Raw genomic sequence first — 55889 nt, 5'->3', positions numbered from 1 at the left:
AGGATTTCCTTCTCTGATGTATCTGCAATGTTTTCGGAGAACTCATATATACACGAAGAGGCATGATGAGCTGAGCCTAACTGATCTCTATACTTCATCGATTTCTCGAAGATACTGTTTGACTCAGCATTCAATCTAGATAGATATTCTTCTATTTTCATGTATAAAATCTGCTATTTATGTAAATGTAACGCCGCATTCAGCGGCTTGTCTACTGCAATGCTTTGTTATGAGTTTTTTATACTCTTAATTAAGTTTCCTATCTGCTCAACGAAAATCAAGCCAACCATTATAAAACAATAACCTAATCTTCTTTCAGTCTGCGTTCAAGCACCGCTAGGGAAAAATCAAGCCACCCACTTTAAAACAATAACTTAATCTTCTTTCGGTCTGCGTTCAAGCACCGCTAGGTGATTTGAGTACGCTGAGGCCGAAAGATATTCGTGAGTTGCAGAGGTTTGATGAAATCGAACCTATTTCACGTAAAAATGCGAGATTTGAGCCGTGCAAGCCCCACCCATGGTTCAGGGGATTTCAATGACTGCGGTTGAGATAAATAGCGTGGGGTTCAAGCCGTTTGAAAGTACTGACAGCTGGTTGCAAAATGCCGTCGTCGCTTCTCCAAGTGTTCGCAGTAACAGCTGAGCTCTTGCAAGGTGCCTACTGGCCCACGAAATAGTCTTCCAAATTCAGTGGTAAGCTTGAGCCAGTTCTCATGAGGGATATTCAACCGCGTCAGTAGCTTGGCACTCTTTTCACCTATCGAACCGCGTTTATCATCGCGAATACAGCGCCCAGTATCATCCACTAATTCAAGATAATCCTTGAGCCCAAACGCAATACCACTGGGCTGGTTATCGCATTCATTGCCAATAAAGGGCAGTAGCTTGGCGGGTTGTTCGCATTTCAATGCTGCCTGAATACGTAGTCGAATGCTGGTATGCGCCGACTGCTCAGGCGTATCGGCCATCTTGGCTCTGATGGGATTGAGGTCAACGTAGGCCATGTAGGTTAACACCGCGGCCTCATCCAGTAAGGCTTGTGACTTAAATCTTCCCTCCCACAAATTTATCCGGAATAAATTTGAACAGCTTTAGCTGGCCCGCAGGGAGAGCGCCAGGGATGGCGGCGAATAGAATCGGCCGGTACAGTTATCCTCTTGATTGGCTTGACGCGCTATCGGTTCATTAAGACAACGCATGAACCAACTGATGTCACATAACCTCCTTGTTAAATGCTTAAACAAAGGATAGTCGGAGGCCAACTACCGCGCCATTAATACTGGGTGTCCATATTGTTCTGCTCAAAACGCCTAACGCCGCATTAAGGTGTGAGCAGTGCTTGGCTATACTTGAGCGAAGCGAAACTGCCAAGCGTTGCGAATCACTCTTAAATGCTTTGTTATATTTTTATTGCAACAAACTGATGTTGGATTTAATAAATACATTTGCATCTAAAATGTTTGAACTAAATGTGCCCTTAATCTTTGCCTTATCTTCTTCCGAAAAAGTACTATTTATATAAGTGGGTGAAAATGCCACGTTTTCTGAATAGTTAAGAATATAATCAGACACCCTGCCCTTAACTTTATCATCAGACCCTTTTAGCATTTTACTAAAAAATTTATATTTCCCCTTCATATTTTTATAATAGCTAATAATAATATGAGTTTTACCATTTTCAGGAAAAACATTAAGGAAAACTTGATGCGGTTCTTCTGCTGATTCAGGGTTTATAGACATATTCATTTTCTCTTGAGGTGAGAAAACATCAACGCCATTATGGTCTTTATAAGGAATAAATGAAGAACTACATGCTATAGGTATTTCATGACCGATACAGTAATAATGATGCTTTAAACCTGAGAAGGTCTTATTTTCAATCTCAGACTTTAAATGCTCACATACAGCTTGCAGCTCCATAACTGAAAGACCAGCATGGAATAATTTCATTTGAAAATCAGTAAGTAACGACTTTACATCAGGGTTAATCGATTCATTTATTTCCGTTATTTTGTCATCATACAAATGCAGAGATTCTTTTTGAGAGTGATACTCTTTTGAAGCAGAGCGATATGCATATATAAACATTTGCTCGCGATCACCAACAAATTCTTTGTCTTCAATAGGTTGAAAAACAGTTTTATCGTGGTGGGCACAGAAGCCTGTAAACGTACTAAACTTTTTAGTCCCTTCTAAATCAAAATCGAAGAACATTTTTTCTGGAGAAACTTTAGGTGATAAAACGCTCACTTTTCCATTATCGCTAATTTTTTGTAATATTTTACTGCGTTGAATGGAATGTGATTTGATGATTTTACCTTGACAACTACTATTATCACCTTCTCCCCAGATGCACTCTTTTACAGATGCTTTGCGCTTGTCTTTTGACATTCGCATATTAAACTCACGTTCGATATTCACAAGTCCTCCAAAAATATAACGCCTAATTTAGGGGCCGGAGCTGCGTAGCGGCGGAGGTCCCAGCCCGCTTGCGGGCGACTACAATCACTTGTTAAATTCATCAGCATCACAGTTTATTATTACGGTTTCTGGTGGCTCCGTCATAAATACACCATCTTTATCAGAAGGCAGGTATTCTAGCAACTCTCTCGCTAATTCTGAGTCGTTATCTGTCATTTCAAGGTGACTATAGAGAACTGATTTGAGCCAACCTCTAAATGAATTTCGATATCTCTCATCTTTGATATCTACGGGATTATCTTCTTCAATAGGAGTACCAATTTTCAAGCTGTACAACGCTTCTGCAAAAGTAGGTAAACAACAGGTGAAAACACACTCCTCATACCCACTGATGGTTCTCATGAGATTTCCGGTTTTAGTCTTTAGCTTTGCATGCTTTCGAGTTGGTGAACTCAAAGGCTCAGCCATATCAGCAGACATATAGAAAAAATCGTATTGTGTGCCCTTCACTTTATGAAATACACCAATAGACCCAACAGATGGCAAAAGGGCACCACTTAGAATATCCGGCTGGCACTCAAACGGTGGATATGGAAGTACATCAGGCCGTCTTGATAATAAATCCCATTGCTCTAAGTTAGCCTTGAAACTGGTTTGAGCAACATTATTAGGCCAGCTTGAGCAAATACCAGTGTGTTTTTCATTAGATTTTTTAGCTTGAAGTAATGTGGCCCTAGCTTCAAATCTTGGCTTGGTCTTATAAGAAACGATCAAAAGATCGGAAATTTCACACCTAGCCGAAGGTCGGCCCCAAGTTCCTTTGCCGTTGAATACAACTTGGTGCTTCATTCCGTGAAACTCTTCAATTTTGAAAGGCTTTTTCAAGGAACTAAAACTCCGCATCAATGCACGGAATTGTTGCACTTCAGAGAATCTAGATTTGGATGATTCTATATTCCATGCATTTTTTAACGCAGCAGCGAATTTTTGACTTGTCACTTAGCACTCCGTGTGAATTTAACAGCTGTATAGCATGCATGCGCGTTGTAGTCCTCGGAGGAGTGTAAACGCGCATCGCTATCTGTTTGTATTAGCTGGATATAAAAGAGTTTAGTCTTAATATCCCTTGCAGCTAAACGCGCATGCGCAGTTTCTAAACCTATTATCTACCTGCTGCACTTTTCAACTATATGAATTTAATACTATTTTTTAAAATGTTACAGAAATAACGCGCAAGCTTAGCTGCAAATTGCCGGCATTTTGTCAGGAACGTCAATAATACTGCTGTATAGAAAATCAGTTCTGAGGTACTTACCATGAGCGCTTCAAGCCCTGCAACCAAGGGCCTTAAAACCAAGCACCTTAAAACTAAGCGCCTTAAAACCAAGGACCCTAAAACCAAGGACCCTAAAACTCAAGCCCGACAAAAAGCGTTAAGTAAAGCCATAGCTACCGCACGGGTGCGACACGCTGTTCGTCCCTGAATACCGTTATAAACGGAAAAGTATCCTTGTCGCAGAGCGTTCGCTTAAGAAAAAGCTAAAGCTAACTGGTTGAATTGGCTATACAATACCCAGTACCTATTAGTAAAACAATTAGCTTAAGGTCAAGTTTTTTAACAAAGGCAATAAAACCCTGATTTTGTGGGGGTTGACAGCATAATTCGCCATTAAAACAATTTTACCCGGCAAATCATATGAGCAATATTCCAATTGTTAAATTGCCTGTTTCAGTGCTTGATGGCTGGGGGCTATGTCAGTTGTTATCGCCGACCAATACCGCTAAGTCTACTTGGGTTTGTGTGCTCGTTGAAAACGGCTGCCAGGATGGACATGAACGGGAACAGGCTTGGGGGGAGGGCAGCCTAAAGCTGCTGCCAGAGAAGCTTTTCTATGTTAGCCTTGCCTTGTTTATGAAGTTTATTGTCGTTTTGCCTCTGGCAAATAGTAAGATTTCAACTTGTATTCAGGGATGAAAAATGCAAATACGTTTGGCTACTGAAATGGATTTGGAGCAACTGATCCTGTTGTTTGATGAATATCGGCAGGAGATGGGGCAAGAGTCGGATCTCGGTCGTTGTCGCGAATTTTTACGCTGTCGCTTGCAGGAAAATGATTCGATGATCTTTATCGCCACCGAGGGTGATTATCCGGTGGCCTTCACTCAGCTCTTTCCTTCATTCTCTTCTTTGTTACTCCAGCCCTTGTGGTATCTCGATGATCTTTTTGTATTGCCCGATTACCGTGGTCAGGGAATTGCCAAAGAACTCACCCATAGAGCCCGTACTCTGGCACAGAATGCCAAGGTGTTGGCGGTGAAACGCAAATTCGGTGAGCCCTCCATGTCGGCAACCGGGGATGACACAGAGCAAGGTCTGTATCACGCACTACTTTAATCTGCTGCCCCCTGTTTGCTACCATTAGCGGGTTTTAATTTCAGGGGATTTCAGATTGAAAACAGCAGTACAACAGACACCTGTGCTCGACAAGAGCGCGGTTACCAATCTCTTGGCGCTGGCCATTATGCTGACCGGCTATGGCATGCACTCAGATGTGTTATTTAACATAGGCCTATTTGCCGTATCCGGCGCCATTACCAACTGGCTGGCGGTGCATATGTTGTTTGAAAAGGTACCGGGTCTCTATGGTTCAGGGGTGATCCCGGCTCGTTTCGAGCAGTTCAAGCAAGCGATCAGCGAGTTGATGATGGAGCAGTTCTTCTCTGAGGCCAACATAGACCGTTTCCTGTCTACCCGCTCGGACAAGCAGAGCCTGGATCTCTCCGGTGTTATCACCAAGGTAGACTTGGCTCCGGCCTTTGATGCTCTGGTGGCCACGGTTGCCCAGTCATCATTGGGGGGCATGTTATCCATGTTTGGCGGTGAAGAGGCGCTCACCCCGCTCAAGCAACCTTTTATTGAAAAGATGCAGCAGTCGCTGGCGGATATTGCCAAGAGTGATGATTTTTACGAGCTGCTCAAGGGCGAGCTGGAGCAGCCCGGAGTGATGGCCGATATGCGCAGCCAAATTCAGGATATTGTCGAGCAGCGGTTGGCCGAGTTAACGCCGCAGTTGGTCAAAGAGATGGTGCAGCAGATGATTAAAACTCACCTGGGCTGGCTGGTTGTCTGGGGCGGTGTCTTTGGCGGTTTGATAGGGCTGGTCAGCGTATACCTGCAACGCTTGCTATAACTATATACAGGTGAATTTTGAGCTGAACCTAGCCTGCAGCTCAGCTAAATAACCGCTATTAAGTCGCCCAAGCGGCGGGAGGAAAGCCATGGCGTTACATCATACGATTAACTATCTTGAACTTCCCGCCCGGGAACTGGAAGCCACCAAGGCGTTTTTCCAGGCGGTGTTTGGTTGGGGCTTTGTTGACTATGGCCCGGACTACAGTTGTTTTACCCAGGCCGGGATCGATGGCGGTTTTTTCCGTTCATCGGTGAACTTCGATACCCTCAATGGCTGCCCGCTGTTGGTGCTCTACTCAAACGATTTGAATGCCAGCCTGGAAGCCGTCAAGGCCCATGGCGGCGAGATCAGTAAAGATATTTTCAGTTTTCCCGGCGGTCGGCGCTTTCATTTTCGCTGCCCGAGCCAAAACGAGTATGCCGTCTGGTCTGAATAAACCCGGACGCTTCTGCCTTTACAAGGAAGGATTATGCCTCACTGTATTATTGAGTATTCGGCGCCCTTGGCGCAGCAGTTGTCGATTACCAAGCTGGTTCAGGCGGTGCACCAAGGTGCCATAGACTCAGGCTTGTTCACACCATCTGCCATCAAGAGTAGGGCGCATGCCTGTGAGCATTTCCTGGTTGGGGAGGACAGCGCGCAAAGCTTTATCCATGTGCGTTTGGCCATTATGCCGGGACGCACCGATGAGCAAAAGCAAGCCCTGACCCAAAGCGTGTTTGCCGCACTGGAGCCGATTGCGGCCAAAGCCGACAGTATCTCGCTGGAGGTTACTGAGCTGCATCAGCCAAGCTACCTTAAGCGCGGTAGCTAAGAAGCTAATATGTCCCGGCAGCCAAAGCGCAGTAACAGGGTGGACTCTCCCTGTATTCGTCACTGCTGCCTGGACCTGCAAGATGTTTGCCTGGGCTGTTTCAGGACGCTGGAAGAAATTCTGGCCTGGCATCAGGCAACGGACAGCGAGCGGCAGGCTATTCTCGAGCGCTGCCGGCAGCGACAAGTTGAGCGTGACCAAGTAACGGCCGGGCTTAGAGTGCTGAGAACAAGGCGCAAGTGAACAAGCTCAAAGCAAATAAAGCGGCACAGAAGCGAAGCTCCTATTTCCGCTAATGAATAAAGGCGCCATTCGGCGCCTTTATGGTTTTTTCTTAAGCTCAGTAGGATGCGGTGTGCACAGAGCGCACCGCTCGGCCGGAAGGATCTATGATGCCGGATAGGCTCTCATCCCAGGCTAGCGCTTCCGGGGTAGAGCAGGCAACCGATTTACCACCCGGTACAGTCAATGCTGCCGACTCCAGCGGGAAGTGCTCTTCAAAGAAACTGCGATAGAAGTAGGCCTCCTTGGTTTCCGGCGTGTTGTGCGGGAAGCGGAAACGGGCGTTGGCCAGCTCTTTATCCTCCACCTGGGCTGCTGCATGTTCTTTCAGACCGTCAATCCAGGAGTAACCCACACCGTCACTGAACTGCTCTTTCTGGCGCCAGGCGACTTCGGCCGGGAGCTTATGCTCGAAGGCTTCACGCAGAATATGCTTTTCAATCCGGCCATCGCGCGACATCTTGGCTTCTGGGTTCAGGCGCATGGCCACGTCCATAAACTCCTTGTCAAGGAAGGGTACTCGGGCTTCCAGGCCCCAGGCTGCCATGGCCTTGTTAGCCCGCAGGCAGTCGTACAGGTGCAGCTTGTCGAGTTTACGCACCAGTTCTTCGTGGAAGGCTCGGGCGTTTGGTGCCTTGTGGAAATAGAGGTAACCGCCGAACAGTTCATCGGCCCCTTCGCCTGAGAGCACCATCTTGATCCCCATAGCCTTGATCTTGCGCGCCATCAAATACATGGGGGTTGCAGCGCGAATGGTGGTGACATCATAGGTTTCCAGGTGATAAATCACCTCCTTGATGGCATCCAGGCCTTCCTGGAAGGTGAAGTGCAGCTCATGGTGTATGGTGCCTATGGCATCGGCGACCTTTTGTGCCGCCGCCAGATCCGGCGCCCCTTTCAGGCCCACGGCAAAGGAGTGCAGCTGTGGCCACCAGGCATCGGAGGCATCGTTGTCTTCAATACGGCGTTTGGCAAAAGTTTGGGTTATGGCGGAAATCACCGAGGAGTCCAGCCCGCCAGATAGCAAAACGCCATAGGGCACATCTGACATCAACTGGCGTTTTACCGCGGCTTCCAACGCTTCGCGCAGCTCTTCGCTGGAGGCGCTGTTTTGGGCAACCGCTTCATAGTCGCGCCAGTCACGCTGATAGTATTGCACCGGCGCGTCATCTGCACTGTAGAGGTAATGCCCGGGGCTGAATACTTCCACAGTTTTACATACGGGAACCAGTGCCTTCATCTCGGAGGCGACATAGAAGTTGCCACTGGTATCGCGGCCGGTGTAAAGCGGGATGATCCCCATGTGATCCCGGCCTACGAGGTAGCAGTCCTTGGCCTTGTCATAGAGTACGAAGGCAAAAATACCGTTGAGCTTATCGAGAAAGTCGCAGCCATATTCCTGATACAGCGCCAGGATCACTTCGCAATCCGAGTTGGTCTGGTAGCTGTACTTGTCGCCGAGCTCGGCCTTGAGTTCTTTGTGGTTGTAGATTTCACCGTTGACTGCCAATACCAATTGGCCGTCTGCAGATAACAGCGGCTGGGCGCCGTGTTCGATATCGACAATGGCCAGCCGCTCATGGGCGAGAATCGCTCTTGGAGTGGTATGAATACCCGACCAGTCCGGGCCGCGGTGGCGCATCAGTTTGGACATCTCCAGCGCTGTGCTTCTCAGAGCGGCGGCATCAGACTGGATATCGAGAATGGCAAAAATTGAACACATGGTAAGACTCCAAACTTGGTGTTTCTTCAGCAATGGCTTCACTTTGCCTGTAGAATTCTCAAAAGCCAAGTGTTATTTTTAAATATAAATCATAAAAATGGCCCAATTTATAAGTTTTAACCTGTTTGTTTGGTGGCTTTTTTGCAGGTTGAATAATTTAATCGCTTAATTGGTGAAAGATCTGCATTTAAGCTCGCTGTAACAGCGTGCAAATTGGCGCTTTCCCAAAGCCGCTGCTTTTATCGGCGATCGATTTATCGGCCCGGAAAACAACACAAAAAGGCGCCGAAGGCGCCTTGGGGGATGGGGAAATGTGTCTGGTTAAATCGTTGGAGTAACGCCGGTTTCCGGTCGCAAGCGATAAAACTCTGTGCCCTCGAAGTAACCCGGGCGATCGGCCGAATCCGCCAAGCGTTCGGCGGCCTTGTAGTACACGGCCAGATCTTCCAGCGCGCCGGAGAGATCCCAGTTGGCATGATACTCATCACAGAGGTTGTGATAGCAGCCTTTCATCTGCTGCTTCATCGCCGCTTTGTAGTTAGCGGTGGCCTGATCTACAGGTTCGCTGCCGCCACCGGCAAATACCGCAGGTACGCCATACTGGGCAAAACTGAAGTGATCCGAGCGGAAGAAACCGCCGGACTCGGGGTGTTTCTCTGCCGTGGCATAGCGGCCCTGGGTCTTGAGCGCGGCTTCCAGATAACGCTCCAGCTCAGACTTGCCTTTGCCCACTATGGTAAAGTCTTTGGTGCGGCCATAGATATTGGTGCTGTCGAGATTAATCACCCCTATGGTGTTTTCCAACGGGTACGCCGGTTGGGCGGCATAGAAACGTGATCCCAGCAGACCTTGCTCTTCGCCTGTGGTGGCGATAAAAGTCAGCGAGCGCTTCAGGCGCTTGCCAGCCTTGGCGTCGGCGGCAAACTCACGGGCGATGGCCAGCATGCCGGCGATGCCGGAGGCGTTGTCCATGGCGCCATTGAACACCTTGTCGCCTTCGGTCGAACTGCTCATGCCCAGATGATCCCAGTGGCCGGTAAACAGAATATGCTCATTGGCGCGGCTGCTGCCCGGCAGAGTGGCAACCACATTGTAGCTGTCGCCATACTCGGCCTTGTTATCGAAACCTATGCTGGCGGTTTGCCCCAGCGTCAGTTGCAGTGGGCCGTGGGCAGCGCGGCTGATGGCGCTGTCCAGTTCAAGCCCGGCCTTGGCAAACACTTTTTTGGCGGCGTTCAGGGTTATCCAGCCTTCCACTGCCACTCGCTCGTTGCCGGAGTCCGAGGCCAGATCCTGCTGTGGGCCGGTCCAGCTGTTCTCCACCACAGACCAGGGATAAGCGGCAGGAGCCGTGTCGTGAATGATAATGGCGCCCAATGCGCCTTGACGGCTGGCTTCTTCATACTTGTAGGTCCAGCGACCGTAATAGGTCATCGCCTTGCCGTTGAATTTACCGAGATCCGGGCGGGCAAAGCCGGGGTCATTCACCAGAATAAGGGCGATTTTGCCCTTCATGTCCAGGCCCTGGTAGTCGTTCCAGTCGTACTCGGGGGCGTTGATACCGTAACCGACAAACACCAGTGGTGCGTTGGTGATATCGACGCGTTTGACATCATGGCGACTGCCGAGCACCAGATCCTGGGGATATTGAAAATCGATACCGGCTAACTGTATTGCCTGGGTTTCACTGGCGGTATAGCTCACCATGGGCACTTTTTGCAAAAAGCTGCCGCTGGCGCCGGGCTCAAGCCCCATAGCGGCAAAGGCCTTGCTGAGATAGTCCAGGGTCAGCTGCTCGCCGTGGGTAGTCGGCGCCCGGCCTTCAAATTCATCCGAGGCCAAGGTTTGGATGTCCTGGCGAAACTCATGTTCATTGAAACTGACAACGCGGATGGGGTCGTCGGCAGTATTGTTTTGGCTGCAGGCACTCAAGAGTGCCAGGGTACACAGGGGGATCATCAAGCGCATAAGGGATCCTGTTGTTGCTTTTATTGTCAGGTATGAAGTGGCAACGGCTTTGCCTTTGCCTGTGCGCTATCATGGACGAAAAAACGCCCCCGGCACAAGCGGAGGCGGTAAAAGGAATGTTACCAATGGTTTCAGATCACGTCGATGTCGGCGGCGCAGGCAAACACATGGTTGGGACGGAAGGGCTCTTTTTCTATGTCTTCCAGCTTGCTGACCCCACTGGTGACCAGTATGGTTTCCAGTCCGGCCTGAAAACCAGCCAGAATATCGGTACGCATGTTATCACCGATAATCACGGTATTTTCGGAATGACCATCTATATGGTTCAGCGCCGAGCGGATGATCCAACTGCTGGGTTTACCCACGTAGAAGGGCCTGCGACCGCTTATTCTTTCTATAGGCGCGCAGAGAGCGCCACAGGCGGGACTATAAGCCGGACCATGGGTATCCGGGTTGGTGGCAATAAAACGGGCGCCATCGGCAACAAAACGGGCGGCCTTATGGATCATGTCCCAGTTGTAGGAGCGGGTTTCGCCGACGATAACAAAGTCGGGGTTGATATCGGTAATGGTAAAGCCGGCCTTGTAAAGTTCGTGGGTGAGGGCACCTTCACCTATGACAAAGGCCTTGCTGCCTTCCTGGTGCCTGAGAAAGTCGGCGGTCGCCATGGCCGAGGTATAGAAACACTCTTCGGGAATATGCAGCCCGGCGGCGCCGAGGCGGTTTTGCAGATCTTTACCCGTCTGTACCGGGTAGTTGGTCAAGATGACCAAGGGATTTCCCTGTTCCAGTACCCGGGCGATAAACTTGTCACTGCCGGGGATTAACTTGTTGTCGTGCATCAGCACGCCGTCTATATCGCAGATAATATTCTTCATGCGCGTCTCGTTCTGTCCTGATAACTGCCCCTATCTAACGCCATTGGTCATAAAATTACAATTGGCCGCGGTAAAAAGCCGGTAACGGAGCGTCATATCCAGGTAAATTAAGGGAAGAGGCAAGCTTGTGCCATAGCTGTAATAGCCATTGTTGTAATGAAAAAAGGAGCCGTATGGCTCCTTTTTGCTGAATTAATCAACCTAAGGAAGGTGCGAACAAGTCCCATGCGTGCTCTGCGTCGGCTTACGGGCATGGATGCAAGGCGTGGTTCGCAGCAAATGGCCTTAGTCCTTTGTAAGAATTCCCTAAGTTTACTCAGAGATCAGTCCGGGGCGTAGCCGTTGGGGCCGATGGCTTCATCGTCGAGCCAGGCCTTACCGTCAACCATCTTCAGTCGGCCCTGGCAGAACCAGCGCACCACTATCGGGTAGATGGCGTGTTCCTGCTCGTGCACCCTGGCCGCCAGAGTTGCCACTGTGTCATCGGCAAACACAGGGACTTTGGCCTGCAAAATCACCGGGCCACTGTCCAGTGCCGGGATAACGAAATGAACACTGGCGCCATGTTCGCTGTCACCGGCTTCGATGGCGCGCTTGTGGGTATCCAATCCAGGATACTTGGGCAGCAGTGACGGGTGGATATTGAGCATCTTGCCCTGGTAACGGCTGACCAGCTCATCACTGAGAATACGCATAAAGCCGGCCAATACGATGAGGTCGGGCTGATATCTGTCGATAGCCGCCTGCAGTCTGGCATCGTATTGGGCGCGGGACTCCTCTTTGCGGGCGATGACGCAACTGGTGTCTATTTCGGCATGATGGGCCCGGATCAGACCATAGGCATCGGCCTTGTTGCTGATCACTCCGACCACGCGCCCTGGCATCTTGCTATCACAGCTGTCGATAACAGCCTGCAAATTACTGCCATTGCCCGAAATCATTACCAATATGCGACAACTCTCCTGCATTAAAGGATCTCCACTTGCTCTTCTTGTTGAGTACGATTGGCGATAGTGCCTATCTGCCAGGCGTTTTCACCTTTGGCTTTGAGTAGCTCAATGGCGGCGGCAGCTTCAGCCTGAGGCAGGGCAACTATCATACCGACACCACAGTTAAAGGTGCGGTACATTTCATGTTCTGTGATATTACCGGCTTGCTTGAGCCAGTTGAATACGCTGGGCCACTGCCAGGACTCGCCCTGGATAACGGCCTTGGCGCCTTCGGGCAGTACCCTTGGAATGTTTTCCCAGAAACCGCCGCCTGTGATATGTACCATGGCGTGAACCGGGTGTTTTTCCAGCAGTTCCAGCAAAGGTTTGACATAGATGCGGGTCGGTTCCAGCAGGTGATCGATAAGCGGCTTGCCGTCCAGATCTTGCTGTGGGTCGGCCTGGCTGACTTCCAGGACTTTACGGATCAGTGAGTAACCGTTGGAATGAGGACCACTGGAGCCCAGGGCTATCAGTGCATCACCGGCCTGTACCTTGCTGCCGTCGATGATGGCTTCTTTCTCCACCACACCGACACAAAAACCGGCCAGATCATAGTCAGCGCCTTCGTACATGCCGGGCATTTCGGCGGTTTCACCACCGATCAGGGCACAACCGGATTGGAAGCAGCCTTCGCCGATACCTGTAACCACGTCAGTCGCCACATTGACGTCCAGCTTGCCGGTAGCATAGTAGTCGAGGAAAAACAGCGGCTCGGCGCCTTGAACCAGCAGGTCGTTGACACACATGGCCACCAGGTCGATACCGACAGTGTCATGCTTTTTGAAGTCAATGGCCAGGCGTAGTTTGGTGCCCACACCATCGGTACCGGAAACCAGTACAGGGTGCTTGTATTTGGTTGGCAGTTCACACAGGGCGCCAAAACCACCCAGGTTGCCCATGACTTCAGGACGGTGAGTGCGTTTGACTACGGACTTGATGTTATTGACGAGTGCGTTGCCTGCATCGATATCGACACCGGCGTCTTTATAGCTCAGTGGGGTAGGGGTACTCACTTGATCCTCTCGGGTACATCGTTATGGATTTTATGCGGCGCTATTCTAGCAGTTTGCCGGGGGGCTCGAAAGCCAAGATTGCACTTTATTCATAGGGATATAAGTCACGATTTACCAGATTTATAAAACTTTCTGTTTTACCGCTGGAACAAATCAACTAAAATCTCACAAATTTGCCCAAATCCGGCTGGTTTGTGCTCTGCACGCCGGGAGCTGCCAGTCTGATTGCTCGTCCCGCCCGCAAGATCAGGAGAAAAAGAATGAAAGTTGTCGAGGTTAAACACCCGCTGGTACGCCACAAAATTGGTTTGATGCGTGAAGCTGAGATCAGCACCAAACGTTTTCGTGAGCTCGCCGCCGAGGTTGGCAGCCTGTTAACCTACGAGGCAACCGCAGGTTTGGAAACCGAAACAGTGACCATTGAGGGCTGGAACGGTCCGGTTGAAGTGGAACAGATCAAAGGCAAGAAGGTGACTGTAGTGCCTATCCTGCGTGCCGGTCTAGGCATGATGGATGGCGTGCTGGAGAACATTCCCAGTGCCCGTATTTCAGTCGTCGGTGTTTACCGTGACGAAGAAACCCTGGAGCCTGTGCCTTACTTCGAGAAGCTCGCCAGCGATATGGAAGAGCGTTTGGCACTGGTGGTTGACCCCATGCTGGCTACCGGCGGCTCCATGATTTGCACCATAGACTTGCTGAAAAAGCGCGGCTGTAAGCATATCAAGGCGCTGGTGTTGGTTGCGGCGCCTGAAGGCGTTAAAGCATTGGAAGAGGCGCATCCCGATATCGAACTTTACACGGCTTCTGTCGATGATTGCCTGAACGACAAGGGCTATATCCTGCCAGGTCTGGGTGATGCCGGTGACAAGATTTTCGGTACCAAATAAGTCTCTTTAGTGAGCATAAGAAAAGGCGCCCTCGGGCGCCTTTTTGCTTATTTCAGCCTTACTTGCTTAACCCTTACTTGTTGCTACTGACCTTAGGCGGTTTTCATCACGATAACAGCGGCGATAACCACGGCTATGCCGACCCAACCTATGGGCTTGAGTCTTTGTTTGAACAGCAAGGCGCCGCCGATAGCTGTGCCCAAAATGCCGATAGCGCCCCAGGAGGCATAGGCGATCGCCAGGTCTATCTCTTTCACTGCCTGTGCCAGCAGAGTAAAGGCGCTCAGCACCAGCAAGATTGCCAGCACGCCCCATAATTTACGTTTGAATCCGTTGGAGCGGGTGAGCGCCATATTGGCGGCAATATCAATCAAGGCGGCCAGCACCACATAGCCAAACGAGAGCGTCAGAAACTGGTTCATGTTAACCTCCGTTACAAGCTACTTGCGGCGCTGCTTGCTCTCAAACCAGTGTCCTGACCTTTGGGTTTATCACCTTGATGGCCCTCGCCCAGAGTCACCAGCACTATACCCAGGATGGCCAAGGCCAGTCCGGCAAGTTCCTGCGGGTTGAGCCTGGAGTCAAATAACAACATGGATACCAGAGTGATCAGGGCTATGCCCAAGCCTTCCCAAACCGCATAAGCCACGCCTATGGCAATTTTTTTCGCCGCCAGTGATAAAAAGAAGTAGGACACACCAATCAAGAGGTACATCAGCAGATAGCCCCAGATAGAACTTTCAGGTCCCAGTAGGTTCATGGTACTGGTACCTGCCACTTCGGCGGAAATTGCAAACAATAGAAATACCCGTGCAAGGATCATAATTCACCTTCTACATGAAATGAAAAATATGCATAACGGAGAATCGCACATTACACCCGAATCTATCTGGCCAGATAAGTCATAAAAAAGGAGTAACAATAATTTAAGCGGCAATTCCAAACTTACACCGCTAGGTTAACTGTTCGGGTTTTGACTTGATAGGTAATTGAGATATTCAAATATGAATATCTGTTACGCTCTAAACTGATGTTGGCGTTGGTTGAAATGTGTCTTGTACCACCTTGTGAAGATGCTGGTGCAGAGGGTGATTACGGTAGGTCTGTAAAAAGCCGCCGGAAACCACGAAGTGACTGAATTCGTGATTAACCTGGGGCATGGGGAAGGAGGCCAGTTCGGGCATCAACCTGGCAGTACCTTGACTGGCGTACATGATGGCGTCGGTTTCCAACAACATCTGACAGGCTACCCTCAGGTTGTATGATTTGAGTAATACATGAGGCTGATAGCCCATACGCTGATACTCAGATTCCACAGTGCATTGCGGATTGTAGGAGGCCGGTGCTGGCAGGGAGACTATCGGCAGCGTGGACACAGTTTGCCAATCATTTTCAGCGCCGAGCAGCGGATGATCTTTGCGTGCCAGGATCACCCGTTTTTCGGTGAATAGCGGCCGCATATAGATATCCTTCGACAGCTCGGTTTCCTGATCCAAAATACAATAATCGTGAATGCCTTCGAGCATCTCATCATGGCTGTAACCGTTCCAGCTGGAAAAGGTGAAGCTGGCTTTGGGAAAGGCCTGGTGACAGCTTTGCAGCAATCTTTGTCCCTGTTCATCCATAAGGTAGGGATCTGTCACTATGGCTATTTGCCCAGTGTAGGTGTTGGCGCTGAAGTCTTCGAACTCCAGCAGAACTTTTTCGATAGGGGCCAGAATATTGTCAAACTCTTCTGCCAGTCGCAGCGCCATGGGGGAGGGTTCTACACCATGGGGTTTACGAACAAACAGGGGGTCCTGGAAGGTTTGCTTAAGGCGCATCACACCGCGGCTGGCACTGGGCTGAGAGATCCCAAGTTGCATGGCGGCTAGTTTGATACTGCGATTGTCGACAACCGCCTTAAGCAGGCGCATCAGATTAAGATCCAGGGTATCCAGTTCGTGAGCCATTTATCTATTAACCATTATGTTATCAGGTGCCGTCTTAATTTGAGCGAACGGCAGAAGATAAAGCATTCAACCTGCAGCGGCAATGACTACAGAGAGTTTCAGAATAACACAACCAGTTTTAAAAGCGTGAAGCTAGTATTGTTTCATGCCGGACTTTAAAAAAGCACTGACACAGTTGGCACGGGATTTAAATGGCTCCAGTTGAACCGCTTAATCTTGATTGTTTTTGTGAAGGGAAAGGGGCCATTCCAATAATAAGTTCAAGGGCTCCGCTAAAGGAGCCCTTGGTTTATCAGCGATTAAGTGCGATTAAATGTGAGGCGTTGGCCCAGGGTATTGTCGATAAAGCGACTGCCGTCAAACAGTTGCTTACCATTGACCCAGGTACCACTGATAGAGGCGGCAAACTTGTGGCCGGTGAAGGGTGACCAACCGCAGTGATAACGGGTGTTTTCCAGCGTGGCCTCGAAGGGCTTGTTGAGATCCACCAATACCAGATCCGCCAGATAACCTTCGCGCAGATAGCCCCTGTCTTTGAGTTCAAAGCGCTCGGCCACCGCATGGCTGGTCTTTTGGACGATTTTTTCCAGACTGAAGTGCCCCTTGGCATGCAGATCCAGCAGGCTGAGCAGTGCATGTTGCACCAGCGGCAAACCGGACGGCGCCTTGAAGTAGCTGTCGGCTTGCTTCTCTTCCCAGGTGTGCGGCGCGTGATCTGTGGCGATAATGTCAATGATGTCGCGATTGACGGCATCTATCAGTGCCTGTTGGTCGGCAAGGGTCTTGATCGCCGGGTTACACTTTATCTGGCTGCCGAGGCGGGCGTAGTCACTGTCGTTGAACGAGAGATGGTGCACACAGACTTCGGCGGTAATGTTGGCACCCCTGAGCTGTGCCAGCTGCTTGGCCGGCTCAAATAGATAGAGTTCGTCGGCCGTGGTCAAATGCAGTACATGCAGGCGCGCCTTGTGACGAATAGCCAGGTCGGTCGCCAGTTGAGATGACTTGAGGCAGGCTTCGCGGGAGCGGATTTCGCCGTGCAGCTCCATAGGTATGGCGTCACCGTATTTTTCACGCATGGCGGCTTCATTGGCGGCTATGGTGGGGCTGTCTTCACAGTGAGTGGCAATGACCACAGGAGAGTTGGCGAAGATGCCGTCCAGAGTGGCACTGTTATCCACCAACATGTTACCGGTAGAGGCGCCCATAAAGATTTTCACCCCGCAGGCCTGGTTGGGATCGAGACGTTTAATCTCTTCCAGGTTATCGTTGGTGGCGCCGAGATAGAAAGCAAAGTTGGCCAATGAACTTTGAGACGCGCGGGTATACTTGTCTTCCAGCGCCTGCAGATTGGTGGTCTGCGGATTCACATTGGGCATTTCCATAAAGCTGGTGATACCCCCGGCCACGGCGGCGCGGGATTCACTGGCGATGGTGCCCTTATTGGGGAAACCCGGCTCGCGGAAATGCACCTGATCATCGATCATCCCCGGTAGCAGGTGTTTACCCTGAGCATCTATGACCTGAGCCCCTGCCGGAGCCGTGATCTGGGAGGCAATCTGGCTGATACGGCCGTTGTCGATCAGCAGATCCTGAGTACGGGTTGTTCCTTCATTAACCAATTGGGCGTTGCAGATGAGGGTTTTCATAGGATACCTGATTAGCGTTATTAATATTGGCAGTGACTTGCGTATAATACCGGAAACTCAAGCAAAAAGCTGTGGAGCTTTTGGACAAGATCACAGACTTTTTGCGAAATATACGTCAAGTGTCGATACCCTGGCCGGTATTGACGTAATCGGTGGCCAATATCGGCCGGCCGATAACACATGGGTGGACTGTTTATCTGCCTGGGAGCGAGAATGCAATTATTTGTCAAAGATTTAACTGTGGTTGATTTTTCTTACCTGTGCCCGTTTCGCGGCATGGTAGGCGAAAGCTGGATAGTCGATGTGCTGCTCGACGGTGGCCTGGATGAGCAAAACATGTTGCTCGACTTTTCCAAGGTCAAGCGCACCATAAAGCAAACCATAGATGAGGTGGCCGATCACCGTTTATTGATACCCACCGCCTGTAGCCAGGTGCGCTGGCAACAGCAGGGCGACAAGGTGTGGATGGACTTCCATAGTCTGCGCGGCAGCATTCACCTGGCTTGTCCGGCGCAGGCTTTCGCCCTTATCCCCAGCGAGATTATTGACTTTGACAGCGTGAACCAGTTTTTGCACAAGGCGCTGACAGATGCCTTGCCGGACAATGTTCAGGGCATCAGCCTGACACTTCGCAACGAGGTGCTGGAAACGCCCTATTACCATTACAGTCACGGCTTGCGTAAGCACGACGGTAACTGCCAGCGTATCGCTCACGGTCACCGCAGTCCTGTCAATGTGTTTGCCGATGGTATCGCCGCGCCCAAATGGGATGAATACTGGGCCAAACGTTGGAAAGATATCTACCTTGGCAGTGAAGAAGATGTGGTTGGTGTCAGTGAGCTTGAGTTGTCTCCCCAAACCAAGATAGATGACAAGAGCCATATTGGCTTCAGATACCAAGCGCCGCAGGGTGATTTTCAGTTGGCGATGCCAAGAGACTGCTGTGATTTGATCCCCCACGACACCACGGTCGAACTGCTGGCCCATTTTATGGCCGACAGCATGGCGGGCTTTGAGCCGGGCAAACATTTTAAAGTGGTAGCCTTCGAGGGCATAGGCAAGGGCGCCATCGCATCGGCGCAGCATCAGGGTGACTGATAGATACTGCCTGGCCTGAGCCGGACCAAGAATAAGGTCAACCTAAAAGCAATCTAAAGGCATCCGCAAATAGACCGCACCCCGGGGTCTATGGGGCGGAAAGATAAAGAGGAGCAAGAGTGAAGTTCAATAACAGTAAGATGCCAATCCCATCTTTTAAGGCGCTGTCGCTGATGCTGCTGGGCACTTTGGTTGTGAGTCCTATGCTGCAGGCCGAATCCAAGTCTGAGCCCAACATCAAACCTGAGTCATCACGGGTGCAGTTTCAGGGCAAGTTTGAACAGGGAGCTCTGATTAGAGCCAGAACAGAGCCGGGTACTGAGGTAAGTCTCAATGGCGAGAGCATCACCTTGACGCCGGATGGCAGGTTTGCCTTTGGTTTTGAGCGTGAGGCCGCGCTCGAGCAGACGCTGACACTCAGTTACCCGGATGGCAGCAGTGAGAGCCGTGACCTCAAACTCGACAAGCGGGATTATCGCATTCAATACGTTGAGGGGATCAGCAAGAAAATCATGAAGCCGGATCCCAAGGCCCAGGAGCGCGCCGCCAAAGACAGCGCCCAGGTCAAGGCGGCCCGCAGCCATTTCAGTACCCAGCAGGCGTTTGCCGACGACTTTATCTGGCCGCTGACCGGGCGAATTTCAGGGGTTTATGGCAGCCAAAGGGTATACAACGGTAAGCCTGGCACACCGCACTATGGTGTGGATGTTGCCGCCAAAACCGGCACTGTGGTGGTGGCACCGGCCGATGGCGTTATCAGCCTGTCGGTACCTGACATGTTCTATTCCGGTGGCACCATGATTATCGACCACGGCTATGGTGTCAGTTCCAGCTTTTTGCACTTAAGCAAGCTGTATGTCAAAGAGGGCGATGAGGTGAAACAGGGCCAGGCGGTGGCCGAAGTGGGGGCAACCGGACGAGCCACAGGGCCACATCTGGATTGGCGGGTGAACTGGTATCAGATGCGTCTGGATCCTACCACTTTGGTGCCGCCAATGAGTCAGGTATTACAGCAAGCCAAGAGTGACGCGAAAAAGTAGCGCTTTACTTTTACTGACCGACACTCAATTTCATACGCCGCCGGACTTACCCCTCCGGTGGCGTTGTTTTTTCCTTTGGCAGCTACAGGGTTGGAACGGCTTGGCTATACTCATTTTTATGAATATTGCCGGAAAAATAAGTGACTGATTTGAGACGTTGGGGGCGAGCCGATTGGCTACTGCTTTTGCTTGGAGGTCTGCTCTGCTATATCAGCGGCCGACTGGGGATGGCCACTCTGGTATTGCAGCCGAGCAATATCACCCTTCTATGGTTGCCTTCGGGGATAGGAGTGATCTTGTGCTTGCGTTTTGGCACAGTGGCTATTATCCCTTTATTTATCGCCTCCTTCCTGGCCAATTTCCCCGGACTCAATAGCAGCAATCTGCAGCAGGCACAGCTACACACCTGGATATCTGCCGCAATTGATGCCCTGATGCCGCTATTGGCCGCCCGAATGTTACGTTGGGCCCTGCCCATGGGGCTGCAAAGAGCCAGGGAGTTATTGCTCTTTGGTTTCTATGTTTGTGTTATCCCTGTGGCGCTGTCCAGTATTTTGCTGGCGCTAAATCTTGTTTGGGGCGGTTATATCGACCAGAGTTCTTGGCCAACGATGGCTGTGATGCTGTTTTTGGCCGATTCTCTGGGGATTGTCTTGGTTTATCAGGTGTATCTGGGCTGGTCGGAGCGGTTTTTTATCAATCAACGGCAGATCCGGGCATCTCTTCTGTCGATTTTGGCTCTGGTTGTTATTTTTACTTTGGCATTTGGCAATCAACCCTGGGTCTTGTATTTGCTGCTGCCTGTGTTGGTGATGCAGGCATTTGAGGGCAGTTTCCTGCTCACCTGCAGTCTCAGCAGTGGGAGCTTTGCTGTGGTTATTTACGTAAGTGCCAAGGGGCTGGGGCCGTTCGATGCCGGATTGTATTCGGCAGAAACGGCGGAGCTGGCTGCGTTTTGTTTTGCCAATGCTTTGGTTTTACTGGGGATTGCCCTGCAAAACCGCCAGTTGCGCCTATCTGAGCAGCACAGGGATGCCTGGCAGCAGGTAGCCTTTCGCGATCCGCTGACAGGGTTACTCAATCGCCGTGGATTCGAGCCGCAATTGGAGCTGGTGGATAAGCAGGCCAGGCTCAATCGTGAAGACTACAGCCTGGCGCTTTTGGACCTGGATCATTTCAAGTTAATCAACGACAGCTTTGGTCATGCCACCGGCGACAAAGTATTGAAGCAACTGGCCGGTTTGATGCAGGCCCAGTGTCGCCAATCGGATGCCATTGCGCGAATTGGTGGTGAGGAGTTTGCTATCTTGCTGCCAAATTGCGCGCCGGCTCAGGCTGTTAATCTGATGGATCGGCTGCGGGCCAGAGTGGCCGATGAAGATTTCCATGATGACAGCGGCCAACCTATCCGCCTCAGTATCAGCGTCGGCCTGGTGTCCGGTCCTGCAGGTTGCCGCTCGGGTAAAGATCTGCAGGATAAAGCCGATCATTTTCTTTATGTTGCCAAGGCAGAAGGGCGCAACCGGGTCGTTCAAGGGTAAAGCGGCATCAGAGCCGCTTACTGCTCGCTGGCGATGATGGCCTGAATGCTGTGAGGGTGCACCTTGACGCAGACACCGCCAGCCTTGAACGCCAACGTCGGGTTGGCCAAGCGTTCGGCTTCGCCTTTGGGGCTGCTGGCCTTGAGTTTAATATCCGTGTCGCCATCGAGTGTGGCTTGGGTCCGGGGGCAGAGAGTACGCAGTTGCTCAGCCAGTTCATCACAGCTTTGGGCGCCACGGGGCAAAACCAGCTCCAGATGTTCCCATCCCTCTTCGGGATAGTGTTTATCGCCGGGGAATGGCAGCTCGACACAGGGAATTTGCCATTGACCCAATAGCAGAGGCTGCTGCAATCGTATGATCAGGATAGGGCGGCCGTTGATGATATTTTCTGAGATAATTTCACCACATTGAGCAAACTCGGCCTTGAGCTTTTCTGCCGCGGCGACAGAGTTGACCCTAAGCGCGGCGTGATCGCACTCGCCTAAACGCTCGAGTCCGAGACGCTTAATCAGGGGCATGATTTTGTCGGCAAAGGCTTGCCAGTCTGCCAACAACTGCGACAGAGATTGAAGGTTTTGCATATTTGATTCCTGTTTCAGGGCCAAATTTCTATTGGCGTGCCCGGCTCAATCAATTGCCAGAGTTCATCCATCTCTTTATTGGTGAGGGCAATACAGCCGTTGGTCCAGTTAAACTGCTGCGCCTCTTCCGGAGTTAATCCAGAGCGGGGATTTTGGCCGTGGATCATGATTTGGCCGCCAGGGCTAACCCCAAGCGCCTTGGCCCTGAGTCTGTCCTCGTCATTGGGGTAGGAGATGTGAATTGAGCGGTAAAAGGCGCTGTCGGCCTTTTTGTAGTCCAGCAGATAGCGCCCCTCGGGAGTGCGTTGATCGCCTTCCTGATATTTGTGGCCCTTGGGCATATCCCCCAAGGCGATGCGATATTCCTTGATGACTTTACCGGCCTTAATCAGGCTCAGACGTGAATCTGACTTGTTGACCAGCACCAAATCCACCTGTGCCGAGGCAAAGGGGCTGTACAACTGGGCAAACGCCAGCAGAAATATTGCATAAACTATATGACGAAACGATGGGCCCATGACCACTTGGCTCTGATTATGGTTATTTTGACGGGATAATAACTGATAAAGGGGGCGCTCTTGAAGCCCTTGAACAAGATTGTTGCCGAGAGTCGCAGAGCGTCAGCCAGAGAATATTTGGCACACTCGCCAATGCGTGGCAGACTTACGCCCCTGCCTTTTGGGCATGGCGCCGCGAAAACTGACAGCGCGAGACATTAAAGAATCAAGAGTGGTCGCCGTTTGAGTTAGACAGTAAGGAAAGCTTAGCGCATGAATCAACATAAGATGACAGATACGCCTTCGGAGCCGGAGCTCAAGCGTAAGCTCAGGATAATCATCTTTGGTACGGAAACGCCAGCCGGCCGCTGGTTTGATATCAGTTTGATCATCTGCATTATTCTCAGTGTTGCCTTGGTTTTTCTCGATACCGTGGCCGATATCCATGCCCGTTTCGGACACATCATACTGGCACTGGAATGGGCCTTTACCTTGGTGTTCACTCTGGAATATCTGCTGCGGCTCTATTGTTCCAGCAATCGCTTGAGTTATGCCCGCAGTTTTTATGGCGTCGTGGATCTGCTCAGTATCCTGCCCAGTTATCTGGCGCTGTTCTTCCCCGGGGCCAATTTTACTCTGGTGATCCGTATTCTGCGGCTGTTCAGAATTTTTCGGGTACTCAAGCTGCTCAGATACTTGAGCGAAGGGAACCTGCTGCTCAAGGCGATGCTGCAGTCGAGTCGCAAGGTGTTTATCTTCTTTTTTTCTGTGAGTCTTATCATTATGGTGCTCAGCGCCATCATGTATGTGGTCGAAGGCCCGGACAACGGCTTCAGCTCGATCCCCAAGTCTGTCTATTGGACCATAGTGACCATTACTACAGTAGGCTACGGTGATATCACTCCCAAGACGGAACTCGGCCAGGCGATAGCAGCGTTTACCATGCTATTGGGTTACTCGATAATCGCCATTCCCACCGGGATCCTCACCGCTGAAATTTCCCAGGAAATGGGCCGCAACCGCGATCTGCGTCGCTGCGCCAACTGTTTGAAAACCGGGCATGACTACCATGCTCTTTACTGTAACCGTTGTGGCAGTGAGCTGGAGCCACCTCCGGAAGAAAACAAGGATTAGGGTGTCAAACAACCAATCATCTGCTAAGGCAGCCACTCAAGGCGTCACTCAGGCTAAGTTTGTTGAAGGCAATATACTACGCCACATTTTGGTGATGAGCTCTACTGCGGCCGTTGGGATCTCGGCACTGTTTGTGGTGGACCTGCTGGATATTTTCTTCCTCAGTATGCTGGGAGAGCTGGAGTTGGCAGCGGCCGTGGGCTATGCCGGTACCATCTCTTTCTTTACCACTTCCATAGGTATCGGCCTGTCGATTGCGCTGGGGGCCCTGGTGTCCCGCGCTGTAGGTGCAAGAGACACAGAAGGGGCCAAGCGTTTGCTGCTGAATGCCGCCATGGTAACTCTGCTGGTATCCAGTTTGATGGCGATAGTGGTGACGGCCTTAATCCCTGAACTGCTGGCGCTGGTGGGCGCCAAGGGACATACCGCTGAGCTTGCCGCCGATTATTTGTATATTCTGGTGCCTTCCTTGCCGATCATCTGTTTGGCGATGGCGCTTGGCAGCGCTTTGCGCGCCGTGGGTGATGCCAGACTCTCCATGCTATCGACCCTGGCGGGCGGCGCGGTCAATGCAGTATTTGACCCCATTTTTATTTTCCTGTTTGCCATGGGTATAGAAGGGGCGGCTACCGCCTCGGTATTGGCACGCCTCACTGTACTGCTGATCGCGGCAAGAGGCGTGTTCATCAAACACGGCCTTTGGAGCCGTTTCGAACTTGCGAGCTTTCGCGGCGATCTGTGCGCCATTTTTGCCATCGCCGGGCCGGCGATGATGACCAATGTGGCCACCCCCATAGGCAATGCGGTAGTGACCCGGGCAATTGCCGATTTTGGTGACAGCTTTGTCGCCGGATGGGCCGTCGTTGGGCGTTTGACCCCTGTGGCCTTTGGAATGATCTTTGCGCTTTCCGGCGCCATAGGACCCATCATAGGGCAGAATTATGGTGCCAGGGCTTATGACAGGCTCAGCGAATGCCTGACAAGGGCGCTGCAGTTCTGTATCGCCTATGTGCTTGGGATGTCGCTGCTGCTGTGGTTGCTGCGCGAGCCTTTGGTATTGGCATTCGACATGCGCGGGGATTCTGCCGAGCTGGTACGTTTCTTCTGCCAGTATATGGCGCTGTTTTTCCTGTTCAACGGCGCGCTGTTTGTGGCCAACGCCTCGTTCAACAATCTGGGTAAGGCCAAGTATTCGACCGCCTTCAATGTGGGTAAGGCCACTATCGGGACACTGCCATTTGTTTATCTGGGAGCCGAGCTCGGTGGGGTATATGGGGTCTTGATTGGTCAGGCACTGGGTTCAGTGCTCTTTGGTGTATTGGCGGTGATCACCGCTTATCGTTTGGTTGCCAGCGTAGCTGCCAATGGCCGCCAGCAAGGTCGCGAAGCTGACAGTCTTGATGATGAGGAGCTCTCCATGGCCTCCAGTAGTCCGCTGTCATCTTCCTGTGCCCAAATGGGGCAGATGACCGAAGAGTTGGAGCCGATAGCCAGTGCCCAGGCGACCTCGCCCCAGCGGCAGAAGCCATAACGCGATGCATTAAAGAAGAGCTTGAAAACGCTTTATAGGCTGTCAGATTGGGGAGTCGCGGCGGTAGTGTTTGCAGCTGCGCCGTCATCTGGCTGCTCAGCGGTACAGTTTTTTGCCTGCTCGGCCTCGGCGGCAGCGATTTTGGCACGCTCAGCCTTGGAGATGTAACCTTGCTTGGCGGGGCCTGCATTGGGGAGCTCTTTCTTGTTTTCCCGGGCTTTGGCACGCTTGGCCAGTTTTTTGGTCAGTTTTTGTCGCTTGTTCATGCAAAAATTTCCTGGTACTTCCCACTTGGGATGGGCAAAGGGCAGGCATTTTAGCCTGCCGGCGGCCGGGCAACAAGCTCAACCTGCCTCGGCGCAGGTGTTGATGCTGTGGCGAAAGGGGTTTTCTTAGAGGAATAGAGTCATAAAGACACCGATATAGCTCATGGAAACCGCGACGCCTATACTGAGCAGCGCCATATCCAACATCAGTGGCCGCTCCGGCGTTTTGGCGGCTTTGATAAGCTCTATCACGCTGGTGGGGATCACTATTAACCCCGAGACTATCAGCAACAAAAAACCGGGGCGGAACAGGCTGAGTTGCAGTGCGCTTTCATCCTGCCAAAGGTGAGCATATTGATCGCCAAACAGCAATAACGCCATAGCGACCAGTGCAGATAGGCTGGTGGCCAACAACAACTGACGATTTACCCTGCTGCGGCTAATCGGCTCTTCTATCTCCTGAATAATTCCTGTGGGTTCCATCTCAAATGCACCTAAAGCAGTAAACTGCGGCAAAACTAGCAAATTTGAAGCTCATATTCAAAAAAATTACTTGTTGTTGAAGCGGAGCCTGTCCATCTCACTGGCGCCATCGTGGCATTCACCGCGGATTTCTCCCCAACTGGAATGAAGCACGCGGCTGAGTTCGTAGAAGCCTTCTTGGCAGTATTGATTCATCTTGAGGGTATTGTTGAGCCCAAGAACCAGCTGTTGTTCAAAGACGGCAAGCCGGGCTTCTCTTATAGCCAGTTGTTGGCGCATTTCCTTTGCCGTACGGGGCGCGGGGGCTCTTTCCCTGTCATTGTGGTCTATTTCTGGCGCAACCAAGCGTGCCTTATAGGTGAAGAGTTTCAAGCCATCTGTTTTGATATCTGTCTGGAAACTGTCTTTGATGGCACCGGCAAAATCGGCCGGATCTATGTTGGGTTTTGAGCTGCAGCTACAAAGCAGTAGGGGCAGTAATGACAGAAAAAGCGTGCGCATAAGTAGAGGCAGTTATCCTTATTATTTTTTGAGATACAAACTATCGTTAACTTACTGCAGAATAAGCATAATTGCATTAACGGCGTGATAAGTTAGCATAGCTTCGTCGTTTACCGCCTTTGTTTGATAACCGGATGGTCAATTATATGTTCGAGTATCTTCAACATCTTTGGGAGCAAATCCAGTGGCAGCCGGATCTGGCTGATATCCTCTATTTGCTTGTGCTCATCGGTTGGTTTGCCTGGATTTGGCCTCAATGGGACTGGCAGCAACTGTTGGCTGACAAGAGCTTGCAGTGGCGAGCCTTGTTTTGCACCTTGGCTATTAATGGCCTTTGGCTGCTCAATGCCAGCGTCACCGAAGGTATTCATGTGCATTTTCTGGCCTTGGTAACCCTGATGCTGATGTTTGGTTGGCGTTTGGCGTCTATATTGATGCTGCTGCCGGTGAGTTTCTTTTGCCTGTTTGTCTATCATCAGCCCTGGGTGTTGGGGCCCATGATGTTGTTTGGCGTTTGTCTGCCACTGTTGCTGGCATTGACAGTACATAGCTTGAGCTATCATAAATTACCCAAGCATTTATTTGTCTTTATTTTCGTAGCAGGTTTTTTCAACGCAGGTCTTTCTGTGGTGAGTCATATCTTGGCATGGGCCGTTTATCTATGGTTTGATATGGATTACGGCGCAGCTTATCTGGTCGATAATTATCTGTTGCTTATTCCGCTGCTGGGGTTCCCTGAGGCCTTGCTTAACGGTATGGCAGTGACGCTGTTGGTGGTTTACCGGCCTGAGTGGCTCTACGATTACTCGGACCGTGTTTATCTCTGGCGCCAAAAAAGATAGCGGCAGTGGGTACTGCAATCCCCCTTATTGAGCGTTTCTAATCCTTGGGGGCGCGGATCACCAGGGTACCCGCCAGTTTGTCATGCCAGCTTTGTTTACGGGGATCGAAGGCCACCCAGATATAGCCCAGGCCGAATAATAGAGTTGAGGGAATATAACCCAGGTATCGTATTATCAAGCTGGCGGTTGATGGTTTTTGTAAAGTCTCGGCATCGACTATGACGGCTCTTAACGCCATTTTTCCAGGAGTCGCCGACTTATAACGCCAAAATAAGATGACCAGAACTATAGGCAATAGGTAATTGATCAGCAGATCAAGTGGTCCTTTTATAAAGGTATTGCCCGTCATTATAGGGTCGATGCCGTAGACATAGAGGGTCAGTGGCACTGTGATGCACATTAGCATGAGAGAGTCCAGTAGGGTTGCTGCAAGCCGCTCCCAAAAACCGACGTAAATGGGATAGCTGGATTCTGGAATTGATGTCTGTGCCGGAGCTGTGGTGTCAGGGGCTTGTTGGTGATGAGCCAAATCTGGCTCGATACTCTGCGGGGTGTGTTCAGCTGTCATTCTCTCAGTCCCTGATTAGCAATTATCTAGTTGAAGACAATACACAGGAATAACAGCTGCAACAAGCATGGCCTACCTTTGGTGCTGGTAGGCCGAGGTCTGTTAGCCAAAACGCTGATCAAGATAAGCTATGATGTCGTTGGACTCATACATCCAAGTGACTTCGCCGGCTTGCTCTATTTTCAAACAAGGAACTTTCATGGTTCCGCCTCGGTTTTGTAATTCACTTCTGTGTGGCTCTTGTTTGGCATCCAGAGTCGCAATATTCAAGCTCTGTCGCTTCATGGCGCGTCTTACCTTGACACAAAAAGGGCAGGCCGGATATTGGTACAGGCTAAGGTTACGACATTGCTCATCGATATCCGCCTGCTGTTCGGGTTGACGTTTAACACTCTTGGGGGAGAAAACAAAATTGAGCAGCAAAATGATCCGTCCCAGGATCCAACGAATAACAAACATAAGTATCCTCTATATAAGCTTGAAACGGCAGGCAGTTTAACTCAGTGGCAGCGAAACTCAAGCTCGGACTCAGCATGTCGGGATGAGGAGGATTTTAAGCTTATCTTGGGGAAGATAAAAACGGAGGTTATAGGGCGTAGCGATGAAAAATAGTTGTCAGTTTCTGATTCTGGGGCTGTTGAATCTCGGTTTCTTTTTCAGCCCAGCCGAAAGAACAGTCAACACTGTTCTTTCAGGGGATTGTGAGCCAAGTATCAGTTGGGCTCGGGGCTGACCACTATATGTTCCAGCTCTACAGGCGCCACTGCGTGCAGGGCGTCCATGCTGGCTCCCACCAGGGAGATCTTGCCATCGGCTGATTCCAGTAGCAGGGCCCGTTTGATTTCGCTGAAGCTGCGGTTATGGCGCAGCAGGGTCGACAGTGCCATCTGCATCGGCATCATGGATGGGTTAAAGGCGGCGTTTTCGGCGTAACGGCCACAAAAGGTGGCGCCATCAGCCGTTTCCAGTACTACGGCACAATGGCTCTTGCTGTATGGAGCATAACTGAGGCTGGCGTGATCCAACGCTTCAATCACCAAGGGGTCGGAGCTCTCAAGCGCCAGGTTTACCTGTTGCTTACTCAGCAAAGGCTTGGTGACATTGAGATCTTTGGGACCAAAGGCGTAGGGCAGGTAATGACTCAAAGGCGCAGCAGGCTGCTTGGGTAGGTGAATGCGGATCTCTTGCCCGGCCACCAACTCATTCATAAACTGACGGCAGTGACCGCAGGGACTCTCGTTGACTATGATATCGACTATCTGGCTTTCACCGCTCAGCCAGGCATGGCTGATGGCGCTTTGCTCAGCGTGAACCGAGTGGCACAGAGCCTCGCCCGGCAGCTCGATATTGGCGCCCATATAGATATCACCGCTTTTGCCTTTGGCGATGGCGCCGACATAGAATTCACTGATTGGCGGATTGGCCATTGCCGCAGCAATAGGCAAGAGTGCCAGTAGTAACTCATCATCACCAAGGCCGCTCACTTTGGCTAACTCACTCAGCTGCTGTGCATCCAGATGACCGGCGAACTCATCGTTGAGCAGTGGCACCAATTGTTCGGCAAGCGCCTTGGGCAATTGGTTCAGGCTGTTTACAAATCTGTCTTGCATTGGCCATTCCTTGTTAAATGTTAAGCTAATGGTTATCCAGTTTAGTCAGGAAGTTACAGTTGAAACGGGACTGACTTCGCAAAATCCCGTTAAAGCGCCTGTAAGTATTGCACCAGAGCCTTGAGAAGTCGCTGGTGACTTTCATTTTCGGCAGTTTCTTCCAGCAGGTTTTCCAAGCGAATGACATAATCCGGATCGTTAAGCCTTTGCTGACAGAACTCATGCCAGCGCAGTGTTTCTTTGTCCGTAAGTGTCGAGGGATAGTTGCGGGCGCGGTAGCGAAACAACATCTCCTTGAGCCTGGAATCGTCAAAGCTGAGATCCAGCGCCGCCAGGTTATCGGGGGCGGTATGGCGGATCATCTCCATCTTGGCTTTATCTGCCGGAGAGAAGAATCCACCGCTGTATAGCATTAGATCCGGATCGGTAATCGGGTTGTCTCTCGGGGTATCAAACAGGCTTGCCAACTTGGTGCGGATCTGCGGATGCTGGCGCAGACGCTTGTACTGTTCGCGGGCAAAGGCCTTGTCAAATCCAATCCGCTCGGCGGCTTCATCGGTCAGTGTCTTGGCGGGGGCAATAAAGGGGCACTTATTGATATGAACCTGTTTGACCGGTATGGGTAATTCATCTTCTGCCAATTCGCTTCTTGGCGTATAGAGGCGCTCGCGAATGCTGTCTACATCCAGTTCAATCAGCGGGCTGATATCCATATGCAGGTTAACGCAGACAATGGCATTCTTGTTCTCGGGATGATGGGCCACAGGGGCAATGAGAGTGGTACAGCCCTGAGTCGCCGGGATCTTGGAGCTGATATGCACCAAAGGTTGCATATTGAGTACATCGATTTGCTCAGAAACTGCCTGCTTGCGTCTGAGTTTGAAATAGTAGTCAAACAGCCTTGGTTGTTTCTCTTTTATCAGTTTGGCCAAGGCTATGGTGGCGTAAACATCTGACATGGCGTCATGCGCCTTTTCATGGCCGAGTCCGTTGGCCTGGGTCAGGTGTTCGAGCTTGAAGCTGGGAGAACCGTCCTCTTTGGTTGGCCAGTTGATCCCGTCCGGGCGCAGGGCATAGCAGGCCCGAACCAGATCAATAATATCCCAGCGGGAATTGCCTTGTTGCCACTCTCTGGCATAGGGATCGATAAAGTTACGGTAAAAACCATAACGGCTGACCTCATCATCAAATCGTAGCGAGTTATAACCGGCGACGCAGGTCTTGGCTTGGCTGAATAGGGCATTGATCCGCCCCATAAATTCGGTTTCCGGCAGCCCTTTGCCATTGGCCAGTTGCGGCGTGATCCCTGTGATGAGAATTGCCTCGGGTGAGGGCAGGTAATCGCTGGCTATCTGGCAGTAAAAGGTCTCGGGCTCGCCAATAATGTTCAGCTCCAGATCGGTACGTATCCCGGCAAACTGCGCCGGTCTGTCTTTCGCCGGATTGGCGCCGAATGTTTCATAATCATGCCAGAATATGGAAGGCTGAGGTTGGGCTTGACTCATACTGATGACTTTTGCTCTTCAGACAAAAGCTTATCTTAACATTTTTTTCCGCAAATGGGATTTTACGCCATAACACAGTTATTTCGGTTAAAAGCCGCCCTTGGTGAATCGACGGCCTCTGAGTACAATATATGCCTGCCGGCAGGGACGACAAAGAGGTTCGGATTACCCGAAGGGATGCAGATGCATAGTCAGTTTTTCAGTTCGCCCACTATAGTCAATCTTTCTATGCCGACCAGGTTGTGCCTCAGCTTACCTGATAGTGTCAGCGATTTTGTGTTGTCGGAGGCGCTGCGCTCGCCACTGCTCGAGTGGGTAATGCTTGAAGGAGAAGACAAGGTTTCGCAGGGACAGTTTGTTTTGAGGCTGCAGCCATTCCTGACCCAAGAGTTGCTACCTTTGAAAGCAGTCAGGAAGGATGGAGTGTCGCGCTCGGCAGGTCAGGGCTTTAGACTCTACTTTGAAGTTGGGACCAGTACTTCAAGTTGCATCGCTGCCCTGAGGCAAGGCGTGAATCTCGATTTATGGCCTGGGCAGACATTTCTCTGTTCGTTGCAAACCAGTAGATTCGAACTACTGCCTTTGGAACAAGATTTACGTTTGTCCCAGGAGCCAAGAGAGATCATTCTCGCCAAGGCAGCTTTGGCTGAACCTCAAGATTATCAGGCCAGCAGTGAAAAACTGGCGTTGCAGCTCAATGAAGTCACCCGGGCGAGGAAGCGGCTGGAATGTTACCAGCAAGCGCAGGGAACTGAGTTACCCGAAGGCCTGCTCAATGAAGTGTGGCACCTGCTTACTGGCCTGGTGCAGAAGCGCCAATGGCTGCTGCGATGTTATAATCAGTCACTTGAACGCCCAAGTTACCGCCTGAGTGCCAACCAAGATATCGCAGAAGAAAAACTCAGGCGTATGCTGGAGTGTTATGAGCTGCTGTCATCACCTGAGCTCAATGCCATGGTCAGACAGTTGACCGACGAAGAGTAAGATCACTTGGGCTGCAAAGCCCGATTCTGATGGAAGTAATGCATGACTTATATTTGTCCCCTGTGCCGCAGCGAGTTGCTACAGGACGGAAAACAATGGCGTTGTAGCCAAAACCACAGCTTTGATCAAGCCAAAGAAGGTTATATCAACCTGTTGCCGGTGCAGAAGAAAAACTCCCGCGAACCCGGTGACAACAAGCAGATGATGCAGGCCAGGCGCAGTTTTTTAAATGCCGGCTATTATCAGGCTCTCAGCAGCAGGGTCAACGAACTGGCGCTGGAATATGGCAAGACACAACCCTCCATTTTGGATCTGGGTTGCGGTGAGGGCTACTACAGCCAACGTTTGCAACAGGCTGTTGGTGGCGAGCTCTATGGTTTGGATATTTCCAGAACGGCTATTCGCTACGCCGCCAAGGCACATCCACAGATGCACTTTTGTGTAGCCAGCGCCTACGACATGCCTTTTGCCGATGCAGCCTTTGATCTTATGTTGCGTATCTATGCACCATCAAAAGTGCAGGAATTGGCACGGGTGTGTAAGCCCGGTGGCATTTTCATCTGTGTATCCCCCGGCCCAAGACATCACTTTCAGTTAAAAGAGATCATCTATAGTGAGCCAAGAGAGCATGAGCTTACCAAGGCAGCGCTACCGGGTTTTAGTTTGTTGCATGAAGAGAGACTGCAGTGGCCGCTGGTTCTGCCAGCCGGACAGCTTTGCAATGACTTTTTGGAAATGACTCCCTATGCCTGGAAGCTCAGCGCCGAACAGAAACAGCAGCTGCAGGCTGAGGGATTGCGTTGTGAGCTGGATTTTCACATTCAAATTTACCAACGTAATACATAAGAGCTAGAACTATAAGATAGGTTTCAACTTGTTACGGCAAATACTCGAAATTTAAGTAAAAAAAACTAAGAAGGGTTAATTAAGTTTGTTGACTTATCTCCAGAATGATTTATAGTCTTCATAGCTTGAAAGTTGGGCTTATTTTTATGTCTTCAATACGACCAGTTCGTCCTGTAAACATAAGTAATACCGGCATTTTCAGCTCCACCGCCGTTAAGGCTTAAAAGATAGTTTTATTTACAGGATTTATATCATGTCACAAGTAACTGGTGTAGTTAAGTGGTTCAACTCTGACAAAGGTTTCGGTTTCATCGAGCAAGAGTCTGGTCCAGACGTGTTTGTACACTTCCGCGCCATCAACTCTGACGGCTTCAAGACTCTGGACGAAGGTCAGAAAGTATCCTTCACTGTTACTCAGGGCCAGAAAGGTCCTCAAGCTGAAAACGTTTCTGTTATCGGCTAATCGCTTTTCGGGGTAACCCGAGCGATACAGTAATAAACCGCGCGAGCCTACACTCCTAAGGAAGTGTAAGGAAAGCGCGGTTTTTTTATATCCGCAGGCAATCGCTTCAACTTTACACTTTCCTTTGTATCTTTCACTGAATTGTTAACCGCATGATTTTTGTGGGACGTCGTCGTTTTCGCTATTCTTATATTGCTGTAAGCCTTTGATACTCAGCTCTTAGGTGACTCTTGTGTCAAGATTTACGCAGAGGCAGGATCCGTTGTCGACACAGACGATAACTTGTTACTGATGGTTTTGATAAAGCCAGGCATCAGACCTGCTTTGAGTAGTTTATGGGGCATCATTACTTTAAAAAGGCGTTGGTTCACTGTGCCTGACTTCACTCAACTGATGACAAAAAGCATGACAGCATTGAGTGTGAGTACACTGATTGCGAGTAAGGTGGCAAAATGGATAAGGTGTTCCGCTTGAGGGGAAACTTGGAGCAGTGTTACTGGGTAGCCAAAGAAGATAGTAAGGTAAAGCAGGCTTCTTAAAGGATATGCCATACCCGAGAGACGGTACTCACGGCCATTCTTCAGCTTAACTGTCACAGCGTGAGCTCGTTTTCGCTCAATCTGATGATTGTCATGATAGCCTACCCAGTGGAACACCATACTCGCGATATCTTCCTTGGCACTGCTTTTCACGCCTAACTGAGTCAGTATCCGGCCTTTACGTACCTGGATATATATCAAAAACCAGATGACGCTGCAGGCAGGAAGCAGCAACTGAACCTTTCCTATAAACGGCGCCACCAGAGTGGCTAGCGCAATAACGGGAACTAGGCTCAAAAGCAGCGGCAGCTCTTTTCTCCAGGGCAGGCTGAAAAAGCTTAAAGAGATGGGTAAAGTGATTTCGCTCCCTAAATCCAGATTAGCGTATTTGCCGGTAAAGGTGCTATCGAACCATTTGCAATCGTTCAGTTTGAATGGTGTCATCTGACTCATAATTCCTTTTACTTGTCGTGAACTTCAGCAAGATAAGTGAATAAGGTAACCCGTCATTGTTATTGCAGCAAAAACGATAGCGCCCTTCTATTTGCAGGGCGCACTCTCAAGTACCGCTAATTACTTGGCATGAACGATTTCAATTTCAACACTGGATGGGAGATCGCTGGCAGGGGGGGCAGGGGCAAATTGCTCGCCATAATACAGGTTAGGTTGGGGTTTGGCGTTGAAATAATGCTCCGGCTCGGCGCGGTTGCTGGTATCAACATCCACTAACCAGTTACCTTTTTTATCTTTGTGGCTGACGATAACGATTTTACCGGCAAACTCGCTCATGGGTTCTTCTGTGTCTTTCGGCGGGTGAAAACGTACCAGATAATAGCCTATGTCGGTGGCGCTCTTGCCGTGTGCCTGACGCTGAACGACCCGAAAATCCACATCTATTCTGGCTTGTTTATGGCGGATGCGGTCAAAGAACTTTTGATACAGTTTGAGTACGTTTTCACGTCCCTGAACTATGGCAAGGCTTTGCTGTTCAGGAATATAAGTGGCATCCTCTGCGTATATGTTTTCCAAAGGGGCGGAGTTAAGTTCATTAAATGCCCGGTTGAACATGACATAGACACGATTAAGGGCTGCTTGGTCTTTATCCTGCAATTCGGTAGCCTTGAGGGGCTGAAGCACAGAAATCAAGCAAACGAGCAATAAGGTTAAGAATTTCATTAAAATCATCTAAGCAGGCTCATCTGACCTCACTATAATAGAAGCCCTTTGGTAACAGAAGATTGATTTCTTTACAAAGTGTGTAAACCTCGTCATAAGTTGGAGGCGTCGCATCATGAAAGCAGATGATCTGACACTTTTTATGCAAGAAATGGCCGATGTGGTGCCGCTCAAACAGCAACAGCAGGCCCTGACCAGAGCGAAACCTCTTTCCAGCGAGTCAAAACAGGCACGCAAAGCCGCCGCCGAGGCCCATGAGTATCTGCAGCGCCTGACCTTGGATTTAGCACTGATCCCCAGAGTGAAACCCGATGATATGCTCAGCTACAAGCAGCAGGGGATCCAGGAGGCGGTATTCAAGAATTTACGTCTCGGTAAATACAAGATAGCCGCCGAGCTGGATGTTCACGCCATGTCGGTGCGCCAAGCCAGAGATTATTTGCTCGGTTTCATTCAATCTCAGGTGGTTTTAGGCCATCGCTGCGTGCTGGTGATCCACGGCAAAGGACAGAATCGCAAGCCGTTTCCTGGGCTTATTAAATCTTGCGTCAACTTCTGGTTGTCGCAGATGGATGAAGTGCAGGCCTTTCACAGCGCCCAGCGCGAACATGGCGGCTATGGCGCCCTCTATGTGATGTTGCCTAAATCAGATGCCAAGCGGATTGAATCCCGCGAGACCAACCATAAAGGAGCGGGCTTTCGCTGAGCTGTTTGGGACGGCAGATTATCAGCCTTGACCGTAGCCGAGATTTCGTTTGACATAAGTGTAACCAGTGTTTAATTTAAACGAGTGTTTTAAATTAACTAAGGTCACGGAATGGCAAGTCGATCTGATACCAAGACAAGAATTCTCGATGCTGCGGAGAAGCTGTTTGCCGAGCGGGGGTTTTCGGAAACCTCCCTCAGGCTTATCACCAGCAAAGCAGAAGTGAATCTTGCATCTGTAAACTACCATTTTGGTTCCAAAAAAGAGCTTATTCGGGCGGTTTTGGCACGTTATCTGGACGTGTTTATGCCATCGGCGTCAAACGCCATCAATGAGCTTATCAGCCAGGATAAACAGGCTTCTTTGGATGCCATTTTCTCCTCTCTGGTGGGGCCGCTGCTTGAACTTAACAAAGTTCGCAACGAAGGAACCAGTATCTTCCTGCAACTGCTTGGCCGTGGCTACATCGAAAGCCAGGGGCACTTGCGCTGGTTTATTACCACCCACTATGGCAAGCATCTGGATCAGTTTGTTCAGGCGGTCTCCGGCAGTGCACCGCACATTCCACCGGCAGAGATGTTCTGGCGCTTGCACTTTACCCTGGGAACTATAGTTTTCACCATGGCCTCGGCCGATGCGCTCAATGAAATCGCCGAAGCTGACTTCGGTGAACATAATGATATTGAGGCAGTGATCCGCAAGGTGATCCCTTACATGGCCGCCGGTGTGGCTGTGCCGCTGGTTTCTCAAGCAGAATAAAGGTCTGGTTATGAGTATTATCCTCTTAATAATAGTTGCCCTGATAGCACTGTTCTTTGTGCGCAATATACGCTTGCAGTTTGTGACCCGGCCGATATTGGCCTTCTTTCGCAAGGTGTTACCACCACTTTCGGATACAGAGCGTGAAGCGATGGAGGCCGGTGATGTCTGGTGGGAAGCCGAGCTGTTTCGTGGTAAACCCAACTGGGAAAGCCTGCACGCCTATGGTAAACCGGCGCTGAGCGCCGATGAGAAAGACTTTATCGACCATCAGGTGATGACGGCGCTAAAAATGATCGATGACTATGACATAGTCAACAACCGCAAGGACTTACCGCCTGAGCTGTGGGAGTACTTCAAGAAAGAAGGCTTCTTCGCGCTGATCATCCCGAAAAAATACGGTGGCCGTGAGTTTTCAGCCTATGCCAACTCCACCATAGTCAGTAAGTTGGCGAGCCGCAGTGTCAGCGCCGCCGTGACTGTGATGGTGCCCAACTCACTCGGTCCGGGTGAGTTGCTGACTCATTATGGTACCAAGGAGCAGAAAGAGCATTGGTTGCCGGCTTTAGCCAAAGGGGAAGAGATCCCTTGTTTTGCCCTGACCGGCCCCGAAGCCGGCTCAGATGCCGGTGCTATTCCCGATGAAGGGATAGTCTGCCGCGGTGAGTTCCAGGGCGAGGAAACTCTGGGGCTTAAGCTTAGCTGGAACAAGCGTTACATCACACTGGCACCTGTGGCCACTGTGCTGGGACTGGCATTTCAGATGCGCGACCCAGACGGGCTGTTGGGGGACAAGGTGAACCTGGGGATTACCTGCGCCCTGATCCCAACCGATCATCCCGGCGTGAAAATTGGTCGCCGTCACAATCCGCTTAATATGGCCTTTATGAATGGTACCACTCAAGGGGACGAGGTGTTTATTCCGCTGGATTGGATCATAGGTGGCCCGCAATACGCAGGTCGTGGCTGGCGTATGCTGGTGGAGTGCCTCTCTGCAGGACGTGGTATTTCACTGCCGGCGCTGGCGACGGCGTCCGGGCATATGGCGACCAAGACGACAACCGCTTACAGCTACGTGCGTAAACAGTTCGGCATGGCCATAGGTCAGTTTGAAGGGGTTCAGGAAGCGTTGGCAAGGATCATTGCCAACACCTATCAGCTGGAAGCGGCCCGTCGTCTGACAACCACAGGCATAGATCTCAAGGTTAAACCATCTGTGGTTACCGCGATTGCCAAATATCACATGACAGAGCTTGGCCGTCAGGTGATGAACGATGCCATGGATATTCAGTCCGGCAAGGGTATTCAGATGGGGCCAAAAAACTATCTTGCTCATGGTTATATGGCCAACCCCATCTCCATCACAGTGGAAGGGGCCAACATCCTGACCCGTAGTTTGATGATCTTCGGTCAGGGCGCGACCCGCTGTCATCCTTATGTGCTGGCCGAGATGGAAGCTGCCGGCATGGAAGACAACAGTGAAGCGCTGGAGCGTTTCGACTCTTTGTTAATGGGCCACATAGGTTATGCGCTGCGTAACGCCTTTGGCTCTTTGGGCAACGCCCTCAGCCGTAGCTATTTTGAGCGCTCACCCGTGAGTGGCGATACCCGCGACTATTACAAGCAGATGGCCCGTCTGTCCAAGGCGCTGGCGCTGGTGACCGACTTGTCGATGCTTATTTTGGGCGGCGATCTCAAGCGCAAGGAGATGATTTCGGCCAGACTCGGTGATGTGCTCAGTCAACTGTATCTGGGCTCGGCCACATTGAAACTGTTTGAAGACAATGGCCGCCAGTTTGACGATCTACCGATAGTCAAACATGTGATGGATACCCGATTGCAACTGGCTGCCAAGGCGCTTGAGCAGGCGATAGCCAACTTCCCCAATCGTCCGGTTGCCTGGGTCATGCGTGTGCTGGTATTCCCGCTGGGGAATCACTTCAACGGCCCGAAAGACAGCCAGTCCATTGAACTGGTCAAGAGCATGCTTAAACCGGGGCCGGCCCGCGACAGGCTGACCTTCCTCTGTCCTGAATTTGACGGCGACACCAGTGGTATTGCCGAGGTGGAAGCGGCATTCAAGGCTCAATATCAGTGCCGTGAACTGCACAGCAAACTGAGAAAGGCGCAAAAGGATGGCCGTTTGCCTGCCAAACTGGCACCTTTATCTCTGTATCAGGCGGCATTGGATGCTGAGGTTATCAGTAAAGCCGAGTATGAGCAGTTGCTTGAGGCCGATAAGCTGCGCTTGGCGGCAATCAATGTCGATGATTTTGAAACTCTTTAATTGAGATTGATTGGTATGTGAATTTCAGTTTGGTAAGCCTGTCCCGGGTAGGCTTAGCTCTGATGTAAACAAAATCACCAAGCCTGAAACAGCAACGAAAGCAGCAGAAATTAAAAAGGTACGCCTCGGCGTACCTTTTCTGTTTTGTTATCAGCTTAGCGTCATTGGCAAGCCATTAGGCGACGATCAGCACCTTGCAGGTGTTGGTGCCGCCTACGGTTTCCATGGCATCACCCTTGGTCATGAGTACCATGTCACCACTCTCCAGGTATCCCTTGGCCTTGAGGCTTTCAAGGGCCTTTTTCGCCAGCTCATCGGCGGCATAAACGGTGGAGTCAAACTCTACAGGATAGACACCCCGATAGAGTGCCATCTTGGCCAAAGTGGGTTGATGACGGGCGAGGGCGAAGATAGGCAGCGCTGAGCTTATCCGTGACATCAACTTGGGCGTTGCGCCGGATTCGGTCAGGGCGATAATCGCCTTAACACCCTGCAAATGGTTGGCGGCATACATGGTAGACAGCGCTATGGTTTCTTCTATGGAGCTGAAGCTTTCATCCAGGCGGTGCTTGGATACCCGCACACTGGGATGCGCTTCGGCGCCAAGACAAACTCTGGCCATGGCCTGAACCGTTTCTTCCGGATAATCCCCGGCAGCGGTCTCGGCCGAGAGCATCACTGCGTCTGTACCGTCGAGTACGGCGTTAGCCACGTCCATGACTTCGGCGCGGGTCGGCATAGGGCTGCTGATCATAGACTCCATCATCTGGGTCGCGGTGATCACTACCTTATTGAGTTGACGCGAGCGGCTGATCAGCTTTTTCTGTACGGCAACCAGAGCCGGATCGCCGATTTCTACTCCCAGGTCACCGCGGGCTACCATGACGGCATCGGAGGCGAGGATTACATCGTCCATCGCTTCATCGGAAGCTACGGCTTCGGCGCGCTCTACCTTGGATACTATCAGGGCATTGCTGCCGGCCTTTTGCGCCAGTTCGCGGGCATAGTTAAGATCGGCGCCGCTACGAGGGAAGGATACCGCCAGGTAGTCGACCTGAATTTGTGCCGCTGTGACAATGTCCTGCTTGTCTTTATCTGTCAGCGCAGCGGCAGACAGGCCTCCGCCTTTCTTGTTGATCCCCTTGTTGTTGGATAGGGGGCCAGCAACTGTCACGCTGGTATGTACCTTACGGCCTTCTACCTTTTCGACTTTCAGTTGTACCCGGCCATCGTCCAGCATCAGGATATCACCGACAACCACATCGTCCGGCAGTTCCTTATAATCGATACCTACTTGAGTTTCGTCGCCTTCGCCTTTACCCAGCTCGGCATCCAGAATGAATGGTTGGCCGAGCTTAAGTTGGACTTTCTTATTGTCCTTGAAGGTGGAAACACGGATTTTCGGCCCCTGGAGATCGCCGAGGATGGCAACGTGTACACCAAGCTCTTTTGCAATGCTGCGGGCTTGGCTGGCGCGTTTTAGGTGATCTTCGGGGGAACCGTGGGAGAAGTTGAGGCGAACAACGTTGGCACCTGCTGCTATGATACGACGCAGGTTATCATCACGATCTGTGGCGGGGCCCAGCGTGGTAACGATCTTGGTTCTGCGGAACATAATATACTCCGTTTAAGTTTTAAAAAATCTTACGCTATATTAACAGACATCGGCTCAATATGTAGGAAACTTACAGACAAAATGATCTAACTCAAAGTTTTATTTTTGTGAGTTACGGCTAATTTTAGGCGGGGCTTGGGCAGTTGCCAATTTTGGTAACTGCCCAGGTGCTTACGGGAAAGGGGATTACAGTGGCTCGCTCTTATCGATGCGGGATTCTTTCAATACCTCTTTTACCCGCTTTAGACTCTCCCTGAAGCGTGGCCCTCGGCGCAAGGTAAATCCGGTCGCCAGCACATCAATAATCACCAACTGGGCTAAACGAGAGGCCATAGGCAGGTACATATCAGTGTCTTCAGGCACTTCCATGGTAACCGGCAGGGTACATTCCTGCGACAGCGGCGAGTGACGCGCGGTAATACCAATCACGGCTGCGCCGTTTTCTCTGGCAAGCCTTGCTATATCGATCAATGACTTGGTGCGGCCTGTGTGGGAAATCAGTACCACTACATCGCCTTCATCACTATTGATACAGCTCATGCGTTGCATCAACACATCATCGAAACATAAAACCGGTACATTAAAACGGAAGAACTTGTTCTGGGCATCGTGTGCCACAGAGGCGGAGGCACCAAGACCGAAGAAAGAGATCTTTTTCGCTTGAGTCAGTATGTCTACCGCCTTGTTGATGGCCGTGGTATCTATGCTCTGGCGTGCTGTATCCAGAGAAGCCATGGAAGATTCGAAGATCTTGGTGGTGTAAGATTCGGGTGTATCATCTTCCTCAACGTGACGACTGACGTAAGGGGTACCATTCGCGAGACTTTGGGCCAGATGTAATTTAAAATCCGGGAAACCTTTGGTATCCAAACGACGACAGAAGCGGTTGACTGTAGGCTCGCTGACATCCGCCATCTTGGCCAGAGTTGCTATGCTTGAATGAATAGCTGTCTGGGGCGATGCCAGGATAACTTCGGCTACTTTGCGTTCTGACTTGCTGAAATGGGGGAGGTTTTTTTGAACCTTTTCTAGGGTATTCATACGCGTACGTCCGCTGGGTTGAAATTATGTAATTTTATTATTTCTTTGAGGCCTGAGCACTACAAAGTAGGGTGCAAACCAATCTTGACGTAAGTCCTGTATATACCGGAATGAAAACAGGCTAACTTCCGAGATAAGAAGGTTTTAAGCAGGAAAAGCATACCAGATTATTGCCAAACCTGCCTAGACTGGCCTCATGGCTTTATTTGCAAATTATAGATGCATTTAACAAATACTGTTGTTATATTACAACAAAAGTGTGGAATTCTTCATCGCATAGCGGAACCACCACCGACAAAAGGAGAGCATTAAGCAATGGGCAAAACAACATCAGAGGCCAAAGCTTGTGATTTTGTACTCTTTGGTACCAAGGGCGACTTGGCAAGGCGCAAATTGTTGCCTTCGCTTTACCAGCTGGATAAGGCCGGCCTGCTCAATCGGGACACCAAGGTCATAGGTGTTGCCAAAGATGAATTCTCTGCCGAAGATTTTCGCGAACTGGTTACAACGGCCCTGAGCACCTTTGTTAAAGAACCCTTGTGCGACACCACGCTTTCCCGCTTCCTCGAACGTTGCCATTACGTCGGCACTAATTTTACCGAATCTGAAGGATACAAAGCCTTCCACCAACTGCTCGAACCTGCCAAGCGGGTGATGGTCAACTATTTTGCTACGCCTCCGGCCATCTTCGGTGATATTTGCCGGTGTCTGCATGAACAACAACTGATCCATCCCGATACCCGAGTAGTGCTGGAAAAGCCCATAGGCTCAGATCTGCAGTCATCCAGAGTCATTAATGACCAGGTTTCTGCCTACTTTAATGAAAGTCAGGTCTATCGTATCGATCACTATCTGGGTAAAGAAACAGTACAGAACCTGATTGCGTTGCGTTTTGCCAATTCACTGTTTGCCTCCAAGTGGGATAACCGCACCATAGATCATGTACAGATCACTGTGGCCGAAGAGGTGGGCATTGAAGGACGCTGGGGCTATTTCGACAAAGCCGGCCAGATGCGTGACATGATCCAGAACCACCTGTTGCAGGTACTAACCTTGATTGCCATGGACCCACCTGTGAACCTGGATGCCGACAGCATTCGTGATGAGAAGGTGAAGGTGCTCAAGTCACTGCGTCCCATCAATCAGGACAACGTATTTGAAAACACTGTGCGCGGCCAGTATTCTGCCGGGTTCCTCAAAGGATCACCGGTTCCCGGTTATCTGGAGGAAGAGGGCGCCAATGTGGATTCCAACACAGAGACCTTTGTCGCCTTGCGTGTCGATATTGATAACTGGCGCTGGGCCGGGGTGCCTTTCTATCTGCGCAGCGGTAAGCGTATGCCGTTCAAGAGTTCTGAAATTGTCATCTATTTCAAGAATCCACCCCATAACCTGTATCGTTCAAGCCATCGCAATCTGCCGCCCAATAAGTTGACCATTCGTCTGCAACCGCATGAAGGGGTGGAGATCCAGATGATGAACAAGGTGCCCGGGCTTGAGCAGAAACAGCGACTGCAAACCACCAAGCTGGATTTGAGCTTCTCTGACACCTTCAAGAACGAACGTATCGCCGATGCCTATGAACGTTTGTTGCTCGAAGCCATGCTGGGGAATCAGGCATTGTTTGTACGCCGTGACGAAGTGGAGCAGGCCTGGACCTGGGTAGATGGCATTATTCAATCCTGGGAGATGAGCAACGAAAAGCCCAAGCCTTATCCTGCCGGAACCTGGGGGCCTGTGGCCTCAGTGGCCTTGATCACCAAAGACGGCCGCTCCTGGGATGAATAAGGAGATAGCATGATTAAAGAAACCGTATTTAAATCGTTTGACACCCCAACTGCGCTGGAAGCCCAGTTGGCTGAGCGTATTGCCGGCGCGCTGCAAAACGCGATAGATAACCGCGGCAAGGCCAGCCTGGTGGTTTCCGGTGGCTCGACGCCGCTGAAACTGTTTGCCGAGCTCAGCCACAAGATGATCGACTGGAGCGATGTTTATATCACGCTCGCCGACGAGCGCTGGGTGGATGCCGAAGACCAGGACTCCAACGAGCGCCTGGTACGCGAGCATCTACTGCAAAATCGCGCCGCCAGCGCCAAGTTCCGAGGCCTGAAGAATATGTTTGCCACCCCGGAAGCGGGGTTGAGTATGGCCTCAGAGCAGTTGGCCAATTTTCCGCGGCCTTTTGATGTGATCGTGTTGGGCATGGGCAATGATGGTCATACCTGCTCCTGGTTTCCCTGCGCCCCTGAAGAACAATTGACCGAGGCGCTGGAAACCGATGCATTGCTGTGCGCCGTACATCCAGGCAATGCGCCTCACGCCAGGATCAGCCTGAGTCGTAAGGCCGTGCTTGACAGTCGCCAGATCTATCTGCATCTGGTCGGCGAAACCAAACTTTCCGTATATCACCAAGCTCTCGAGAGTGACGATCCCAGGGAAATGCCGATCCGTGCCGTGTTGGCGCAGCATAAGACCCCGGTCGATGTGTTCTGGAGCGCTTAAGGAGGCAAGATGCACCCAAGAGTTCAAGCCGTAACAGACAGGATTATTGCCCGCAGCCAAGACCACAGGGGCAAGTACCTGGCGGCATTGGCCGAAGCCAGGGCCAAGGGCGTGCACCGCAGCAGTTTGAGTTGCGGCAATCTGGCCCACGGGTTTGCTGCTTGTCAGCCTGCCGATAAAGACAGCTTGCGCCAGTTGAACAAGGCCAACATAGGCATAGTGACTGCATTCAATGACATGCTGTCGGCGCACCAACCCTATGAACACTATCCTGAATTGCTGAAACAGGCCTGCAATGAAGTGGGCAGCGTTGCCCAGGTGGCAGGCGGTGTGCCGGCCATGTGTGACGGCGTTACCCAGGGCCAATCCGGGATGGAGCTCAGTCTGCTGAGTCGTGAAGTGATAGCCATGGCTACCGCTGTTGGCCTGTCCCACAATATGTTTGATGGTGCCTTGTTGCTGGGTATTTGTGACAAGATAGTTCCTGGGCTACTGATTGGCGCCCTGAGCTTTGGTCATCTGCCTATGTTGTTTGTGCCTGCGGGACCGATGAAGTCCGGGATCCCCAACAAGGAAAAAGCCCGTATTCGCCAGCAGTTTGCCGAAGGTAAGGTCGATAGAACTGCCTTGCTCGAAGCAGAATCCAAGTCCTATCACAGCGCGGGTACCTGTACTTTCTACGGCACGGCCAACAGTAACCAGCTGATGCTGGAAGTCATGGGACTGCAGCTACCCGGCTCCTCATTTGTTAATCCGGACGACCCTTTGCGTGAGGCGCTCAATAAGGCGGCCGCCAAACAGGTGTGCCGTCTGACCGAACTTGGCAACCAATACAGCCCGATAGGTGAACTGGTTTGTGAAAAGTCGATAGTCAACGGCATAGTGGCTCTGTTGGCCACCGGTGGCTCGACCAATCTCACCATGCACATAGTGGCGGCGGCCCGTGCGGCCGGCATCATAGTCAACTGGGACGATTTCTCCGAGCTGTCGGATGTGGTGCCGCTGCTTGCCAGGGTTTATCCCAACGGCCATGCCGACATTAACCATTTCCATGCTGCCGGTGGGATGGCTTATCTGGTGCGGCAGTTGTTGGATGCCGGTTTACTGCATCAAGACGTCAACACAGTGGCCGGCTTTGGTCTTGAGCGTTACACCAAGGAGCCCAAGTTGCTCAATGGCGAGCTCAGTTGGGTGGATGGCCCGGCCGAAAGTCTGGACAGCGAAGTACTGACCTCTGTGGCCAAACCATTTCAGAGCAACGGCGGCCTCAAACTGCTCAAGGGCAATCTGGGCCGGGCGGTTATTAAGGTTTCTGCGGTGCAGGAGCAACACAGAGTGGTGGAAGCTCCGGCTGTGGTTATCGACGATCAGAACCAGCTCAATGAGCTCTTTACCAGTGGCCAACTGGATAAGGACTGCGTGGTGGTGGTCAAGGGGCAAGGTCCCAAGGCCAACGGCATGCCTGAGCTGCATAAGCTGACGCCTATTCTCGGGACATTGCAGGACAGGGGCTTTAAAGTTGCCCTGGTGACCGATGGTCGTATGTCGGGAGCCTCAGGCAAGGTGCCTGCTGCCATCCATCTGACGCCGGAAGCGCTTGATGGCGGTATGATAGCCAAGGTACACAGCGGCGATTTACTGCGTGTCGATGCCAAAAAGGGCGAACTTAGTCTGCTGGTCGATGAGCAGCAACTGGCCGCAAGAAATGCCGAGAAAGTGGAATTGAGAAGTGTGCGTTACGGCATGGGTCGTGAGCTGTTCAGTGCGCTGCGGGCCAATCTCAGCAGTCCTGAAACCGGTGCTCGCAGTACCAGTGCCATAGATGACTATTACTAATCATTAAGGAATAAAGTACATGCTTGAGAATAACTGGTCCTTGCAACCTCAGGACATATTTCAACTGAGCCCGATCATTCCGGTAATGGTTATCAACAAGATTGAACATGCGGTGCCCTTGGCCAAGGCCCTGGTTGCCGGTGGCATTCGGGTACTGGAAGTGACGCTGCGTACCGATTGTGCCCTCGAGGCCATAGGGCGGATTGCGGCCGAGGTGCCGGAAGCCTTGGTCGGCGCCGGAACTATTCTGAATGAAGCGCAATTGGCGCAGGCGGCAGAGGCCGGCGCTCAGTTTGCCATCACCCCGGGGGCAACTGTAGAACTGCTCAAGGCGGGTAAAGCCGGTAAGATCCCGCTTATTCCTGGGGTGGCTAGTATCTCAGAAGTCATGGTGGGACTGGGGCTGGGCTATACCCACTTCAAGTTTTTCCCGGCAGAAGCTTCAGGCGGGGTCAATGCACTCAAAGCCTTCAGCGGCCCGCTGGCCGATGTCCGTTTCTGCCCAACCGGCGGGATCACTCCGAGCAGCTACAAAGACTATCTGGCACTGGGGAATGTCGATTGTATTGGTGGCAGCTGGATTGCCCCGGTGGAAGCGATGGAGCAGGGCGACTGGGCGAGAATTACTAGATTGTGCCAGGAGGCTATCGCAGCGCTGTGAGCATTTGGCTGTGAGCTGTGAATGACTAAGGCTACCCAAGGTAGCCTTTTCTTTGCTCAAGTGGTTTTATCGGCAACAAAATCAACAATTTTAGTCCTTTAGGCTGGCTTGCACTGTTATTGGCTTTAGGGTAGCTTGGTCTGAAAAGGGGAAAGTTATTGGTATTTCTTGGGCAGCTCAGTTGCTGCCGTAACAGTTGCCGATAAATAAGCTTGTATGATTCAGGGAGGAGCCTTTTGTGAAACTTGAGCGCATTCTTAAGCATTACAACGGCTGTCAATGTCCGACATGTTCGTTTAAGGGCGCAAATGGTCGTATCTCTGAGGCCAGGATCGATTTCGGTTTTATTGCCAACTGGTTAACAGTACCACTCGGGCTTGGCACCATGATTTTGCTTGGATTGCAGCCCCTGCCTATTAAAATGTCTTGCCCTGCCTGTGGAAATACCTTTTTTGCCAGTGGTTTTCGTCATTAATCTTTTCCGGATCTGATAAAGGAGTCTTGTCATGTATGGCTCAGCGGTAATTCCTTACTCTGTTAGTCTGTCAAAAGCCAATAATTTAAGAGAGTTATCTTCTAGACTCAGATATCTGCTGCTGTTGGCTTTTGCCTGGCTCCTTGGCGGCTGCGGCCAGCCCTTGCCGCTGGATAAGGCCGAGTATGCCGGTGAGTGGCAGAGTGCTGACATGTATCTGCTTATACAACACGACGGCTCTGTAGAGTATCAGCGTTATGATGGCAACAGCAGCACCTCGATAAGTGGTGGGATCCAGAAGTTTGAAGGTCACGACTTCGAAGTGGGGATCGGTTTTCTCTCCAGTCGTTTTGAAGTATCAGAGCCGCCACACAGGGTCGGAAGCGACTGGCAGATGGTGGTTGATGGTGTGCGGTTGACCCGGGTTTCCGATGTACAGTTTTATTGAGCTCATAATCCCTGCTCAAGTTTAGGCTCAGGTAGAAAGTAGAGAAGATATATGAAAAAGGCGCAAAGTGCGCCTTTTTTGTCAGTCTTTGTTTTTGTCCTGATCTTTTCCATCAGCTTGGGAGCCCGGGGTTTTATCCGTGTTGTCCGTGGCTTCACCCTTACGCTTTATCTGCTTGTCTTTACTTTGCTGGCCAAATTGCGGCATTTTAAACTTGGCACTGTACTTGAGTACAGCCAGGTTACTGGCAATAACGCCTATTACCAAAATGATGATCAACCAGACTTCCAAAGATGACATTTCCATCTCTTGCTACCTGCTTCAGTCTACGGCCAGACGCTGTTCACAGCGGCGGATATCTTCAGGTGTATCTACTTCAGGCGAGTCAAATGCGCTGATGGCGACTTTGATCTTGTGGCCGTATTCCAGGGCCCGCAGTTGCTCCAGTTTTTCCAGATCTTCCAGTCTTCCCAAAGGCAGTTTGGCAAAGGTCTCGACGAAACGGCGGGTGTAGGCATACACCCCTAAATGTTTATAGACAGGGTAGTCGTTGATATCACGGCCAAATGGGATCCGGGCGCGGGAGAAATAAAGCGCATAGAATTCGTTGTCGAACACCATCTTCACATGTTTGGGATCGTCCAATTCATCCTCTTCGGTGATTTGGTAGCCGAGGGTGGCCATTTCAAACTCACCGGGATGACGCTGGAACAGACTGATGATCTGCTCTATGGAGATGGGATCGATCAGGGGCTGATCCCCTTGCAGGTTGACTACCAGATCGTCATCCGCCAACCCCAATTGGGTGATGGCGTCGTTAATCCTGTCGGTGCCGGAGGCCGCTTCGGCGCCGGTCATCACAACATTGCCGCCAAAGGCCTCTACAGCGTCCTTGATGCGTACATCATCGGTTGCCACATAGATATTATCCAACCCTTTGGCCAGTCCGGCGCGCTCATAAACGTGCTGGATCATAGGTTTACCGTTAATCGGTGCCAGAGGTTTGCCGGGAAAGCGGCTGGAACCATAGCGTGCAGGGATCAACAGGGTGACTTTCATTCAATTTTCCTAGTATTCAAGAAGAAAGGGCTCATAAAGAGCCCTAATCATAGCAGTCCTGTGCCGGCTTAGATACGGCGGAACAGCTTGGTCAGCATCTCATCGGTGACTTTTTCCTGCCAGCTGTCACCATAGACGTTGGCCCACAAAGGACCCATGCTCTTGGTGACTTTAACCATCGCGGCAATGGTCTCGTCCGGCAAGTCTTTACAGATGTTTTTAGGCAACTGGATGTTGTGCTTCTTCATCATGGCACGGAACTCTTCAACCCCTTCAGGGTAGAATTCTTCCAGCACGTCGAAGGCGATACAGTTACCAATACCGTGGTGATAACCCAGGATATAAGACAGACCGTAAGAAACCGCGTGACAGGCACCTACCTGGCTATAGGCGATACTCATACCGCCCATAAAGGAGGCCATCATCAGCTTGTCATCTTTCTCAGGGTGATCGCCCAGGAAGACTTCACGGCACATGTCCATGGATTTCTCGGCGTAGGCGCGGGAGAACTCGTTCAGGAAGGTACCTTGCAGAGACTCAACACAGTGGATGTAGCAGTCCATACCTGTGTAGAACCATTGGTCAGTGGGTACGCCGGCAATCAGCTCGGAGTCCATGATGATCTGATCGAATACAGTGTAGTCAGAGTTCAGACCCAGTTTACGCTCAGGGCCGCACAGCACTGCAGTGCGTGAAGCTTCGGCACCTGTACCGGAAATGGTAGGGATACCGATATGGTGAATGGCAGGATTCTTGATCAGATCCCAGCCCTGGTACTTGGCAGAACCACCTGGGTTGGTCAGCATCAAAGATACGGCTTTGGCCAGATCCATAGTGGCGCCGCCACCAAGACCGACTACGCTCACAGGCAGTTTGCTGTTGAATGCCTGAACTTGCTCGGTAAGGCTGTCAACCTGCTTTGTGGTTGGTTCTTCGTCGACATTGACCCACAGTAAGAAATCTTGCTCCTTCAAAGGCAAACGGCCTTCCAGTGGCTTGCCTTTGTGAACGTCATCCACGACGAAAACCACGAAGTCGTTGGCTTCTTTGCGCTCGGCGGCCAGCACTTCATCCAGTTGGACAAAAGAACCGCGACCAAAGATCATTTTGGGGACGACTTTAAAATTCTTGAAACTCATAGCAACCAGCTCCCTTTAGGTTATTGGGCAAATGCTTTCTTGATGTTGGCAATGCGCTCGGCAATCTGTTCTTCAGTCCAGGACAGCTTGATCAGCATGGAAATGGTCCGGCTCATGATAGCGTCAGATTTGGGCACAGAAACTTTAGTATAATCCGGACGATCTTCGATTAATGTGATCGGCAGGGCAGCAGGGCTCTTGAGCTGCTGAATGTGATGCCAGTTCTTCAGGTAGTGCCAGTTGTTGACATACCAATAGAAGCAACCATCGACACCGTTGGCAGCCAGCGCCTTGTTGACTTCCTGAGTGCGTTGCTCGGTTGGCAGCATAAAGCTGAGGAAACCGGCGCTGTCGCCTTCAGGATCGGGGATTTCGCGGAAAGTAACTTCTTCGATATCAGCCATGGCGTCTTTGATAAGCTTCTTGTTGCGACGCTGGATCTCCACTATGGTGTCCAGTTTGCGCAGCTGAGCCAGGCCCAGGGCGGCGTTCATTTCGCTGATACGGAAGTTAAGACCCATGATAGGGTGAGACTCGGCGCCGCGGTCATTACCTATATGATCATGGCCGTGGTCAGAGAACATGTGGGCGTGGTTGTAGATGGTTTCATCATTGGTGATCACAGCGCCACCTTCACCACAGGTGATGGTTTTAACCGAGTCGAAAGAGAAACAACCCACAGCGCCTATGGTACCCAGTGCCTGACCTTTGTAGCTGCCGCCAATAGCCTGACAGGCATCTTCCAGCAGTACCAGATTGTGTTTTTCACAGATGGCTTTGATTTCGTCCATCTTGGCCATGGAACCGCACATGTGTACCAGGTTTACCGCCTTGGTGCGTGGGGTAATGGCGGCTTCGATGCCCTCGGGTGACAGACACAGAGTCTCATCGATTTCAGCAAATACCGGAATAGCGCCGGCCATGAAAACTGCCTCAACAGAAGCGACAAAGGTGAAAGGAGGAACAATCACTTCATCCCCGGCGCCGATACCGGCGGCGGCCAGCGCGGTTTGCAGGGCGGCAGTACCGCTGGAGAGCAGGTGAGCATGCTTGACATTCATCTTGTCACATAAGAGCTGCTCCATATCGCGGGTTTTCCAGCGATCATTACGCATGGCATCAAAGTTGTAACGGAAGGTGAATCCGTTCTCCATGACGTCTGCTACTTCCTGTTTTTCTTCAGGACCAAACAATTCAAAACCGGGCATGGAAGATATCTCCTTAGATAGTGTTGTGCTCTGGGAGGGTCACGCCAGAAAAGGCCTTATGCCATAAGGCTGTTATGCGAAGTGCGCCGGGTGACCGGATGACTGAGCACCCGTGTTAACTGCAGAATTATAACGGGGTGGCCAACATACTGCGATGCTTTCTTTCGGAAAAAATCCAACTGGGTAAAATTTCATCGATAAAGCAAGGGGCGCAGCTGCGCCCCTTATCCGTTTGGATCACTCCACCCTTTGATGTCCGCCATCCACTGTGACATCCAGATCGGTCAAAAGCCCATTGTCGATTCCGTAGATCCAGCCGTGTATCGACAGATTTTGCCCCTTGGCCCAGGCTTCCTGAACTATGTTGCTGCTGGTGACATTGGCGACCTGCTCAATCACATTGAGCTCACAAAGGCGATCAAACCGTTGTTTTTCATTGAGGGTTTCCAACTCTTGGTGATGCAGGCGATAGATATCCCTAAGATGCCCCAGCCAGTTGTCGATAAGCCCGAGTCTGTCGGTACCCATGGCGGCCTTGACGCCGCCGCAGCCGTAGTGGCCCACTACCATGATGTGCTTTACCTTGAGGACATCGACTGCGTATTGCAGAACAGACAAACAGTTGAGATCTGTGTGGATCACCATGTTGGCGATATTGCGATGTACAAATACTTCTCCCGGCATCAGATCTATGATCTGGTTGGAGGGAACCCGGCTGTCGGAACAACCTATCCAGAGATATTCGGGGTTTTGCTGTTTGGCCAACTGCTCAAAAAACGATGGGTTTTCAGTGCTTATTCTGGCTGCCCAGCGGCGGTTGTTTTCAAAAAGCGGTTTCAGTATTTTCATTCAGGCTCACAAAATGGCTTATGGGAACACAGTGGTCCGATTTATTTTCGGCAGTGTATCAGAAAATAAAGCCGCGCTGGTCTATCCATCGCGGCCGGATTTCAGTGATGTTTTTCAAGAAAAGTCAGCAGGGCTTGGTTGATAAAATCGGCCTGTTCCAACACAGAAATATGGCCGGCTGCCGGTATCTGCACCATCTCGGCGCCGTCTATGGCATCGACCATCAAAAAGGATTCCAGTACAGTGCGCGCCGTGTCTTCTACTCCTGACATGATTAAACAGGGCAGAGTCAAGTTATCGGCATCTTCCATGGCGTCGCGGCGATTGAAAATCAGTTTGCCCATGGCGACGGTATCAGGGATCCGTTCTGGTGAAATACTTTGCAGGGCGCTGGCGAAATCACTCAGCAGTTGTGGCCGTAAACTTGCTGTGGTCACGGCAAAAAACATAGGTGCTATCTGCTCGGCCATGGGCGCAGGAATTTGTCCCAATTGGTTGATACCATCCAACATGGCCATATATTTGTTGCGAGTAACTTCGGGCTCAAAGCCGAGGAAGCTGCCCATCATCACCAACGCCTTGACTCTAGAAGGCGCCTTCAGAACCAGCTCGGCCCCCCACATGGCACCGACCGACAAGCCGATAACAGTGAATTCATCGACACTGAGTTTATCCATCAAGGTCAACATATCGGCGGCGATATCCGCCAGGCTCTCGGTATGCGCGGGAATCGCGCCTGACTGCCCATGGCCCCAGAGATCCGGTACTATGCAGCGGTAGTGTTTCGCCAGTACAGGCAGTTGTTGTTGCCACATGGTGGCGTCCCAAAGGTAGCTGTGGCCGAGTAGCAGCACAGGGCCCTGGCCCAGATCCAGATAGCTGAGGGTTTCGCCCCTGAGTTCGATTTGCTGCCGATATTGATTGAAGTCAGTCATTGTTGAAAGGTATCCCGGATTTATTGTTTGGGACACAGGATACCTCAAGTTTGCCGGCTTAGGATCCGGGGACGAAATTGCATGATGTTTATTTAAACTCGCTCATTCAAACCTACTTCAATGGCATTTATGTGAGGCTTTCCGGATAGGGGGCAATGTGCCTCACATAAGTCTCGACCAGTTCCGGCAAACGTCTAAGCAAACCTTGCTTGAGTGTTATGTCACTGTGGTCGAGTATTTGCCGCAGACGCTCGCTATTAAACTGCTCGAGAAACCCTTTGGCCTTTGGTAGGAAACTTAAGTGCCAGCGCTCCGGGCTGACGCCACTGAGGCCTGCCTGAAAAGGGCGGTAGAAGCCAAAATCCGGGGCGCGTTCGTCCAGCCACAGGTCCAATTTATAGCAAGGGCCCTGGGGTTGATACTCGGCGTTAACCAACTTGAGTTCATGCTTGCTGATTTGGGCGCTGTCGAAGAGATCGACGTCCGTCCCCCAGTGGTGGCGAGAGGCGCCGGGCAGCGCCGACCAAAGCAAAATAAGCGCCACTAACTCATCATCACTGAGCGCGCCGATGTCACTCACTGGACGTGAGTCTTTATCCAGTAGAGGGCGCTTCCCTGAGGCTTTGGCATTCCAAATTGTGAGTTGACGCTCAAAGCTGCGATAACCAGAGCTGATGGCCAGGGCGATGCCATCTTGCTCGGCAGCGGCCTGCATCTCAAGAAAGGCCTTGGCCGTCTCGGCTTCCAGCCAAACTTCAGCGCCTGAACCGCTTTCACTGCCGCTTAGACTAACCAGTGTCCTTAGCGGCGCTTTTTCAGTCTCCATACCATAGAGAAAATCGCCCCTTGCCATCACTTACTCCAACAACAGTTTTTCCAGGATACGCTGATAACACTGGGCCAACAGCTCGAGATCTGCGACTTTCACGCACTCATTGACCTTGTGAATGGTGGCATTCACCGGACCCAACTCTATTACCTGAGCACCGGTAGGGGCAATAAAGCGCCCATCTGAAGTGCCGCCTGAGGTTTGCGGATCGGTCTCTGAGCCTGTTACCTCTTTAATCGCTTGGCGGGTCGCTTCAAGCAGTGGGCCATCGCCGGTCAAAAATGGCAGGCCATTAAAGATCCAGCCAAGCTCATAATTCAGTCCATGGGCATCGAGGATATTCTCGACCCGCTTAATCAGCTCTTCGGCGGTGACTTCGGTGGAGTAACGGAAGTTGAACATCACCTTGAGCTCACCCGGGATCACGTTGGATGCCCCGGTGCCGCCATTGATATTGGCTATCTGAAAACTGGTCGGCGGGAAAAACTCATTGCCTTTGTCCCACTGCATGGCGGCAAGTTCGGCCAACGCCGGCGCAGCCTTGTGCACAGGGTTATCCGCCAGGTGAGGGTAGGCCACATGTCCTTGAATACCCTTGACGACGAGATTGCCGGTGAGGCTGCCGCGGCGGCCATTTTTGACCACATCGCCCAGTTTGAGGGTACTGGATGGCTCACCGACCAAGGCCCAGGTGATCTTTTCATTGCGCGCTTCCAGGGTGTCTATCACTCGGGTGGTGCCGTTAATAAAGGGGCCTTCTTCATCGCTGGTGATCAGAAAAGCGATAGAGCCTTGATGGTTCGGATGGGCGGCCACAAAACGCTCGGTGGCCACCACCATGGCTGCCAGCGAGCCTTTCATATCTGCGGCGCCGCGGCCGTGAAGATAGTCATCGATGACCACTGGCTCGAAGGGCGGAGTATGCCAATTGGCCAAGTCCCCCGGCGGTACCACATCGGTATGGCCGGCAAAACAAAAAACCGGCCCCTGAGTACCGCGGCGAGACCAGAGATTGGTGGTATCTTCAAACACCATGGATTCGTTGGCAAAGCCCAGTTTGGCGAGTCGCTCGGCCATCAATGCCTGACAGCCTTCATCCAGAGGGGTAACAGATGCCCGGGAGATCAACGCCTTGGCAAGCTCAAGCACCTGCTGACTCATAGGCCGAACCACGCTTGGTAGTCGGCTTCTTTAAAGCCGGTCATCACATCTAGCCCCCGGGTCAGTACAGGGCGTTTGATAAGGGTTGGATTGGCCAGCATCAGGGATATCGCCTTGGCACTATCGATATCCTGCTTATCGGCGTCATCCAACGCGCGAAAACTAGTGGAGCGTTTGTTCAGTACCGCCTCCCAGCCGATGCGCTCGACCCAGGCCTTGAGTGTGTCTTGTGAAAGTTCCTGCTCACGAAAATCCACAAATGTCACTTGCAGGCCCTTGGCCTCCAACCATTTTCGTGCTTTTTTTACCGTGTCGCACTTTTGGGGAGAAATACCGTACATTATTGTTTGAGAGTTCTGTTCGACTTCCATGCTGTTTTAATTGTTTGTTTGTGTTGGGGTAAACATACCACAGGAGAAAATGATGAGCACCACCAAGGCTTATTCTTATCTTAGGTTTAGTACAACAAGACAAGTACGGGGTGATAGTGCAAGACGTCAGCTTGAGTTGGCTCGTGATTATGCCAAGAGAAAGGGGTTGGAACTGTAAGAGCTTGCTTTAGCAGATATGGGGGTAAGTGCATTTAAAGGTGCCAACAGAGACGCTGCACTAGGGGTCTTTCTCCGCTTGGTTCAGGACGGCAAAATCCCTAAAGGGGCATATCTGTTAGTAGAGTCTCATGACAGATTAAGCCGACAGAATGTGGAAGATGCACTCATGCAATTCATGGAGATTATACGAGCTGGCATTGTTGTCGTGACTTTAACCGATGAAGTTGAATATCGGCAAGGGCAACTGGATATGTCAAAGCTGATGCTCAGTTTGGTTTATATGAGTCGTGCCAATGAAGAGTCTGAGATGAAAAGCCGAAGGGCTAAAGCTGTATGGGAACAAAGTAGAAAGGCTGCAGTAGAAAGCAAAACGCTTATTCGCAACGCCTATCTTCCTCAGTGGTTAAAATGGGAAGGGGATCGTGTTGCTATTATTCCTGAAAGGGCGGCCATAGTGCAGCGTATGTTCGCTCTGGCAATGCAAGGTTATGGATATACTCGAATTGCAGCGATTCATAAATAATGAGGGGCACACAGAGTTTCGTAAGAACAATCCTTGGCGGCCATCTGGTGTAGGCTCCCTTTTAAGGAACCGTAGGGTGATTGGTGAGTATCAAAACTGTACAAAAGTTGATGGTCAAAGACAGCCAATTGGTGAGCCGATCCCTGAATACTACCCTGCGATTGTATCAATCTCCGACTTCCAAGAAGTGCAGCAGCAAATCGCAACACGCAATAAGCATAGCGGTTCGGCTCGGAGGGGACGTTTCGATAATCTCTTCTCGGGTATTTTACGGGGCGTTGTTGATCAAATCATTCGCTTGAACGCAACTGCCCCTAGGCTT

The 55889-nt window shown here is 51.2% G+C and carries 61 protein-coding genes and 1 pseudogene (1 of these 62 running past the window's edge); 27 read left to right on the top strand and 35 right to left on the bottom strand.

What is annotated here, in order from left to right:
* From RC73_RS15510 to RC73_RS15495, 4 genes and pseudogenes are all read right to left on the bottom strand, one after another.
* Window positions 1-161, bottom strand: the 5' portion of a protein-coding gene (locus RC73_RS15510) for a hypothetical protein (RefSeq protein WP_039035495.1). 544 nt of this gene lie to the left of the window's left edge; only the first 161 of its 705 coding nucleotides appear in the window; its start codon is at window positions 159-161; its stop codon lies off the left edge, out of view.
* Window positions 162-568: 407 nt separating this feature from the next.
* Window positions 569-1225 (bottom strand): annotated as a pseudogene (locus RC73_RS15505) (hypothetical protein); the annotation flags it as partial.
* Window positions 1226-1409: 184 nt separating this feature from the next.
* Entirely contained in the window at window positions 1410-2423 is a 1014-nt protein-coding gene (locus RC73_RS15500) for a hypothetical protein (protein ID WP_039035493.1), read from the bottom strand.
* A gap of 84 nt (window positions 2424-2507) precedes the next feature.
* Complete coding sequence (locus RC73_RS15495) at window positions 2508-3422, bottom strand: hypothetical protein (protein WP_039035492.1); 915 nt, start codon at window positions 3420-3422, stop codon at window positions 2508-2510.
* Between the two features lie 697 nt (window positions 3423-4119).
* Between RC73_RS15495 and RC73_RS15490 the strand changes: the two genes are divergently transcribed.
* From RC73_RS15490 to RC73_RS15465, 6 genes are all read left to right on the top strand, one after another.
* Window positions 4120-4398 carry a hypothetical protein gene (locus RC73_RS15490; RefSeq protein WP_039035491.1) on the top strand — a complete coding sequence of 93 codons (279 nt, stop codon included), beginning with the start codon at window positions 4120-4122 and terminating at the stop codon, window positions 4396-4398.
* A 3-nt stretch (window positions 4399-4401) separates the two neighbouring features.
* The gene (locus RC73_RS15485) at window positions 4402-4818 is read left to right on the top strand and encodes a GNAT family N-acetyltransferase (RefSeq protein WP_039035490.1); all 417 of its coding nucleotides are present in this window, start codon (window positions 4402-4404) and stop codon (window positions 4816-4818) included.
* 127 nt (window positions 4819-4945) lie between these two features.
* Window positions 4946-5614: a hypothetical protein gene (locus tag RC73_RS15480; RefSeq protein ID WP_052248236.1), complete on the top strand. Its 669-nt coding sequence runs from the start codon at window positions 4946-4948 to the stop codon at window positions 5612-5614.
* Between the two features lie 88 nt (window positions 5615-5702).
* Complete coding sequence (locus tag RC73_RS15475) at window positions 5703-6053, top strand: VOC family protein (RefSeq protein ID WP_039035489.1); 351 nt, start codon at window positions 5703-5705, stop codon at window positions 6051-6053.
* Between the two features lie 33 nt (window positions 6054-6086).
* Window positions 6087-6431 (top strand): 5-carboxymethyl-2-hydroxymuconate Delta-isomerase, encoded by a 345-nt coding sequence (locus RC73_RS15470; protein ID WP_039035488.1) that lies wholly within the window; start codon window positions 6087-6089, stop codon window positions 6429-6431.
* A 9-nt stretch (window positions 6432-6440) separates the two neighbouring features.
* Window positions 6441-6674 (top strand): DUF1289 domain-containing protein, encoded by a 234-nt coding sequence (locus tag RC73_RS15465; RefSeq protein WP_039035487.1) that lies wholly within the window; start codon window positions 6441-6443, stop codon window positions 6672-6674.
* 97 nt (window positions 6675-6771) lie between these two features.
* Here RC73_RS15465 and asnB read toward each other — a convergent pair whose 3' ends face one another.
* The 5 genes from asnB to purM form a co-directional block, all read right to left on the bottom strand.
* Entirely contained in the window at window positions 6772-8436 is a 1665-nt protein-coding gene (gene asnB, locus RC73_RS15460) for an asparagine synthase B (protein WP_039035486.1), read from the bottom strand.
* Between the two features lie 321 nt (window positions 8437-8757).
* Complete coding sequence (locus RC73_RS15455) at window positions 8758-10404, bottom strand: M28 family metallopeptidase (RefSeq protein ID WP_039035485.1); 1647 nt, start codon at window positions 10402-10404, stop codon at window positions 8758-8760.
* Between the two features lie 131 nt (window positions 10405-10535).
* Window positions 10536-11282: an HAD-IIA family hydrolase gene (locus tag RC73_RS15450; protein ID WP_039035484.1), complete on the bottom strand. Its 747-nt coding sequence runs from the start codon at window positions 11280-11282 to the stop codon at window positions 10536-10538.
* A 323-nt stretch (window positions 11283-11605) separates the two neighbouring features.
* On the bottom strand, window positions 11606-12250 hold the full coding sequence (gene purN, locus RC73_RS15445) for a phosphoribosylglycinamide formyltransferase (protein WP_039035483.1): 645 nt from the start codon (window positions 12248-12250) through the stop codon (window positions 11606-11608).
* Window positions 12250-13287 (bottom strand): phosphoribosylformylglycinamidine cyclo-ligase, encoded by a 1038-nt coding sequence (gene purM / locus RC73_RS15440; RefSeq protein ID WP_039035482.1) that lies wholly within the window; start codon window positions 13285-13287, stop codon window positions 12250-12252. The genes purN and purM overlap by 1 nt, the downstream gene beginning before the upstream one ends.
* 260 nt (window positions 13288-13547) lie before the next feature.
* On the opposite strand from purM, the gene upp reads away from it, so the two are divergent.
* On the top strand, window positions 13548-14174 hold the full coding sequence (gene upp / locus RC73_RS15435; RefSeq protein WP_039035481.1) for a uracil phosphoribosyltransferase: 627 nt from the start codon (window positions 13548-13550) through the stop codon (window positions 14172-14174).
* Between the two features lie 92 nt (window positions 14175-14266).
* Here the strand turns inward: upp and RC73_RS15430 are convergent, their stop codons facing one another.
* From RC73_RS15430 to RC73_RS15415, 4 genes are all read right to left on the bottom strand, one after another.
* Window positions 14267-14596, bottom strand: coding sequence for a multidrug/spermidine efflux SMR transporter subunit MdtI (locus RC73_RS15430; RefSeq protein WP_039035480.1), 330 nt, complete (start codon window positions 14594-14596; stop codon window positions 14267-14269).
* Window positions 14597-14607: 11 nt separating this feature from the next.
* Window positions 14608-14997 (bottom strand): SMR family transporter, encoded by a 390-nt coding sequence (locus tag RC73_RS15425; RefSeq protein WP_039035479.1) that lies wholly within the window; start codon window positions 14995-14997, stop codon window positions 14608-14610.
* A 199-nt stretch (window positions 14998-15196) separates the two neighbouring features.
* Entirely contained in the window at window positions 15197-16126 is a 930-nt protein-coding gene (locus RC73_RS15420) for a LysR family transcriptional regulator (RefSeq protein ID WP_039035478.1), read from the bottom strand.
* A gap of 299 nt (window positions 16127-16425) precedes the next feature.
* Window positions 16426-17775 (bottom strand): dihydroorotase, encoded by a 1350-nt coding sequence (locus tag RC73_RS15415; protein WP_039035477.1) that lies wholly within the window; start codon window positions 17773-17775, stop codon window positions 16426-16428.
* Window positions 17776-17988: 213 nt separating this feature from the next.
* On the opposite strand from RC73_RS15415, the gene RC73_RS15410 reads away from it, so the two are divergent.
* The 3 genes from RC73_RS15410 (at window position 17989) to RC73_RS15400 (ending at window position 21454) form a co-directional block, all read left to right on the top strand.
* Entirely contained in the window at window positions 17989-18873 is an 885-nt protein-coding gene (locus RC73_RS15410; RefSeq protein ID WP_039035476.1) for a 6-carboxytetrahydropterin synthase, read from the top strand.
* Between the two features lie 203 nt (window positions 18874-19076).
* On the top strand, window positions 19077-19913 hold the full coding sequence (locus tag RC73_RS15405) for a M23 family metallopeptidase (RefSeq protein WP_101095136.1): 837 nt from the start codon (window positions 19077-19079) through the stop codon (window positions 19911-19913).
* A gap of 140 nt (window positions 19914-20053) precedes the next feature.
* Window positions 20054-21454 carry a GGDEF domain-containing protein gene (locus tag RC73_RS15400; protein WP_082014348.1) on the top strand — a complete coding sequence of 467 codons (1401 nt, stop codon included), beginning with the start codon at window positions 20054-20056 and terminating at the stop codon, window positions 21452-21454.
* Between the two features lie 17 nt (window positions 21455-21471).
* On the opposite strand, the gene RC73_RS15395 is transcribed toward RC73_RS15400, so the two are convergent.
* Together RC73_RS15395 and RC73_RS15390 are read right to left on the bottom strand one after the other, a co-directional pair.
* Window positions 21472-22038, bottom strand: coding sequence for a VOC family protein (locus tag RC73_RS15395; protein ID WP_052248229.1), 567 nt, complete (start codon window positions 22036-22038; stop codon window positions 21472-21474).
* A gap of 14 nt (window positions 22039-22052) precedes the next feature.
* Window positions 22053-22556, bottom strand: coding sequence for a L,D-transpeptidase family protein (locus tag RC73_RS15390; RefSeq protein WP_039035474.1), 504 nt, complete (start codon window positions 22554-22556; stop codon window positions 22053-22055).
* A 252-nt stretch (window positions 22557-22808) separates the two neighbouring features.
* Here RC73_RS15390 and RC73_RS15385 point away from each other — a divergent pair, with 252 nt between their 5' ends.
* Window positions 22809-23669 (top strand): ion transporter, encoded by an 861-nt coding sequence (locus RC73_RS15385; RefSeq protein ID WP_404830118.1) that lies wholly within the window; start codon window positions 22809-22811, stop codon window positions 23667-23669.
* Between the two features lie 94 nt (window positions 23670-23763).
* Window positions 23764-25200, top strand: coding sequence for an MATE family efflux transporter (locus RC73_RS15380; protein ID WP_052248232.1), 1437 nt, complete (start codon window positions 23764-23766; stop codon window positions 25198-25200).
* Between the two features lie 32 nt (window positions 25201-25232).
* Here the strand turns inward: RC73_RS15380 and RC73_RS15375 are convergent, their stop codons facing one another.
* The 3 genes from RC73_RS15375 to RC73_RS15365 all read right to left on the bottom strand — a co-directional run bounded on the left by RC73_RS15375 (window position 25233) and on the right by RC73_RS15365 (window position 26450).
* Entirely contained in the window at window positions 25233-25466 is a 234-nt protein-coding gene (locus tag RC73_RS15375) for a DUF2986 domain-containing protein (RefSeq protein ID WP_039035473.1), read from the bottom strand.
* 126 nt (window positions 25467-25592) lie between these two features.
* Window positions 25593-25949 carry a hypothetical protein gene (locus RC73_RS15370; RefSeq protein ID WP_039035472.1) on the bottom strand — a complete coding sequence of 119 codons (357 nt, stop codon included), beginning with the start codon at window positions 25947-25949 and terminating at the stop codon, window positions 25593-25595.
* 66 nt (window positions 25950-26015) lie between these two features.
* A complete protein-coding gene (locus RC73_RS15365) occupies window positions 26016-26450 on the bottom strand; it encodes a hypothetical protein (protein WP_039035471.1) in 435 nt (144 codons plus the stop codon).
* 146 nt (window positions 26451-26596) lie between these two features.
* Between RC73_RS15365 and RC73_RS15360 the strand changes: the two genes are divergently transcribed.
* The gene (locus RC73_RS15360) at window positions 26597-27292 is read left to right on the top strand and encodes an energy-coupling factor ABC transporter permease (protein WP_039035470.1); all 696 of its coding nucleotides are present in this window, start codon (window positions 26597-26599) and stop codon (window positions 27290-27292) included.
* A gap of 37 nt (window positions 27293-27329) precedes the next feature.
* Here the strand turns inward: RC73_RS15360 and RC73_RS15355 are convergent, their stop codons facing one another.
* The 4 genes from RC73_RS15355 to sbcB all read right to left on the bottom strand — a co-directional run bounded on the left by RC73_RS15355 (window position 27330) and on the right by sbcB (window position 30975).
* Window positions 27330-27860: an RDD family protein gene (locus RC73_RS15355; protein WP_082014346.1), complete on the bottom strand. Its 531-nt coding sequence runs from the start codon at window positions 27858-27860 to the stop codon at window positions 27330-27332.
* Between the two features lie 102 nt (window positions 27861-27962).
* Window positions 27963-28319 carry a glutaredoxin family protein gene (locus RC73_RS15350; RefSeq protein WP_039035469.1) on the bottom strand — a complete coding sequence of 119 codons (357 nt, stop codon included), beginning with the start codon at window positions 28317-28319 and terminating at the stop codon, window positions 27963-27965.
* Window positions 28320-28573: 254 nt separating this feature from the next.
* Window positions 28574-29470: a cytidine deaminase gene (gene cdd, locus RC73_RS15345; RefSeq protein ID WP_039035468.1), complete on the bottom strand. Its 897-nt coding sequence runs from the start codon at window positions 29468-29470 to the stop codon at window positions 28574-28576.
* A gap of 89 nt (window positions 29471-29559) precedes the next feature.
* Window positions 29560-30975, bottom strand: a complete 1416-nt coding sequence (gene sbcB, locus RC73_RS15340; RefSeq protein WP_039035467.1) for an exodeoxyribonuclease I — start codon at window positions 30973-30975, stop codon at window positions 29560-29562.
* A 183-nt stretch (window positions 30976-31158) separates the two neighbouring features.
* Here sbcB and RC73_RS15335 point away from each other — a divergent pair, with 183 nt between their 5' ends.
* The 3 genes from RC73_RS15335 (at window position 31159) to RC73_RS15325 (ending at window position 33268) form a co-directional block, all read left to right on the top strand.
* A complete protein-coding gene (locus RC73_RS15335; protein WP_039035466.1) occupies window positions 31159-31959 on the top strand; it encodes a hypothetical protein in 801 nt (266 codons plus the stop codon).
* A gap of 42 nt (window positions 31960-32001) precedes the next feature.
* Window positions 32002-32805 carry a 23S rRNA (guanine(745)-N(1))-methyltransferase gene (gene rlmA / locus RC73_RS15330; protein ID WP_039035465.1) on the top strand — a complete coding sequence of 268 codons (804 nt, stop codon included), beginning with the start codon at window positions 32002-32004 and terminating at the stop codon, window positions 32803-32805.
* Between the two features lie 253 nt (window positions 32806-33058).
* Window positions 33059-33268: a cold-shock protein gene (locus RC73_RS15325; RefSeq protein ID WP_025009607.1), complete on the top strand. Its 210-nt coding sequence runs from the start codon at window positions 33059-33061 to the stop codon at window positions 33266-33268.
* Window positions 33269-33654: 386 nt separating this feature from the next.
* On the opposite strand, the gene RC73_RS15320 is transcribed toward RC73_RS15325, so the two are convergent.
* Window positions 33655-34251: a hypothetical protein gene (locus RC73_RS15320; RefSeq protein WP_152608454.1), complete on the bottom strand. Its 597-nt coding sequence runs from the start codon at window positions 34249-34251 to the stop codon at window positions 33655-33657.
* Window positions 34252-34380: 129 nt separating this feature from the next.
* Complete coding sequence (locus tag RC73_RS15315) at window positions 34381-34983, bottom strand: YybH family protein (protein WP_039035463.1); 603 nt, start codon at window positions 34981-34983, stop codon at window positions 34381-34383.
* A gap of 115 nt (window positions 34984-35098) precedes the next feature.
* On the opposite strand from RC73_RS15315, the gene smrA reads away from it, so the two are divergent.
* The 3 genes from smrA to RC73_RS15300 all read left to right on the top strand — a co-directional run bounded on the left by smrA (window position 35099) and on the right by RC73_RS15300 (window position 38735).
* The gene (gene smrA, locus RC73_RS15310; RefSeq protein WP_039035462.1) at window positions 35099-35689 is read left to right on the top strand and encodes a DNA endonuclease SmrA; all 591 of its coding nucleotides are present in this window, start codon (window positions 35099-35101) and stop codon (window positions 35687-35689) included.
* A 111-nt stretch (window positions 35690-35800) separates the two neighbouring features.
* On the top strand, window positions 35801-36448 hold the full coding sequence (locus RC73_RS15305; RefSeq protein ID WP_039035461.1) for a TetR/AcrR family transcriptional regulator: 648 nt from the start codon (window positions 35801-35803) through the stop codon (window positions 36446-36448).
* Window positions 36449-36458: 10 nt separating this feature from the next.
* On the top strand, window positions 36459-38735 hold the full coding sequence (locus RC73_RS15300) for an acyl-CoA dehydrogenase (RefSeq protein WP_039035460.1): 2277 nt from the start codon (window positions 36459-36461) through the stop codon (window positions 38733-38735).
* Between the two features lie 175 nt (window positions 38736-38910).
* On the opposite strand, the gene pyk is transcribed toward RC73_RS15300, so the two are convergent.
* Together pyk and RC73_RS15290 are read right to left on the bottom strand one after the other, a co-directional pair.
* Window positions 38911-40350 carry a pyruvate kinase gene (gene pyk, locus RC73_RS15295; protein WP_039035459.1) on the bottom strand — a complete coding sequence of 480 codons (1440 nt, stop codon included), beginning with the start codon at window positions 40348-40350 and terminating at the stop codon, window positions 38911-38913.
* 186 nt (window positions 40351-40536) lie between these two features.
* Window positions 40537-41391 (bottom strand): MurR/RpiR family transcriptional regulator, encoded by an 855-nt coding sequence (locus tag RC73_RS15290; protein ID WP_028781506.1) that lies wholly within the window; start codon window positions 41389-41391, stop codon window positions 40537-40539.
* Window positions 41392-41706: 315 nt separating this feature from the next.
* Here RC73_RS15290 and zwf point away from each other — a divergent pair, with 315 nt between their 5' ends.
* The 6 genes from zwf to RC73_RS15265 all read left to right on the top strand — a co-directional run bounded on the left by zwf (window position 41707) and on the right by RC73_RS15265 (window position 47313).
* Window positions 41707-43179, top strand: coding sequence for a glucose-6-phosphate dehydrogenase (gene zwf / locus RC73_RS15285; RefSeq protein WP_039035458.1), 1473 nt, complete (start codon window positions 41707-41709; stop codon window positions 43177-43179).
* Between the two features lie 9 nt (window positions 43180-43188).
* Window positions 43189-43893, top strand: a complete 705-nt coding sequence (gene pgl, locus RC73_RS15280; RefSeq protein WP_039035457.1) for a 6-phosphogluconolactonase — start codon at window positions 43189-43191, stop codon at window positions 43891-43893.
* 9 nt (window positions 43894-43902) lie between these two features.
* Entirely contained in the window at window positions 43903-45729 is a 1827-nt protein-coding gene (gene edd / locus RC73_RS15275) for a phosphogluconate dehydratase (protein WP_039035456.1), read from the top strand.
* Between the two features lie 19 nt (window positions 45730-45748).
* Window positions 45749-46390: a bifunctional 4-hydroxy-2-oxoglutarate aldolase/2-dehydro-3-deoxy-phosphogluconate aldolase gene (locus RC73_RS15270; RefSeq protein ID WP_039035455.1), complete on the top strand. Its 642-nt coding sequence runs from the start codon at window positions 45749-45751 to the stop codon at window positions 46388-46390.
* 238 nt (window positions 46391-46628) lie between these two features.
* Window positions 46629-46865 carry a hypothetical protein gene (locus RC73_RS20565; protein WP_152608453.1) on the top strand — a complete coding sequence of 79 codons (237 nt, stop codon included), beginning with the start codon at window positions 46629-46631 and terminating at the stop codon, window positions 46863-46865.
* Window positions 46866-46896: 31 nt separating this feature from the next.
* Complete coding sequence (locus RC73_RS15265; protein ID WP_226684882.1) at window positions 46897-47313, top strand: hypothetical protein; 417 nt, start codon at window positions 46897-46899, stop codon at window positions 47311-47313.
* A gap of 81 nt (window positions 47314-47394) precedes the next feature.
* On the opposite strand, the gene RC73_RS15260 is transcribed toward RC73_RS15265, so the two are convergent.
* The 9 genes from RC73_RS15260 to RC73_RS15220 all read right to left on the bottom strand — a co-directional run bounded on the left by RC73_RS15260 (window position 47395) and on the right by RC73_RS15220 (window position 54759).
* Window positions 47395-47613, bottom strand: a complete 219-nt coding sequence (locus RC73_RS15260; RefSeq protein WP_039035454.1) for a DUF2897 family protein — start codon at window positions 47611-47613, stop codon at window positions 47395-47397.
* Between the two features lie 21 nt (window positions 47614-47634).
* On the bottom strand, window positions 47635-48372 hold the full coding sequence (gene kdsB / locus RC73_RS15255; protein ID WP_039035453.1) for an 8-amino-3,8-dideoxy-manno-octulosonate cytidylyltransferase KdsB: 738 nt from the start codon (window positions 48370-48372) through the stop codon (window positions 47635-47637).
* A 68-nt stretch (window positions 48373-48440) separates the two neighbouring features.
* Complete coding sequence (gene kdnB, locus RC73_RS15250; protein ID WP_039035452.1) at window positions 48441-49511, bottom strand: 3-deoxy-alpha-D-manno-octulosonate 8-oxidase KdnB; 1071 nt, start codon at window positions 49509-49511, stop codon at window positions 48441-48443.
* 20 nt (window positions 49512-49531) lie between these two features.
* A complete protein-coding gene (gene kdnA, locus RC73_RS15245; protein WP_039035451.1) occupies window positions 49532-50719 on the bottom strand; it encodes an 8-amino-3,8-dideoxy-alpha-D-manno-octulosonate transaminase KdnA in 1188 nt (395 codons plus the stop codon).
* A 237-nt stretch (window positions 50720-50956) separates the two neighbouring features.
* The gene (gene can / locus RC73_RS15240) at window positions 50957-51568 is read right to left on the bottom strand and encodes a carbonate dehydratase (RefSeq protein WP_039035450.1); all 612 of its coding nucleotides are present in this window, start codon (window positions 51566-51568) and stop codon (window positions 50957-50959) included.
* 101 nt (window positions 51569-51669) lie between these two features.
* The gene (locus RC73_RS15235; protein WP_039035449.1) at window positions 51670-52503 is read right to left on the bottom strand and encodes an alpha/beta fold hydrolase; all 834 of its coding nucleotides are present in this window, start codon (window positions 52501-52503) and stop codon (window positions 51670-51672) included.
* A 127-nt stretch (window positions 52504-52630) separates the two neighbouring features.
* Window positions 52631-53356: a M15 family metallopeptidase gene (locus RC73_RS15230; RefSeq protein WP_082014345.1), complete on the bottom strand. Its 726-nt coding sequence runs from the start codon at window positions 53354-53356 to the stop codon at window positions 52631-52633.
* 3 nt (window positions 53357-53359) lie between these two features.
* Entirely contained in the window at window positions 53360-54493 is a 1134-nt protein-coding gene (dapE, locus tag RC73_RS15225) for a succinyl-diaminopimelate desuccinylase (protein ID WP_039035448.1), read from the bottom strand.
* A complete protein-coding gene (locus RC73_RS15220) occupies window positions 54490-54759 on the bottom strand; it encodes an ArsC/Spx/MgsR family protein (RefSeq protein WP_409928950.1) in 270 nt (89 codons plus the stop codon). Before RC73_RS15220 ends, dapE begins: the two co-directional genes overlap by 4 nt.
* A 301-nt stretch (window positions 54760-55060) precedes the next feature.
* Here RC73_RS15220 and RC73_RS19930 point away from each other — a divergent pair, with 301 nt between their 5' ends.
* Entirely contained in the window at window positions 55061-55567 is a 507-nt protein-coding gene (locus RC73_RS19930) for a recombinase family protein (protein ID WP_052248228.1), read from the top strand.
* A partial coding sequence (locus RC73_RS20180) for a recombinase family protein (protein WP_200888001.1) occupies window positions 55533-55889 on the top strand: 357 nt, incomplete at its 3' end. The genes RC73_RS19930 and RC73_RS20180, both read left to right, overlap by 35 nt.

This window comes from Shewanella sp. ECSMB14102, from assembly GCF_000813075.1.
GTDB classification, from domain to species: Bacteria; Pseudomonadota; Gammaproteobacteria; order Enterobacterales; family Shewanellaceae; genus Shewanella; species Shewanella indica.
The sequence above is the reverse complement of the archived record's forward strand: the minus strand, read 5'-3'. Positions and strand labels throughout refer to the sequence as shown.

Bases quoted from the DNA above. Each gene is read 5' to 3' on its own strand.
- RC73_RS15490 (WP_039035491.1), top strand. From the start codon at position 4,120: ATGAGCAATATTCCAATTGTTAAATTGCCTGTTTCAGTGCTTGATGGC.
- RC73_RS15485 (WP_039035490.1), top strand. From the start codon at position 4,402: ATGCAAATACGTTTGGCTACTGAAATGGATTTGGAGCAACTGATCCTG.
- RC73_RS15480 (WP_052248236.1), top strand. From the start codon at position 4,946: ATGCTGACCGGCTATGGCATGCACTCAGATGTGTTATTTAACATAGGC.
- RC73_RS15475 (WP_039035489.1), top strand. From the start codon at position 5,703: ATGGCGTTACATCATACGATTAACTATCTTGAACTTCCCGCCCGGGAA.
- RC73_RS15470 (WP_039035488.1), top strand. From the start codon at position 6,087: ATGCCTCACTGTATTATTGAGTATTCGGCGCCCTTGGCGCAGCAGTTG.
- RC73_RS15465 (WP_039035487.1), top strand. From the start codon at position 6,441: ATGTCCCGGCAGCCAAAGCGCAGTAACAGGGTGGACTCTCCCTGTATT.
- asnB (WP_039035486.1), bottom strand. From the start codon at position 8,436: ATGTGTTCAATTTTTGCCATTCTCGATATCCAGTCTGATGCCGCCGCT.
- RC73_RS15455 (WP_039035485.1), bottom strand. From the start codon at position 10,404: ATGCGCTTGATGATCCCCCTGTGTACCCTGGCACTCTTGAGTGCCTGC.
- RC73_RS15450 (WP_039035484.1), bottom strand. From the start codon at position 11,282: ATGAAGAATATTATCTGCGATATAGACGGCGTGCTGATGCACGACAAC.
- purN (WP_039035483.1), bottom strand. From the start codon at position 12,250: ATGCAGGAGAGTTGTCGCATATTGGTAATGATTTCGGGCAATGGCAGT.
- upp (WP_039035481.1), top strand. From the start codon at position 13,548: ATGAAAGTTGTCGAGGTTAAACACCCGCTGGTACGCCACAAAATTGGT.
- RC73_RS15430 (WP_039035480.1), bottom strand. From the start codon at position 14,596: ATGAACCAGTTTCTGACGCTCTCGTTTGGCTATGTGGTGCTGGCCGCC.
- RC73_RS15425 (WP_039035479.1), bottom strand. From the start codon at position 14,997: ATGATCCTTGCACGGGTATTTCTATTGTTTGCAATTTCCGCCGAAGTG.
- RC73_RS15420 (WP_039035478.1), bottom strand. From the start codon at position 16,126: ATGGCTCACGAACTGGATACCCTGGATCTTAATCTGATGCGCCTGCTT.
- RC73_RS15415 (WP_039035477.1), bottom strand. From the start codon at position 17,775: ATGAAAACCCTCATCTGCAACGCCCAATTGGTTAATGAAGGAACAACC.
- RC73_RS15410 (WP_039035476.1), top strand. From the start codon at position 17,989: ATGCAATTATTTGTCAAAGATTTAACTGTGGTTGATTTTTCTTACCTG.
- RC73_RS15405 (WP_101095136.1), top strand. From the start codon at position 19,077: ATGCTGCAGGCCGAATCCAAGTCTGAGCCCAACATCAAACCTGAGTCA.
- RC73_RS15395 (WP_052248229.1), bottom strand. From the start codon at position 22,038: ATGCAAAACCTTCAATCTCTGTCGCAGTTGTTGGCAGACTGGCAAGCC.
- RC73_RS15390 (WP_039035474.1), bottom strand. From the start codon at position 22,556: ATGGGCCCATCGTTTCGTCATATAGTTTATGCAATATTTCTGCTGGCG.
- RC73_RS15385 (WP_404830118.1), top strand. From the start codon at position 22,809: ATGAATCAACATAAGATGACAGATACGCCTTCGGAGCCGGAGCTCAAG.
- RC73_RS15380 (WP_052248232.1), top strand. From the start codon at position 23,764: ATGAGCTCTACTGCGGCCGTTGGGATCTCGGCACTGTTTGTGGTGGAC.
- RC73_RS15375 (WP_039035473.1), bottom strand. From the start codon at position 25,466: ATGAACAAGCGACAAAAACTGACCAAAAAACTGGCCAAGCGTGCCAAA.
- RC73_RS15370 (WP_039035472.1), bottom strand. From the start codon at position 25,949: ATGGAACCCACAGGAATTATTCAGGAGATAGAAGAGCCGATTAGCCGC.
- RC73_RS15365 (WP_039035471.1), bottom strand. From the start codon at position 26,450: ATGCGCACGCTTTTTCTGTCATTACTGCCCCTACTGCTTTGTAGCTGC.
- RC73_RS15360 (WP_039035470.1), top strand. From the start codon at position 26,597: ATGTTCGAGTATCTTCAACATCTTTGGGAGCAAATCCAGTGGCAGCCG.
- RC73_RS15355 (WP_082014346.1), bottom strand. From the start codon at position 27,860: ATGACAGCTGAACACACCCCGCAGAGTATCGAGCCAGATTTGGCTCAT.
- RC73_RS15350 (WP_039035469.1), bottom strand. From the start codon at position 28,319: ATGTTTGTTATTCGTTGGATCCTGGGACGGATCATTTTGCTGCTCAAT.
- cdd (WP_039035468.1), bottom strand. From the start codon at position 29,470: ATGCAAGACAGATTTGTAAACAGCCTGAACCAATTGCCCAAGGCGCTT.
- sbcB (WP_039035467.1), bottom strand. From the start codon at position 30,975: ATGAGTCAAGCCCAACCTCAGCCTTCCATATTCTGGCATGATTATGAA.
- RC73_RS15335 (WP_039035466.1), top strand. From the start codon at position 31,159: ATGCATAGTCAGTTTTTCAGTTCGCCCACTATAGTCAATCTTTCTATG.
- rlmA (WP_039035465.1), top strand. From the start codon at position 32,002: ATGACTTATATTTGTCCCCTGTGCCGCAGCGAGTTGCTACAGGACGGA.
- RC73_RS15325 (WP_025009607.1), top strand. From the start codon at position 33,059: ATGTCACAAGTAACTGGTGTAGTTAAGTGGTTCAACTCTGACAAAGGT.
- RC73_RS15320 (WP_152608454.1), bottom strand. From the start codon at position 34,251: ATGACACCATTCAAACTGAACGATTGCAAATGGTTCGATAGCACCTTT.
- RC73_RS15315 (WP_039035463.1), bottom strand. From the start codon at position 34,983: ATGAAATTCTTAACCTTATTGCTCGTTTGCTTGATTTCTGTGCTTCAG.
- smrA (WP_039035462.1), top strand. From the start codon at position 35,099: ATGAAAGCAGATGATCTGACACTTTTTATGCAAGAAATGGCCGATGTG.
- RC73_RS15305 (WP_039035461.1), top strand. From the start codon at position 35,801: ATGGCAAGTCGATCTGATACCAAGACAAGAATTCTCGATGCTGCGGAG.
- RC73_RS15300 (WP_039035460.1), top strand. From the start codon at position 36,459: ATGAGTATTATCCTCTTAATAATAGTTGCCCTGATAGCACTGTTCTTT.
- pyk (WP_039035459.1), bottom strand. From the start codon at position 40,350: ATGTTCCGCAGAACCAAGATCGTTACCACGCTGGGCCCCGCCACAGAT.
- RC73_RS15290 (WP_028781506.1), bottom strand. From the start codon at position 41,391: ATGAATACCCTAGAAAAGGTTCAAAAAAACCTCCCCCATTTCAGCAAG.
- zwf (WP_039035458.1), top strand. From the start codon at position 41,707: ATGGGCAAAACAACATCAGAGGCCAAAGCTTGTGATTTTGTACTCTTT.
- pgl (WP_039035457.1), top strand. From the start codon at position 43,189: ATGATTAAAGAAACCGTATTTAAATCGTTTGACACCCCAACTGCGCTG.
- edd (WP_039035456.1), top strand. From the start codon at position 43,903: ATGCACCCAAGAGTTCAAGCCGTAACAGACAGGATTATTGCCCGCAGC.
- RC73_RS15270 (WP_039035455.1), top strand. From the start codon at position 45,749: ATGCTTGAGAATAACTGGTCCTTGCAACCTCAGGACATATTTCAACTG.
- RC73_RS15265 (WP_226684882.1), top strand. From the start codon at position 46,897: ATGTATGGCTCAGCGGTAATTCCTTACTCTGTTAGTCTGTCAAAAGCC.
- RC73_RS15260 (WP_039035454.1), bottom strand. From the start codon at position 47,613: ATGTCATCTTTGGAAGTCTGGTTGATCATCATTTTGGTAATAGGCGTT.
- kdsB (WP_039035453.1), bottom strand. From the start codon at position 48,372: ATGAAAGTCACCCTGTTGATCCCTGCACGCTATGGTTCCAGCCGCTTT.
- kdnB (WP_039035452.1), bottom strand. From the start codon at position 49,511: ATGAGTTTCAAGAATTTTAAAGTCGTCCCCAAAATGATCTTTGGTCGC.
- kdnA (WP_039035451.1), bottom strand. From the start codon at position 50,719: ATGCCCGGTTTTGAATTGTTTGGTCCTGAAGAAAAACAGGAAGTAGCA.
- can (WP_039035450.1), bottom strand. From the start codon at position 51,568: ATGAAAATACTGAAACCGCTTTTTGAAAACAACCGCCGCTGGGCAGCC.
- RC73_RS15235 (WP_039035449.1), bottom strand. From the start codon at position 52,503: ATGACTGACTTCAATCAATATCGGCAGCAAATCGAACTCAGGGGCGAA.
- RC73_RS15230 (WP_082014345.1), bottom strand. From the start codon at position 53,356: ATGGCAAGGGGCGATTTTCTCTATGGTATGGAGACTGAAAAAGCGCCG.
- dapE (WP_039035448.1), bottom strand. From the start codon at position 54,493: ATGAGTCAGCAGGTGCTTGAGCTTGCCAAGGCGTTGATCTCCCGGGCA.
- RC73_RS19930 (WP_052248228.1), top strand. From the start codon at position 55,061: ATGGGGGTAAGTGCATTTAAAGGTGCCAACAGAGACGCTGCACTAGGG.